The organism is Roseimaritima multifibrata, assembly GCF_007741495.1.
Taxonomy (GTDB): domain Bacteria; phylum Planctomycetota; class Planctomycetia; order Pirellulales; family Pirellulaceae; genus Roseimaritima; species Roseimaritima multifibrata.
On sequence record NZ_CP036262.1, the window covers coordinates 2,306,859 to 2,364,529 of the forward strand.

Annotated in this window: 41 protein-coding genes (2 of these 41 cut by a window edge); 21 read left to right on the forward strand and 20 right to left on the reverse strand. The window is 55.4% G+C overall.

From position 1 onward, the window contains the following. From FF011L_RS08385 to FF011L_RS08410, 6 genes are all read right to left on the reverse strand, one after another. Positions 1 to 1,084, reverse strand: partial view of a GAF domain-containing protein gene (locus FF011L_RS08385; protein ID WP_145351180.1) — the 5' portion only. It extends 536 nt beyond the left edge of the window; only the first 1,084 of its 1,620 coding nucleotides appear in the window; the start codon lies at positions 1,082 to 1,084; the stop codon falls past the left edge of the window. Positions 1,085 to 1,273: 189 nt separating this feature from the next. After that, positions 1,274 to 3,574 carry a glutamine amidotransferase gene (locus tag FF011L_RS08390; protein ID WP_145351181.1) on the reverse strand — a complete coding sequence of 767 codons (2,301 nt, stop codon included), beginning with the start codon at positions 3,572 to 3,574 and terminating at the stop codon, positions 1,274 to 1,276. Further along, positions 3,574 to 6,108 (reverse strand): BatA domain-containing protein, encoded by a 2,535-nt coding sequence (locus tag FF011L_RS08395; RefSeq protein ID WP_145351182.1) that lies wholly within the window; start codon positions 6,106 to 6,108, stop codon positions 3,574 to 3,576. The genes FF011L_RS08390 and FF011L_RS08395 overlap by 1 nt, the downstream gene beginning before the upstream one ends. A gap of 27 nt (positions 6,109 to 6,135) precedes the next feature. Further along, a complete protein-coding gene (locus tag FF011L_RS08400; RefSeq protein WP_145351183.1) occupies positions 6,136 to 6,633 on the reverse strand; it encodes a hypothetical protein in 498 nt (165 codons plus the stop codon). Position 6,634: 1 nt separating this feature from the next. Beyond that, a complete protein-coding gene (locus tag FF011L_RS08405; protein WP_145351184.1) occupies positions 6,635 to 7,219 on the reverse strand; it encodes a hypothetical protein in 585 nt (194 codons plus the stop codon). 200 nt (positions 7,220 to 7,419) lie between these two features. After that, positions 7,420 to 11,232 (reverse strand): efflux RND transporter permease subunit, encoded by a 3,813-nt coding sequence (locus FF011L_RS08410; RefSeq protein ID WP_218933085.1) that lies wholly within the window; start codon positions 11,230 to 11,232, stop codon positions 7,420 to 7,422. Between the two features lie 726 nt (positions 11,233 to 11,958). Between FF011L_RS08410 and FF011L_RS08415 the strand changes: the two genes are divergently transcribed. From FF011L_RS08415 to FF011L_RS27320, 11 genes are all read left to right on the forward strand, one after another. After that, positions 11,959 to 12,156 (forward strand): hypothetical protein, encoded by a 198-nt coding sequence (locus FF011L_RS08415; RefSeq protein ID WP_145351186.1) that lies wholly within the window; start codon positions 11,959 to 11,961, stop codon positions 12,154 to 12,156. Positions 12,157 to 12,268: 112 nt separating this feature from the next. Continuing rightward, entirely contained in the window at positions 12,269 to 12,988 is a 720-nt protein-coding gene (locus FF011L_RS08420; RefSeq protein WP_145351187.1) for a helix-turn-helix transcriptional regulator, read from the forward strand. A gap of 219 nt (positions 12,989 to 13,207) precedes the next feature. Next, complete coding sequence (sufC, locus tag FF011L_RS08425; protein ID WP_145351188.1) at positions 13,208 to 14,032, forward strand: Fe-S cluster assembly ATPase SufC; 825 nt, start codon at positions 13,208 to 13,210, stop codon at positions 14,030 to 14,032. A gap of 62 nt (positions 14,033 to 14,094) precedes the next feature. Further along, positions 14,095 to 15,501: a Fe-S cluster assembly protein SufB gene (sufB, locus tag FF011L_RS08430; protein ID WP_145351189.1), complete on the forward strand. Its 1,407-nt coding sequence runs from the start codon at positions 14,095 to 14,097 to the stop codon at positions 15,499 to 15,501. Position 15,502: 1 nt separating this feature from the next. Then, positions 15,503 to 16,819 carry a Fe-S cluster assembly protein SufD gene (gene sufD, locus FF011L_RS08435; protein WP_145351190.1) on the forward strand — a complete coding sequence of 439 codons (1,317 nt, stop codon included), beginning with the start codon at positions 15,503 to 15,505 and terminating at the stop codon, positions 16,817 to 16,819. Between the two features lie 9 nt (positions 16,820 to 16,828). Then, positions 16,829 to 17,149 carry a metal-sulfur cluster assembly factor gene (locus tag FF011L_RS08440; RefSeq protein ID WP_145351191.1) on the forward strand — a complete coding sequence of 107 codons (321 nt, stop codon included), beginning with the start codon at positions 16,829 to 16,831 and terminating at the stop codon, positions 17,147 to 17,149. A gap of 11 nt (positions 17,150 to 17,160) precedes the next feature. Continuing rightward, positions 17,161 to 18,195 carry an ATP-grasp domain-containing protein gene (locus FF011L_RS08445; protein WP_145351192.1) on the forward strand — a complete coding sequence of 345 codons (1,035 nt, stop codon included), beginning with the start codon at positions 17,161 to 17,163 and terminating at the stop codon, positions 18,193 to 18,195. After that, positions 18,189 to 19,277 carry a hydantoinase/oxoprolinase family protein gene (locus FF011L_RS08450; protein WP_145351193.1) on the forward strand — a complete coding sequence of 363 codons (1,089 nt, stop codon included), beginning with the start codon at positions 18,189 to 18,191 and terminating at the stop codon, positions 19,275 to 19,277. The genes FF011L_RS08445 and FF011L_RS08450 overlap by 7 nt, the downstream gene beginning before the upstream one ends. A gap of 293 nt (positions 19,278 to 19,570) precedes the next feature. After that, positions 19,571 to 20,326, forward strand: coding sequence for an ABC transporter ATP-binding protein (locus FF011L_RS08455; protein WP_145351194.1), 756 nt, complete (start codon positions 19,571 to 19,573; stop codon positions 20,324 to 20,326). 52 nt (positions 20,327 to 20,378) lie between these two features. Further along, positions 20,379 to 23,300: a Gldg family protein gene (locus FF011L_RS08460; RefSeq protein WP_145351195.1), complete on the forward strand. Its 2,922-nt coding sequence runs from the start codon at positions 20,379 to 20,381 to the stop codon at positions 23,298 to 23,300. Between the two features lie 88 nt (positions 23,301 to 23,388). Continuing rightward, the gene (locus FF011L_RS27320) at positions 23,389 to 25,389 is read left to right on the forward strand and encodes a DUF4340 domain-containing protein (RefSeq protein ID WP_218933086.1); all 2,001 of its coding nucleotides are present in this window, start codon (positions 23,389 to 23,391) and stop codon (positions 25,387 to 25,389) included. A 133-nt stretch (positions 25,390 to 25,522) separates the two neighbouring features. On the opposite strand, the gene FF011L_RS08470 is transcribed toward FF011L_RS27320, so the two are convergent. Beyond that, on the reverse strand, positions 25,523 to 26,647 hold the full coding sequence (locus FF011L_RS08470; protein WP_145351197.1) for a cysteine desulfurase family protein: 1,125 nt from the start codon (positions 26,645 to 26,647) through the stop codon (positions 25,523 to 25,525). Positions 26,648 to 26,902: 255 nt separating this feature from the next. Here FF011L_RS08470 and FF011L_RS08475 point away from each other — a divergent pair, with 255 nt between their 5' ends. Beyond that, entirely contained in the window at positions 26,903 to 27,958 is a 1,056-nt protein-coding gene (locus FF011L_RS08475) for a DUF1559 family PulG-like putative transporter (RefSeq protein WP_145351198.1), read from the forward strand. Between the two features lie 754 nt (positions 27,959 to 28,712). Here the strand turns inward: FF011L_RS08475 and FF011L_RS08480 are convergent. After that, entirely contained in the window at positions 28,713 to 29,393 is a 681-nt protein-coding gene (locus tag FF011L_RS08480) for a CDP-alcohol phosphatidyltransferase family protein (protein ID WP_218933087.1), read from the reverse strand. A gap of 294 nt (positions 29,394 to 29,687) precedes the next feature. Continuing rightward, a complete protein-coding gene (locus FF011L_RS08485) occupies positions 29,688 to 30,437 on the reverse strand; it encodes a gamma-glutamyl-gamma-aminobutyrate hydrolase family protein (protein WP_145351200.1) in 750 nt (249 codons plus the stop codon). Between the two features lie 412 nt (positions 30,438 to 30,849). Between FF011L_RS08485 and FF011L_RS08490 the strand changes: the two genes are divergently transcribed. After that, positions 30,850 to 31,950, forward strand: a complete 1,101-nt coding sequence (locus tag FF011L_RS08490) for a 3-oxoacyl-ACP synthase III (RefSeq protein ID WP_145351201.1) — start codon at positions 30,850 to 30,852, stop codon at positions 31,948 to 31,950. A 791-nt stretch (positions 31,951 to 32,741) separates the two neighbouring features. On the opposite strand, the gene FF011L_RS08500 is transcribed toward FF011L_RS08490, so the two are convergent. Next, complete coding sequence (locus FF011L_RS08500) at positions 32,742 to 33,884, reverse strand: glycosyltransferase family 4 protein (protein WP_145351202.1); 1,143 nt, start codon at positions 33,882 to 33,884, stop codon at positions 32,742 to 32,744. 278 nt (positions 33,885 to 34,162) lie between these two features. Between FF011L_RS08500 and FF011L_RS08505 the strand changes: the two genes are divergently transcribed. The 6 genes from FF011L_RS08505 (at position 34,163) to FF011L_RS08530 (ending at position 43,091) form a co-directional block, all read left to right on the forward strand. After that, a complete protein-coding gene (locus tag FF011L_RS08505) occupies positions 34,163 to 35,512 on the forward strand; it encodes a Gfo/Idh/MocA family protein (protein WP_145351203.1) in 1,350 nt (449 codons plus the stop codon). Between the two features lie 70 nt (positions 35,513 to 35,582). After that, positions 35,583 to 36,722: an endonuclease/exonuclease/phosphatase family protein gene (locus FF011L_RS08510; protein ID WP_246109818.1), complete on the forward strand. Its 1,140-nt coding sequence runs from the start codon at positions 35,583 to 35,585 to the stop codon at positions 36,720 to 36,722. Then, positions 36,722 to 38,803, forward strand: a complete 2,082-nt coding sequence (locus FF011L_RS08515; RefSeq protein WP_145351204.1) for a prenyltransferase/squalene oxidase repeat-containing protein — start codon at positions 36,722 to 36,724, stop codon at positions 38,801 to 38,803. Before FF011L_RS08510 ends, FF011L_RS08515 begins: the two co-directional genes overlap by 1 nt. A 228-nt stretch (positions 38,804 to 39,031) precedes the next feature. Continuing rightward, positions 39,032 to 40,792, forward strand: a complete 1,761-nt coding sequence (locus tag FF011L_RS08520) for a polyprenyl synthetase family protein (RefSeq protein WP_145355135.1) — start codon at positions 39,032 to 39,034, stop codon at positions 40,790 to 40,792. Positions 40,793 to 40,848: 56 nt separating this feature from the next. Then, positions 40,849 to 41,388: a hypothetical protein gene (locus FF011L_RS08525; protein ID WP_145351205.1), complete on the forward strand. Its 540-nt coding sequence runs from the start codon at positions 40,849 to 40,851 to the stop codon at positions 41,386 to 41,388. Positions 41,389 to 41,642: 254 nt separating this feature from the next. Continuing rightward, a complete protein-coding gene (locus FF011L_RS08530) occupies positions 41,643 to 43,091 on the forward strand; it encodes an alpha/beta hydrolase (RefSeq protein WP_145351206.1) in 1,449 nt (482 codons plus the stop codon). Positions 43,092 to 43,209: 118 nt separating this feature from the next. Here FF011L_RS08530 and FF011L_RS08535 read toward each other — a convergent pair whose 3' ends face one another. The 5 genes from FF011L_RS08535 to FF011L_RS08555 all read right to left on the reverse strand — a co-directional run bounded on the left by FF011L_RS08535 (position 43,210) and on the right by FF011L_RS08555 (position 48,396). Beyond that, complete coding sequence (locus FF011L_RS08535) at positions 43,210 to 43,566, reverse strand: prepilin-type N-terminal cleavage/methylation domain-containing protein (RefSeq protein ID WP_218933088.1); 357 nt, start codon at positions 43,564 to 43,566, stop codon at positions 43,210 to 43,212. Between the two features lie 2 nt (positions 43,567 to 43,568). Further along, complete coding sequence (locus tag FF011L_RS08540) at positions 43,569 to 44,723, reverse strand: type II secretion system F family protein (RefSeq protein ID WP_145351208.1); 1,155 nt, start codon at positions 44,721 to 44,723, stop codon at positions 43,569 to 43,571. Further along, positions 44,723 to 46,474, reverse strand: a complete 1,752-nt coding sequence (locus FF011L_RS08545) for a GspE/PulE family protein (protein ID WP_145351209.1) — start codon at positions 46,472 to 46,474, stop codon at positions 44,723 to 44,725. The genes FF011L_RS08540 and FF011L_RS08545 overlap by 1 nt, the downstream gene beginning before the upstream one ends. After that, on the reverse strand, positions 46,471 to 46,911 hold the full coding sequence (locus FF011L_RS08550; protein ID WP_145351210.1) for a response regulator transcription factor: 441 nt from the start codon (positions 46,909 to 46,911) through the stop codon (positions 46,471 to 46,473). Before FF011L_RS08550 ends, FF011L_RS08545 begins: the two co-directional genes overlap by 4 nt. Before the next feature lie 96 nt (positions 46,912 to 47,007). Further along, positions 47,008 to 48,396 carry a dicarboxylate/amino acid:cation symporter gene (locus FF011L_RS08555; protein WP_145351211.1) on the reverse strand — a complete coding sequence of 463 codons (1,389 nt, stop codon included), beginning with the start codon at positions 48,394 to 48,396 and terminating at the stop codon, positions 47,008 to 47,010. Positions 48,397 to 48,682: 286 nt separating this feature from the next. Here FF011L_RS08555 and FF011L_RS08560 point away from each other — a divergent pair, with 286 nt between their 5' ends. After that, positions 48,683 to 49,318 (forward strand): hypothetical protein, encoded by a 636-nt coding sequence (locus tag FF011L_RS08560; RefSeq protein WP_145351212.1) that lies wholly within the window; start codon positions 48,683 to 48,685, stop codon positions 49,316 to 49,318. On the opposite strand, the gene FF011L_RS08565 is transcribed toward FF011L_RS08560, so the two are convergent. Genes FF011L_RS08565 through FF011L_RS08575 form a run of 3 tightly spaced genes read right to left on the reverse strand, consistent with a single transcriptional unit; the run spans position 49,307 to position 54,433 of the window. Next, positions 49,307 to 50,296 carry a lysylphosphatidylglycerol synthase domain-containing protein gene (locus tag FF011L_RS08565; protein ID WP_246109819.1) on the reverse strand — a complete coding sequence of 330 codons (990 nt, stop codon included), beginning with the start codon at positions 50,294 to 50,296 and terminating at the stop codon, positions 49,307 to 49,309. The two genes, FF011L_RS08560 and FF011L_RS08565, sit on opposite strands and share 12 nt — an antisense overlap. Before the next feature lie 55 nt (positions 50,297 to 50,351). Continuing rightward, entirely contained in the window at positions 50,352 to 50,840 is a 489-nt protein-coding gene (locus FF011L_RS08570; RefSeq protein WP_145351213.1) for a hypothetical protein, read from the reverse strand. After that, positions 50,837 to 54,433 (reverse strand): S1 RNA-binding domain-containing protein, encoded by a 3,597-nt coding sequence (locus FF011L_RS08575; protein ID WP_145351214.1) that lies wholly within the window; start codon positions 54,431 to 54,433, stop codon positions 50,837 to 50,839. Before FF011L_RS08575 ends, FF011L_RS08570 begins: the two co-directional genes overlap by 4 nt. Before the next feature lie 378 nt (positions 54,434 to 54,811). Between FF011L_RS08575 and FF011L_RS08580 the strand changes: the two genes are divergently transcribed. Then, a complete protein-coding gene (locus tag FF011L_RS08580) occupies positions 54,812 to 56,170 on the forward strand; it encodes a phospholipase D-like domain-containing protein (protein ID WP_145351215.1) in 1,359 nt (452 codons plus the stop codon). Positions 56,171 to 56,183: 13 nt separating this feature from the next. On the opposite strand, the gene FF011L_RS08585 is transcribed toward FF011L_RS08580, so the two are convergent. Both FF011L_RS08585 and FF011L_RS08590 read right to left on the reverse strand, forming a co-directional pair. Then, positions 56,184 to 57,242, reverse strand: coding sequence for a transaldolase family protein (locus FF011L_RS08585; RefSeq protein WP_145351216.1), 1,059 nt, complete (start codon positions 57,240 to 57,242; stop codon positions 56,184 to 56,186). Positions 57,243 to 57,424: 182 nt separating this feature from the next. Beyond that, on the reverse strand, positions 57,425 to 57,671 hold the 3' end of the coding sequence (locus FF011L_RS08590; RefSeq protein WP_145351217.1) for a sensor histidine kinase. 506 nt of this gene lie beyond the right edge of the window; 247 of the gene's 753 nt are visible here — the last part of the coding sequence; its start codon lies beyond the right edge, outside the window; the stop codon is at positions 57,425 to 57,427.

Genomic DNA, 57,671 nt, shown 5'->3' on the forward strand with positions numbered 1-57,671 from the left:
GGTCCAGGTCGTCGCGTGCCTCGGCGTCCTCGGCCATCTCGTATTGAAGGATATCGACGCAGACCTGAATTCTTTGCAGGGCGTTTCGGCTTTCGTGTGCAATCGCCGAGACCATTTCGCCCATTGCCGCCAAACGTTCCGCTTGGACAAGTTTCCTTTGGCTCTCGGCTAATTTCGCTTCGGCTGCCTTGCGGTCGGTGATGTCGCGAATCAGCCCCAGATAGCCCAGCGATTTACCTTGTTCATCGCGGATGGTCGTCGCCACAATTTCACCGGGGAAAGTCTCTCCGGATTTTTTCTTCCATTCGACTTCGGTTGCTGCCAGGACGGGCGCATGCGCAGCCTTAAAGGGAAAACTGCCAAGGCGATGGTAGTCATCGGAATTGGCATACAGTTCCAGTGTTGGCATCCCCATGGCTTCGGTTGCCGCATAACCAAACAACTGTGCGGCACTCGCGTTGTAGTGAGTGATTTTGCGGTCCAGGCTGCTTGAGATAAGCGCGTCGGGGATGCCTCCCACGATCGTCTTCAGCAGCGCGCGTTCCCCTTCGACTTCACGTTGGTGCCGGACGCGTTCGATCGCCAATGCCGCAAGGTTTGCACTGCTGGATACAAATTCCAGTTCGCTCTGCTCGGGGGCTCGAGGCGTTTTGTAGTACATCGCCAGAGTCCCAAGGACTTCGCCGGTCGACCCGATGATCGGTTCGGACCAACAGGCTCGCAGGGAGGCACGCTGGGCAAATTCGCGCACGCCGGACCAGAGTGGATCCGTATCGATGTCGGTTACGATGACTCGTTTGCCGGTATAGGCCGCCGTTCCGCAGGAACCAACGCTTGGCCCTGGCATCAAACCTTCACAGGCATCCATATAAAATTTGGGCAGCTGACGCGCGGCCCCCATTCGCAAGCAACCTGTTTCTCGGTCGACCAACAAAATCGAGGCGATCATTTCCGGACGCGATTCTTCGGCGACTTCCACCAACGTTTGCAGGATGTCTTCCAGGGAGTCGCCTTTGGCCAATCGTTTAAGAACGCGGGTCTGCCCTTGAAGGTCGCGTGCAAGTAGATTGCGGTTGTCGTTCATCGCCCGGTCTTTCGGTTGCCTATATCGTTTCGGTCATTGTAGACGTCGGTTCAGACGCTTTGGGAGTCAAATCGGTGTTTTTGCCTGCCACCTGGCAGTGGCTAGAGGCGTTTGGGCTGAAGAAGTGCCCCTAACTGGGCTTGGGGACACTCCGGAAGCCTTCATTAATTTTCTGCAAAAGATTCTGGTTTAAGCCAACCCCCATCGCCGGCGGAGTGCCCAGTCCGTCCCCAAACAGCCCGCAAATAGTAGGAATAGCAACCAGCCCGTCCCCGGATCATTTCCTAAACGATACTGTTTGGTGATCGGCAGCGCCGCATCGCTACGCCGTCGGTTAATGGCATCGATCAATTGATCCAGTTCGTCGACGGCAAATGCTTTCCCTCCCGCCTCGCCGGTTAAATCCGCCAGTTGTTCTAAGAAAGCGGGATCGGCGATCGGGCGGAGTTTTTCACGATCATTGTCGATTACCTGGAACGCGATCTCATCCGGTTTCAGCGGAGAATCCTCGCCGCTGGCACTCGCCCGCATTCGATAGATCCCGGGACTTAGGTTGGATAGTTTTCCCGACACAATCGCTTCACCATCGGCTGCAGGTTGTCGAATGACCGGAAGCGAGGTGACGGTACCCGCCGAATCGACCAGTTCCGCGGTCAAGGGAGTTTCCAATGTTTTCGATTGAGAGAACCGAGCCCGGACGGTGAAGCTAGGGGTTGCATCGACAGCAAACCGCCGGCCTTCGAGTTCGATGGCGATCGCATCGTCGGAAAGGGTGTCGCGAGCCATCAGCCATAACATGATTTGCCGCCAGAATCGTCGATGCTGTAGGCTTGCCCCTTTCCGCCACCATTGCCAGGTACTGTCGCCAGCGAATGTAACGACACGTCCATTGCCGTATTCACCCACCACCAACAATGGATCTTTTTGGTCGCTTTCCAACAATACTTGGACTCCGGGAATCGCTTTGATTCCGGTGAAACGGTTGGCACCCGTCAGTGGCGGAAGTTGGTCAAAGGTGGCTTGCGGTCTGTTGGCGTCGCCGATCTGAACCAAAGGGTGATTGCGGACAACGCGAAGCGGTACGGGGCCCTGAATTTGCATTTCCGGCGAGGGAGGCGAATCGACAGGACGCGCCGCTTCGGGGGAAAGCTGGATCGGTAGCACCTCGGCCAACGGAGATTGTCCGTAGCCCCCTTCGTCGTAGGTGTTTAATCCACCCAGCATCATCAATCCAGCCCCTTCAGCGACCCGTTTCTGTAGCAATTCCAATTGGTCGTTCCCCAGTGCCTTGGCATGGAGGTCGCCCAATATGTAAATGTCAAACTGGTCGGGCTGGAGGGCCGCCGACAGATCAACCGGCCAAGTCGATTCGGTGTCACGACGAATCCATTGGTAGACCAGTTCCAGGTCGGGGAAGCGTCGCAGCGCCAGCCGTAGCCGAAGTTGTTCTTCGCGTGGTTCGCCTTCGAGGTAGAGGATGCGTCCGCCCCCCTCTCGCACATCGACAAATGCGATCTGTTGGTTGTTGATGGTCAGTGCTTCGCCCGCTTGGTTATCGGCGGAGACTTCCAGTTGGTAACGCCCCGGTGCAGGAGCTTCTAAAGAGAACTCCATCGCCTGGGAGTCAGACTGAGTACGCGGGACGACGGAGCGAATGGATGTTTCGTTTTCAATCGGGGCGCTCGGTTGCCCGCTGGCATCGAGGGCCTGTGGCACCCAGCGGACGCGAACCGGGATGTCCGCCCCTGCCAGCGATTGTGTGCGGATCGTTACGGGCAGCTTAAAACTGTTTCCACTAAACAAACGAAGGCTTTCAGGGACATCGGTGATTTCGACATCCCGTTCGGTTTCATCGCCACGACGTTGACCGATCGGAACGGTCCATAGCGGGACTTCCAGGGCAGCCAGCAGCCGAGCCGATTGCTGGGCCCCGCCCCCTTGCGCTCGGCTGGTCTGCGTTCCATCGCCAACCATCACGACTCCAGCAAGTGGTCGACCGGAGGCCTGGGAAACCGCGGATTGAAGTGGAATCGATAGGTCGGTTTCTCTGCCTGTTGGTTGCGTGCTCAGCCAATCGCTGACAGCTTCCATGGTTAGCGGAGAGGCTTTTTGAGCGTACTGAAATACTTGAACGTCCAGCATTTCGTCGCGTCCCTGCAGCGAAGGCAAAAGCTTGCTCCAGACTTCCGATTGGACGGTCCAGCGGTCGCGACCGTCGCCGCTTGGTAGGGACATGCTGCTGGAGCCATCCAGTAAAACAGCAAGCGTCGCGGGCACCGGGGTTTCGGTTGTACGGACCATCGTCGGACGCAACATCGCGAGAAGTAATATCAGGGCCCCGCCACTGCGCAGCCCCAGCAACCAACGTTGGCGGCTTGGCGTCAGGCCGTCTTGTTGTGGACGGACCAGGTACAGCAGCAGAAAGACGATCACAAAGGCTAGCACGACCAGCCAAATCGATCCGAAGGTGGGGTTCCAAGTGATCTGCATCAAGCCGCTCCAGACGAACGAAGTCGTGTGGAGAGTGCGGGCCGACTATTGCCCGTGCGGTAGAAACGATTTGCCAGAATTTGTTCGAAAAGAAACAGCCCTAATACCAACAGCATCGCTTGTGAGTAGAGGGGGCGAAGGTCGCGGCCGCCACCTTCGGATTCGCGGATCGATTCCGCATCGGAAATGAAATCAAAATTTTCCGCTCCCAGCAGAGCCTCTAGGTCGGCCGGTTCGATCGACTTTAGGTTGGTCGCTTCGGGAGACAGGTTTACTGAAAATCCGATGGCCGGTTGGATTCCGCGAAGCCAATAGTTCCCTCCGTTTGAGGTTGTTCCCACCGTCGCTAAGCCGCTGGTTACCGGAACGGGGACGGGAGGCGAATCGGCTGAGAACATTTGCAGTCGTCGGAGGTCTTCTGAAGCGTCTTGGTTTTCGCTTTCCGCATCCCTTACGCCAACGGCCAACGCAACCGCATCGCCGACTTGGACATTCAGGCCCGGTTCGTCGCGGTTCCCCAGATAGCTGAAGATCTGTCGCAGCATCAAAAAGGAGGGCCAGGCGCTTCCTGCACTCGATAGTTCGTTCCAGTCCGCTTGTGGATGCTGGTACGAGGGAGCAAGCGGCGTGGTCATCAAGATCATTCGCCCACTGCCGAAGGCGCGTTCAATGACGGCGCCATTGGATGTACCTGCGTAACGGGCCAGCACCGAATCGCTCGGGTCGGTCGCTAGTTGCCAGTATCGATGGATTCGAAACGGAGCCCACGGGACGCCGCCGGGAATCGCCGATAGTTCCTGCATCACCGGATGGTCCGGGCGAATGATTTCTAAAAACGTGCCTGGTTCGGGGACTCGCCAGATTCGTTTCAAAGGGAACAGCCGTCGCCGAGGAGGGCGTTGGTCGTCGACGATCGCCTCTTCGTCGCTGGAAGCTGTCGGTGCCGTGGACGGTTCGGTGGTGACAAGCGAGCCGCGGGAACTTCCGCCCAACGCAACAAATAGACTGCCTCCTTCGGAAACCCATTTAAGGAGGGAGTTCGCATCGGTTTCAGAAACCTGATCCGGATTCGGGTCCAGCAACGCAACCGCATCGACGGCCTGCAGTTGAGCCGCAGTCCACTTGGTGCCACGCGTGCGTTGCACGACAAATTCGGCGCGCGGGTCCCCGGGACCGAAATCGGCGTTTAATAGTTTTTCTAGGTGGTCGGCCGCGGCCGTGTCGCTGCTGGCAATCAATAGTTTGGCCGGTGGACGGACAACCAAACTAAAGAAACGTGTGTCGTCAATTGCCAGCGGATCGTTTCCTAGTAAATGGATCTGACCGTGATGCGTGCCGATGGGAAGAGGAGGTAGCGTCAGGATCATCTCCGCCGATTCGCCACCAGCCAGTTGAACGCTGGTTCGGTCGACGGTCTGAAGTTTGGGGAGCACTGTTTGCCCATCGCGGACCGCCGGCAGTGTCGGATCGAGGGCGTACAGCTGAGCCTCGCAGCGAACTTCGCTTGCCGGTGTGTCCGGTTCTGAAGTGACAACAATCTGAAGCGGGACCGATACCTGCTGAGGAGGCGAAGTGTCGGAGAGTCGGGGCAGTCCCAAGCGGCGGTTTTGCGGCGGAGTTGTCGGAGGTGATTCGCGGCCGTCGCGTTGGAAATCAACGGGAAGGATTTGCAAGCGAACCGGCGGGGCTTCGGAAAGTAGCCGGAGCAAAGGAGACTCCGCCGTTTCAGGATCGTCTTTGCCGGAAGGAAACCAGCTTTGTTCCGATAGGTCCGATAGCACAAAGACGGCTTTGCGTTCCAGTTCGCTGCTCCGCACCAGCCGGACTGCGGCTTCGATGCGGTCCGCCAATGGTTGAACGTTTTGCAGTGGATCCAGTTTGTCGATTCCGCGAACCGCGGCAGCCGTATCCAATGAATAGGAGGCCGGGCGAGCCGAGCGATCCATGATGGTGATCCGGCTGTCGGCGGGGTAGCGAGTTACCAGCCATCGCGCTGTCGATTTCAGTTTGTCCAGTCGAGTCTTATTTTCGATCAGGTATCCGCTTCGGGGGGAATTGTCGATGACGATAGCGACGGCGGCTGGTGATGAATCAAGGGCTTGCACTGGGGCGGTGCCTGCCCACACAAATCCGCTCCACCCGATCGCTAGGATCAGCAGGGCAAGGCCAGCGGCGGTCAGTCCTAGAACAAGGCTTCGCGTCATTTGTCGCGAGATGGCGGTTGCCGCTAAGGCCAGCAGCGCCAACCCGAATAGAAATGCGATTGCGATCGTCAGCCAGGTCCCGCCAGCACTTGCGTGAATCTGGGGTTGAGCAAGTGCCAGGGCTAGTATTGCCAGTAGCGCTGCGCGAAGGGCCAGCAGCAACCATCGCCGGATTCGCAGCTTGGAACGTTGCACCTCGACACGTTCTGACAAAAAACGGACCGCCGGGAAGAGCATCCGCTGCGGTTGTTTCTTGGCGATCAGGTGCAGCACGATAGGGATCGCAGCGGCCAAAGCCCCAAAGATCAAAGTCGCGTTAAGAAAAGACATCGCTTCCCCATCCGTAGGCTAAGTCGATCATGGAAAGGAACTAAACCCAACGATGGTGAGCAGAAGCATCAGTCCCATCAAACCGATCATCATTCCAAAACAAACGAGGACGATGATGCCTGTGACTTGCCAGAATTTTGCTTGTTGATAAATAAGCTGCGCCCAAGAGTTTGAGTTCGGCTGGTTCGCGAATTGTCGCGACGCTCCGGCGGCTCGCCATAAAAATACAGAAGGAAGGACGTAGATAACGATCACTGATATTGCCGAAATCGCAAAGGAGAACAGAAACGGTACGATCCCCGCTGCTTCCCCCGTAGCAAAGACGACTACGTAGTTGCCCAGTACCAGAATCGCCAAGCCGATAATGATCATGGCGACAAACCGCTGCCATCGAGCCAGCGATTTCGCCAGCTCGACGTTTCGATCCTTCGTGACGTGGTCCAAGGATGCGACGCGGTCGGTGGGAGGGCTGCTGACGGCGGCCGTTAACGGATCGACGGCATGTGGTTCAATCGGCTCATTCACGCTAGGTGCCCTCTTCGGAGGAAAGCGATGTGGCGGGCTGGGACGGTTGCAGTGAATCGCTTTCCACGGGGACCGTGACATCCCTTACCGCGGGACCCAGTGCACCGGGGGGGCTGGAGGTCACTGTTCGCCCGACCGTTAACGCTAATGCACTGAAGCTAAACACCACGCCTAGTAGTGCTAGGCTACCAAGCACGCGCCAGGTTCTTAATTGTCGCTCCAGGAGCAGCGTTTGTTGGACGGCATCGGGGGTGACGCTGTACTGCTTGGCGGTGGCACCCGCCCGCATTATCGAAATGGCTGGTAAGAGGTAGAAAAAGGCCATTATCAGAATCACTAAACCGACGCCGATGACCCCGGCTATCGATCCGGCCAGTACGCCTGCAAGGAGCATTTGCAGCCCTAGGATAAGGACCACGATTCCGAAAATGGCAAGCAGGATAATCCCCAGAAAGAACTGCCAGAAACCGAGGCGTCTAGCGTCTGTTTGGGGAGTGTTGACCGTCGCGGCAACGTCACTGTGCAGGCTTATGTTTCCTGTCGCGGCGGCGTACGGATTTTGGTTCGATGGATTCAGATCAGTCATGACGCCGAAGCTATGGCAAATGGAACCGGCAGGTTTGCTTGGAGAGGTTTATGTCGGAGGTGCCGGATTGACTGGATGACGTACGATTTGTCGATTGGAAACGAAACCCAGCACGCCCGTTCGTCGATGGAAACAGGCAGATGCATTGGCTTCGTCCCTTTTATCCTACCGCAAACGGACAAACGTGGGGCAAAGCTTGGTTAATGCGGTCCCGGGTCCGAGGATGGGTCGTACTGATGAGGCTGGTCGGTTCGTAAACCACGCGTTCGTAGCGATGCCGGAGGTGGAACGCTTGAACGAGTCTGACTTTGCGGTTGCGATTCTGCTGAATGCGGGCCGGAACCAGAGCTGCGCCCGTTTTCATTCGAAGTTGAATCGAATTCAGGTGGATCCTGTTCGCTTATTGGAGCGGTCAAGTTCGCCGTTGGTTTCGGCGGACGTGCCTTGAAAAGTCGACCGAGCGGGCCGGCAAGTAACGCTGGCAAGAAGATCAAGTCGCCGACCAGTGCCGCCGCTAACATGACCAGCATCAACGTCCCAAATTGTTGAGTCGGAGTGAACGAACTAAGTGCAAATACAAACAGACCAAGCCCGCCGACGATGGTCGTTTGAGTCATCGCAGGACCGACACGACGGTAGGTCGCTTTGATCGCTTCAATGCGTTCCATACCCGTGTCAAGGTTATGCCGGAACCACGATAGGAAGTGGATCGTATCGTCCACCGCAACACCCATGGCCACCGAGGCGGTCATCATCGTTCCGATGTCGATCTTGATCCCCATGTGACACATCGTTCCGAACACGACTGCGACGGGGAAAATGTTGGGAATCATCGCCACGCATCCCGCGGCAAATCCAAATCCCAGGTTGCTGGGGGCGAACCAAGTGAAAGGCATTCGGCCTGGGTTTAGTAAAATTGTCATCACGCCGGCGATCAGCACAAATGCCCAGCCGATCGACTCCACCAAGCTGTGCAGCAGGGTTCGCTGGGCTTTGTAGACCACGGGAACCACCCCGGTATAAACGACTTCTACCGGCCCAGCATTTTCCGCCACGGGGATTTCGTCAACGACTGTCGGGATCGTCCTGTCAAAGGGGATTTGACGGACATCGATCCAGTTTTTTGCATGCTGTTCGATGAACGATAGGTCGTAGTCCTCGTGGTCCCGAAGCATGATGATCATGTCGGCCGATTCAAGGTTTTTTCCCCACTGCTCGTGAGTCTCTTTGCCGTCCAGTTTGCCATCGCTTGGGTCGTGCCAGAGAACTCGCGTGCTGCTGTGATTTCTAAGCAATTCCGCCAACGTGGTTTCATAGATCGAACGTTGGTCAATCACTCTGGAATCGGTTGCCGGAGGCGTCCCTTCGAGGAATCGGAGGGTCCGCTGAGCAAGCGTTTCGGATGCCTTTCGCTCTTCAGGCGTCATTTCAGGTTTGGGTTGCAGAACCGGTTCGACGCCCAGGTGTTCCGGCGCACCACGCCCCAAGACAACAATCTTGCGAACGCCTCGTGAGCGAGTCGGCATTCGCTGTTTGATTTGTTCCTCGGACCGATAGGCCTCGAGTACTGGTTCAACCGTTTCACGCAGTTGGTAGATGAAACGTCCGTAATCGACGTCGGACAGCGCGCTGACGCGTAAGCTGATTCGGAATAAGTCGCTGCCGGCAAAGGGGCCGTTTTCTTCGACGCGGAAGTAGTCGCTTCCCTTTAAATCATTGCGTCCTACGGTCAGTTCTTGATTGAACAGGTAACGCTCAGACTTGATGGCTCCGTTTGATGGCGGAGGTAGGTCCGGTAGGAACGTGGCGGTGCTCATCGCCTGCCCTACGATTCCCAGGCCTGTTTCTCCCAGCGCCTGTTCCACAACATGTTGGATCCTGGAAACCGCTTCCACTTTTTCCAGCATGCTCATCTCGGGATCCGCCGAGGTGGTTGCCGCGTTGCTTGCGGTTTGGTTCCAGCTGCTGCGAGTATCCTCGGCGGGCTCCGCCGCTGCAACTTCCGCGTCTGGGGATTCGGGCAGCCGAACAACCAGTTCCATCGGAACCAGTTTGCCAAAATTGTCTTCCAGCCAAGCGTAGTCGTTGATGATGCGACTGTCCGCACTGAATAACTTCAGCAGTTGGACAGTCGTTTGGATTTTGAATAACCCGAGCAAGCAAAAAATCAGCAAGGCTGTCGCTGCGGTCGAAACCCACCAGTGGCGTTTGACGATGAAATCTCCAACCGCACCCCAGGCTCGCCCTAAGACGCCGCCATCGCCGATCGATTTCTTCTTGGTTTGCCTTTTCTTGGCCAGGTGGGGAATGAATGTTTCCAGAGCGGCCGGCAGGTACGCAAACAGAATGATGACCGTCGCCAAAACCCCCAACGCCGAGAAGAAACCGAACTTTCGGATCGGGGTAATGTTGCTGGTGTACAGCGACATCAAACCGATGGCCGTTGTAACGGCGGCTAAGGTGCAGGGAACCAACGCATGACGAAACGCACGACCAGCAGCCCCTGCCGGGCCTTCGGATTCCACTTCATCGCGGTAGTAGTTGACGACGTGAATCGCCCCGGATAACCCTAAGACATAGACCAGCGAGGGCATGCTGAGGAGGATTGCATCGACCGCCGTTCCCGTCCATCCGACCATCGCCATTCCAAAGACCGCCGACATCCCGCCGACGGCGAAAATCATGATCGTTACTTTCAGGCTTCGGAAGCACAGGTAGGACAGCCCGAAACCAAGCAGGACGCTATATCCCACCAGCCGACTTAGGGTGATCGTCCCTTCTTCGTCGATCGTTACATTGTCGACCGGAGGACCCCCTAGACGTAGCGGAGGTCGACCACTGCTGCCGACCGCTTCGACAACGTTGAATGGAGGCGGAGCTGACGAGGGGATCGCGGCGGCTTCTAGTCCGGATTGTTCCGCCAGGGTTAGCAGTCTTCCGCGTGGGCCTCCCATCACTCCGCGACCAACCACGTAAGGCAATTTCTGTTCGCCAAGCGGAGTCAGGGTAACCATCACACAGGTTTGTCGCGGCGGCGGTTTGATTTCGACGGCGTCAAAAACGGCGTACCAAGCTTCGTCGTGCTGTTTTGTGTCGGCGTTTAGTAGGGCTTCGCGGTCCCCTTGGTACCTCGCCTGCGTGAATTGCTGGAGCGCTAAATCAAAGGCCTCCACCAATTCCGCTGGAAGCGGTTTTGATGAATCGGTCGCAACTTCGCTCGCTGCTTCGGCCGAAGCGATATCGTCAGATTCCTCGGACTTCGAGTCGCGATATTCTTCTACGACCCGTGCAAAGCCCTCGGCGGTCCAGTCAAATTCGTGAGGGACTGCGGGGGCATAAAGCGTTCCGGTCAATCGGTCGATGGCATGACGGCGGGCGATTTGTGGTTTTAATTCGGGGTCGGTTAGGTCTACCGGCCACAATGGGCCACCCTCCACTGCCAGCAAACTGGCAACGTCGGGACCGGTCTGCACGCTACGAAATAGCGGCGCTGAAAGCAGGGCGGGGTCGTTGTAGTACGGATTGGCGACTCTTTTCCCGGGCGGGCCGCCAAAAGCAGCGACGAAGGTCCCATCCAGCTTGTAACTTCCGGTGGCTCGCTGAAACGCGATCCATGAAGAATGAACGGCGTTCGATTCGACGTCCCAGCGGTATAGTTTTCCGTCTGGCGTTAGGTAATACCAACGTCCCGTCGCGCTGACCAACCATTTCTCGTCCAGGCCACCCCAGTTCTTGTGATGGTCCGAAGGGAGCATCAACTGCAATTTTGCAGCGGTTTCTTTTGCGGCTTCCCAGTTCGCCGGCAGGACCGCAGGCGTCGACCCTTCCGCTTCGCTTCTCAGTTTCTGAGCAAACAGCTGCAGTCGTTGATCGTCCTCGGTGCAGCCTGGCCAGGTTGCAAGGATGAAACGTTCCCCGGCGAAATATTTACCAAACCAAGCAAGTTCGGAGGTTTCGCGGAATTCCGATGGCAGCCAATCCTTAACATTGTTCTCCGTGTGCTGGAGACTCATCCGCGCTGATCGGATGGCCCAAGGGACAAAGAAAAAGATCACCAAAAGGATGACGAGCGCGTTGGAAATCCCGAAGGGAGAGCGCTTTGAGAGGAACGATTGTTTCATCGGGGGTCAGCAGCAACAGGGAGCAAGGGATAGCGAATTGCATGCAATCGCTGTAAGCGTATCGGTGCACGCCGTTTGGGTCCACGTCAATCGGCGCCTTCGTTGGGACTTCCAGCGGTATCCACAGCGCGGGACCACGGTCATGCGGGTTAGCGAAGCCGCACAGGGCATCGTTTGCTGGGGCGATCTGGGGATATCGCATTCCCGTTCCGCGGAACGCTCCCCGGTGCCAACCTGAAAACCTGGCAACTCCTTGGCGGCATTCGTCACCCTTAAATCGGGCAAATCATGCCGTCCAAGGCTGAAATGCATCCCTCGTCGGCCGATTCCCATCGCTGGATGCATTGGAACTTCATTTGGCTTTGCAGGCACGAAAGCCCGGATCTGTTCAGCACCGGTGTCGCGGAGCCCGCGGGCCGATTTCGCTGGAGTGTCATTCGAGGTGCGTCCTCCGTTCTTGCTAGCATCGATGGAGAAAAAATTTGCAAAATCCGAATAACCTGACCATTTGGGAATGGAATATCCCACTGGGGCACCAGAAATGGACATCGCCGGACGATTGCCTGGGCGATACTTCCCAGAAGACTCTCTCCTCTTTCGAACACCTGTCTTGCGTAAATGTCCAGTATTCCCGCTCCTGTCCGTCAAGTATTGCAAGCGCGCAGTGATGCGACGCTACAGAAGATTGACATGGCTGTGCTGGCAAAACATCTAGACGTCCAGCAGCAGGCGGGTGATTCGGTTAACGAATTGTTGCAGCAGAACGCGACCATTCAGCGCCAGTTGGCTGCAGGCTACCTCGACGTCCGCGTCTAACCCTCTATATTCAGCCTTTGCTAGCGGAAGTTCCTTTTGGCGGATTCTCTGACATTGAATTTTGACATCAAGGGTTGTCAAAAACCGGCTCTCTCCATAGATTACCAGAGAGATGAGCCATTCAACCAATCCTCCTGCCGCGATTTCGTTGCGATCTGTTGATCGTGAATTGCTTGATGCCCTTCGTGGTGGCGAGCGACTAGGAGTCCATGAATTGACTTTGGCCCTTGATGTTACGGCGACCGCCGTTCGTCAGCGGTTGGAGCGTCTTTTGGCAGACGGGCTGATTGAACGCCATAAAGTGGTCGCAGGGCGAGGTCGTCCGACCTTCAGTTATTCGCTGACGGTGCTTGGTCACCGCCATGCGGGAGCGAACCATGGCGAATTGGCCGATGCGATGTGGCAGGAGATCTTGCTGATCCCTGACGCGGGCATTCGGGACAATTTGCTTGCTGGGATAGCTCGACGCCTTGGACAGGGCTACCGGGAGCATTTGGCCACCGGCAAGTCCGACTCAGGGAGCTTGGAGGAGCGGATGCGAGAGCTATCACGGCTGATGGCTGGCAACCGAATTCCGAGTGATGTCACCCTTCGGGGGGAAGAGTCGCTTCCGGTGCTGGGAATCACGGCCTGTCCGTACCCTGGCCTGACGGACGATTCGGAGCTTCGTTCCATGTGTCATTTAGAAGAAGAAATGTTGAGTGAGGCTTTGGGGAGTCCCGTCGAATTGACCAGCTGCCGCCTCGATGGCCATGCGTGTTGTCAATTTTCGCCGAAGGAGAGCGGTCCAGAAACCGCTCCAGCGAACGATTTGTGTGAGAACGAATCGTAGGACGGCAGTTAGACAACCCCTCAGCAACCAACATCCATTCCGAAGCAGATCAGCCGAAACGCGACCGAGAAGCGAAGCCCGCGGCCCTTGTCATCGAACCACACTTTGTTGGTTCCAATCGCAACGGGTCGTTGAAGCCACTACGAAATCAAAGCGAACAGACCTACTACATATCACTGCAAATCTTTTGCAACGACCGAGTTTAAGAGGAAGCTACCGATGAGCCACGTTCTGAAAATCGAAAATTTGCATGTTGCCGTCGACGGCAAACCGATTCTTCGAGGGGTAAACCTGACGATGAATCATGGCGAAACCCATGCACTGATGGGGCCAAACGGTAGCGGAAAAAGTACGCTCGGTTTGGCCATCATGGGGCATCCCAATTACGAAGTGACCGAAGGTTCGATCACTTTGGACGGAAAAAATGTCCTGGAAATGGAGCCCAACGAACGAGCCCGAGCTGGGTTGTTCTTGGCTTTCCAGCGTCCGATCGCCGTCCCGGGCGTGAAGATGGCCGATTTCCTTCGGCATGCCACGACGAATGTTCGTCGGCCCGATCGTAAGGAAGGCGAAGAACTGATTCCGATGCGGGAATTCCGTAAGGAACTGAAAGACAAAATGCAGCATCTGCGAATGGATGTTGAATTTGCTCGCCGATACGTCAACGACGGTTTTTCCGGTGGCGAAATGAAGCGAGCCGAAATCCTGCAGTTGGCGATGCTGCAGCCCAAGTTTGCGATCCTGGACGAAACGGACAGCGGCTTGGACGCCGACGCGGTTCGTTTGGCAAGTGAATCGATCGCGGAGATCGGTGGTCGCGACAAAATGGGTCTGTTGATCATCACGCATCACGACAAGTTGTTGGAACACAACCCTCCTGAGTACACGCACGTCATGTTGGGTGGACGCATTGTTGAAACCGGAGGCAAGGAATTGGCGGAAGAATTGCATCAGAGTGGGTACGACCGAATTCGTACTTCCCACCCTGAAGCCGATGCTCGTAACCAAGAGATGCTGAGCGAAGAAACCGAAGTCGCCAGCTAATCGTTGCCTGCAAATTATCCATTTAACCACTCAAGACCGCCCCTAATAGGAATCTTTCGACTATGGCTACTGACGTCAGCGAAAAAGATCAGATTGGCGATATCAATAAGTACAATTTCCGGACGGAAACGACCGGTGTGTTCAAAGCCAAGAAGGGTTTGAACAAAGATGTCATCAATCAGATCTCGGATATCAAGAACGAACCCGACTGGATGCGTAAGTTCCGGTTGGATGCACTGGAGGAATTCAACCGCCGTCCAATGCCCAAGTGGGGTGGTGCAATCGATCTGGATTTCCAGGACATCTTCTACTACTTGCGTCCCACAAGTGAGCAGGGACGTACGTGGGACGATGTTCCTGATGAAATCAAAGAAACCTTTGATCGTCTGGGAATTCCCGAAGCCGAGAAGAAGTTCTTGGCCGGTGTGAAAGCTCAGTTCGAGAGCGAGGTCGTTTACGGTTCGTTGCAGGAAGATCTTGCCAAGCAAGGTGTTCTGTTCACCGATACCGACAGTGCCCTTCGCGAACATCCCGATTTGCTTCGCGAGTATTTTGGGACGATCATCCCGACGGGCGATAACAAGTTCTCGGCCCTGAATAGTGCCGTTTGGTCGGGTGGGTCGTTTATTTATGTCCCACCGGGAGTTCACATCGAATTCCCCTTACAGGCTTATTTCCGGATCAATGCGGAAAGCATGGGCCAGTTTGAACGGACGTTGATCATCGTCGACGAAGGTGCCAGCGTGCACTACGTCGAAGGCTGTACCGCTCCGATGTACACGACGGAAAGCCTGCACAGTGCGGTTGTGGAAGTGGTTGTGAAACGGAACGCTCGTTGCCGCTACACCACGATTCAGAACTGGGCAAACAATATTTACAACTTGGTCACCAAGCGGGCACATGCCTACGGGGATGCGACCATGGAATGGGTCGACGGAAACCTTGGTAGCAAGTTGACCATGAAGTACCCAGCGGTTCACATGATGGAACCAGGCGCTCGTGGCGAGATCCTTTCGATCGCGTTCTCCAGTGCAGGGCAGCATCAAGATGCTGGAGCCAAACTGGTTCATTCCGCTCCGCACACCACGGGGCAGATCATCAGTAAGAGTATCAGCAAGAACGGTGGCCGCAGCAGTTATCGCGGACTGGTTCGCGTTGACCCAGGTGCCCACCACAGCAAGAACAGTGTTGTCTGTGACGCATTGATTCTAGACCCCGAAAGCCGTAGCGATACGTATCCTTACATCGAGGTCATGGAACAGGATGTTCAGATTGGACACGAAGCGTCTGTTTCCAGAATCGGTGAAGAGCAGATGTTCTACTTGCTCAGCCGTGGGCTAAGTGAAACCGAAGCGAGCACGATGATCGTTAATGGATTTATCGAGCCTTTGGTCAAAGAACTGCCAATGGAATATGCCGTCGAAATGAACCGCTTGATTCAATTGCAAATGGAAGGGAGCGTCGGCTAACATGAGTGAATCGACCACAGAAACGATGACGACCCAGTTTGATGCCGAAGGTTTTAAAGCCTTTTTAGCGACTCGGGATGAACCCGCTTGGTTGAGTGAAATGCGCCAGCAAGGCTGGGATCATTTTGCGGCAATGGAATGGCCTGCACGCCGAAGTGAAGAGTGGATCCGATCGGACCTGCGTCTGTTCCAGTTGAAGAAATATCACGTTCCATTAAACGATCCTGGCCCTCACGAGAGCAAGGATCAGTTGATGGAAGGAGTTGACCTGGGGGGACAGATCTCGACGGTTGACGGTCACTTGCAGGAAGACGCGCTCTCTGCAGAGCTTGCGTCCAAGGGCGTGATCTTTGGCAGTTTGGAACGCTTGGCAAAAGAGCAACCCGAACTCGTACGCAAGTATTTGTTCAGCGCGTTCGATCCTGATTATGACCGCTTCGCAGCCCTCCACGCTGCCTTTTTCTGCGGCGGACATTTTCTTTACGTGCCAAAAGGTGTGGTGATTGAACAACCGCTCCATATCGGTTCATTGTTGACCGATGGTGGAACGCACGTCGCACACACTTTGTTGGTCCTGGACGAAGGTGCCGAAGCAACCGTGTTGCACGAATCGAACGGAGTCACCGAGACTTCGGGTGGTTTGCATGTCGGAGCGCTGGAAATTATCCAAGAAGCGAATTCGCACCTGCGATACGTTGACCTGCAGGAATGGGGAACAAAAACGTTCCATTTCGACCATAAAAACGCTCGCGTTGGACGGGATGCCTCCCTTCAGTGGACGCTGGCCGCAATGGGGGCAGGGTTCGCCAAAGTCAACCAGACGGTCGAATTGGTCGGAGCGGGTGCCACCAGCCAAGTGAATGGTGTTATGTTCACTCATGGCCGGCAGCACATGGCGTTCCACACCCAACAACATCACAAAGCGCCTAGCTGTCACAGTGATTTTCTGTACAAATCGGCTCAGCAGGATCATAGCCGCACCGTTTGGCGGGGAATGATCAAAGTTGATAAGATTGCACAGAAGACCGATGGTTATCAACGCAACGACAACCTCGTGCTTTCAAACACCTCTCGAGCGGATTCGATCCCTGGATTGGAAATTGAAGCCGATGACGTTCGCTGTACCCACGGCAGTACGACTGCTAAGGTTGATGAGGAACAGATTTTTTACGCCCTCTGTCGCGGGTTTACTCGCAAAGAAGCGGTGCGCATGATTGTCACAGGGTTCTTCCAGCAAATCTTCGATCGCATTACGATCGATAGTGTGCGGGAAGCACTTGGTCGCTCCATTGCACGGCAGGTTCGTGAATACGAATAGGAAATATTGATGTCGCTTTCAGAAGATACCATCCGAGAATCGCTCAAGCAGGTCATCGACCCTGAGCTGTTCGTCAATATCGTTGACCTCGGTCTGATCTACACCGTAGACATTCAGGAGCCCAACGAAGATGGGCAACATGATGTTTTGGTGGAAATGACCATGACCAGTCCAATGTGTCCGGCGGGGCCGCAGCTAGTTGCGGGCGCCAAAGGGGCCGTGGCAGAGGTTGAGGGCGTCAACGAAGTGGAAATCAAGGTCGTCATGGATCCACCTTGGACCCAGGACCGGATGACCGATGACGCTCGCGATCAATTAAACATCTTTTAAAACGGCGCGGCATGATGGCCTCGACCAAAATTTTTGCTGCTGAATTTGTCTGCGGTGGAGGTTTCCGGCAACGAAATGTTGCCGCGATTCCTAAACCACTGCGGGACGAAGGAACGGCGATGCTAAAAGCTCTCTCGGCGGACCTAAGTGCGTTGGGAGAGGTGATTGTTCCGCTCGATTTGCGTGTGGACGTTGAATTGCCTCCAGGCGTCCGGGCGTTTCCAATCGATGCTTCTTTGCCGTTGTGGTCGCAGTGGATTGCCGCTGCACAAGACTGTGATGCCGCGATCATCGTCGCGCCAGAACACAGCGGTGCGCTGGCTCAGGCGGTTGCGATGATGCGTGCCGGAGCGGTCGATCCGGTCATGTCGAGCGGAGATTTTCTCCGAATCGCTAGCGATAAGTGGGAAACGGCTCGAGCATTTGCGTCGCAGTTGGTCCCGCATCCGCCCACTTTTTCCATCGCCACGATCGATTCGATCGATCCCAACCTGGCCAATCAGTGGATTATGAAACCGCGCGATGGCGTCGGTTCCGAACGGTTTGTGATTACCGATGATCTGGAGGCTGCTAAGGCTCAATTGCAGGCCGACAGTGTCTTGCAGCCCTATATTAGTGGTCTGCCCGCTTCGATTAGTTTGATTGTCAGCGGCACTCAAATGCACCTATTGCCAGCCGTTTCCCAGGTTATTGATCCGCATACCGGTGAGTATTTGGGTGGAAGTGGGCCTCTTGATCAAGACCTGCAACGCAGGGCGACCGCGCTCGCGACCCGAGCGATCGAAGCGATGCCCCCAATGGCCAAAGGCTTTATCGGAATCGATTTGATCCTAGGCGAAGACGCTCGCGATGACTGTGTGGTGGAAATCAATCCGCGGCTGACGACCTCGTATGTCGGGCTCCGTCATATGGTCGAAGGGAATCTTGCGGAGTGGATTTTAGGCCAGGGCACTGGACCGATACGCTGCAAAGTTTCTGCCGGCGAGGTCCGCTGGACTCCGGACGGGCAGGTTTGGCATGGGTCTGAGTCGCTTGAGGTTTGTTAGTCCTGGACAATTTAGCTTTTGATGATCCGGGATACTGCATTGGGATCGATATCGGCGGAGCCAATCTGAAGCTGGCCGATACCGCGGGAAACGCCAACGAACAGGCTTTCCCACTGTGGAAAAAACCGTCCGAATTGGCCGACGCGATCGCTCAATTGTTGGCTCCGTTTCCAGTGGATTCCACGCTTGCGGTGACCATGACCGGCGAGCTGGCTGATTGCTACCTGGACGCTGCCATCGGTGTCCAGTCGATCGCAAGTGCGACCATGCAGGCTGCGAATGGGCTGGGCGTCCAGGAACCGTCTGCTGGGCGTGTCGCCGCCGCGGTTGCCAGAAAGGTTTTGTTTTACGGGGTGGACGGAAAGTTTGCCGGTCTGGATCAGGTCGTTTCGACCCCCGATCGATTTGCGGCTTCGAATTGGCACGCGTTGGCGTTGTTTCTTGCCCAGTCCGTCACCGAGTCGACTTTGCTGGTCGACGTAGGTTCGACAACGTGCGATCTCATTCCCTTGCTTCCCGGCGAGGTTGGTACGCGATCTCAAAGCGATTTTGACCGTTTGTTGGCAGCGGAGCTTGTCTATTTGGGGATTGGACGCACTCCAGTCTGTTCCCTTGTGGATCATTTTCCGGTTCGCGGAAAGCGAGTCGCGGTAATGAATGAATTCTTCGCCAGTACCGATGATTGTGCCATTCTGTTGGACTGGGTCGATGAATCGCCAGAAGACTGTGACACCGCGGACGGTAGGGGGCGAACGAAGGAACATGCGCGGGGACGGATGGCGAAAATGGTCGGGCTGGATCGCCGTTTCTTCAGCCTTGAAGAAGCGGCCGAGTGCAGCCGTTACGTGTTTCAGCAGGTGCGGAAGCGACTGGATGCGGCGATCGAACAATCGCCGCCGCACACCGCAAGGATCTATAGCGGGCATGGTCAGCAACTGGTGTCGGAGCCCCTTCTAGGATCCTGTTCGGATGACCGTTGGGACGCGATCCCCTTTCGCGATCTGAGGGACGACTGGGGGGCCGCGTTAAGCCGGGTCGCACCTGCCTATGCGGTCGCTTGTCTGGCTGGAAACCAAAAGTAAAAGCAGCCGCTGCGCCTGCAAGGTGTTCGGCAGTGATGGCGGCGAAGTGGCTTTCGGTCAGGCAGCCTTGTGGGAGGCATTGCTTCGGTAAGCAAGCGGAATGGGGGCGTGAGGGCCTTCGGATTGGATCTGGTCGTGGTCCCCTTCGTTTTTCTGCTGAACCGTTTGGTCAGCCGGTCCGTAGCAACCAGTCTATGATCGCAGCCATGTTGAGCGATCTGGAGGTGCCGATATATTGGTCCTCTACCGTACGGATCCTTCCTCCCCCTTCCCGCTAGTTCAAACGAAACTCCATGAGCGAAACGAAAACGCCAGCAAAGCCGATGATCGAGGCCGATCAGCTGAGCAAGTTTTACGGGCCGTTCGCCGCCAGCCGTAACGTGTCATTTACGGTCCGTGAAGGCGAATTGGTCGCTTTCCTCGGTCCCAACGGGGCTGGTAAGAGCACCACGATGAAGATGCTGACGGGCTATATTGCCCCCAGCGAAGGAGAAGCACGGATCGCGGGGCACAACATGTTGAGCGACCGTATCGAAGGGAGCAAACGGCTGGGGTACCTGCCCGAAAATGGGCCGCTCTACCCTGAGATGTCACCCTATAGCATGCTTAGCTTTTTTGCCGATGCCCGCGGGTTGTCCCCAGCGTATCGCAAGGAACGGATCGAAGCGGTTGTCGAAATCTGTGACCTTTCGACCGTGATGTACAAAGCGACCAGCAAGCTGTCGAAGGGATTTAAGCAGCGTGTCGGTATGGCTCAGGCCCTGCTGCACGAGCCCGACGTATTGATTCTGGACGAACCGACCGCCGGCTTGGATCCCAATCAGATCCGTGAAGTGCGGCGAACGATGCGGCGTTTAAGTGAAACCAAGACGATCCTGCTGAGCACTCATATTCTGCAAGAGGTCGAGGCGATGGCCGACCGCGTTGTGATGATCAACGAGGGCCGCGTTGTGTTTGATGGCGATGTCGCAGGTTTACGTGAATGCGGAACCGACCTCGATGATGCTTTCCACAACTTGACCAATCCGGACGCGGCTCCCGCATCCTAACGCTTGGCCACTGTTCACCCCCACTTCGAATTTCGCTTCAAAAAATAGAAACATGTCTACGACTCTCGGATCCGTCCTGCTCGTTTTGGTCAACCTGTTGTTGATCGACCTGCTGTTTGTCGCCTTCTTGGCGGTGGTGGTTGCCATCCTGGCGAAATCCAAGCAAGCTGCTTTTGCGGTGATGCGGCGTAATTTTGTCGGCTATTTCAGTAATCCGACCGGCTATGTCTTCCTTTGCATCTTTGTCTTCTTGACATCGTTAGCCGCATTTTGGCCCTATGAATTTTTCAATCAAAACCTGGCGACGCTGGATCAACTGAATGGTTGGTTCCCGTTGATCATGTTGGTTTTTATCCCTGCCATTACGATGAGTATTTGGGCGGAGGAAAAACGTCAGGGGACCGATGAATTGCTGCTGACCTTGCCCGCGGACGATTTCGATATCGTGATCGGCAAGTACATGTCGGCCGCCGCCATTTTCACCGCATCCCTGTTGTTTTCGCAGCTTGCGACCTTCTTGACTTTGGCGATTTTGACTCAGGGGCAAGTCGACACCGGGCTGATCTTTACGACTTATCTTGGATATTGGTTTGTCGGTTTGGTGATGTTGGCGATCGGTATGATCGCATCTTTCCTGACTGGAAACCTAACGGTCGGTTTCATCCTGGGGGCACTCTTTAATGCTCCACTTGCCTTTGCATCGCTGTCCGGTTCTTTGCTTCCTCCCGGCCGTCTTGCCGGATTGTTGGAGGCTTCGGGAATTTCGGCCGCGTTTGATGACTTTGGACGTGGAGTGATCAGTACTTCGTCAGTGATTTATTTCCTGATGGTGGCGAGTGTCGCCCTGTATGTCTGCATGGTTCTGATCGGACGTCGTCACTGGACCGGAGGCAAAGACGGCAACACGATGGCATGGCACTACATCGCTCGTGTGCTGGCCTTGGTGGTCGTCACCGGCGGAGCCGTGCTGGTGTTCCGCAGTTGGGATGTGGTTCGAGTGGACGCGACCGAAGGAAAGGTCAGTTCGCTGTCGGCCGCTACCAAAAAGATGATTCGCAATCTTGATCCCGATCGCCCGGTAGTGATCGATGCGTTCATCAGCGACGAAGTTCCTGAACAGTACGCCCGCACGCGATACCAACTGGTCAACCTGCTGAAAGAGTTTCGCAGTGAAGCTTCCAAGGCGGGACGCGAAATTGTTGTCAACCTGCACGACAATATCGAATTGTTCAGCGATGAAGCTCAGCTGGCTGATGATCGTTTCGGCATCGTTCCTGTACAGCGAACGGTGCGAGAAAAAGGAGCCGTTCAGCAGAAGCAGCTGATCCTCGGTGCCGCGCTGCGAAGTGGCTTGAACAAGGTGACCATTCCGATCATGGAATATGGTATCCCGGTTGAATACGAGTTGGTTCGTTCGATCGAAACGGTTTCTCGAGCCGAAAAGAAGAAACTGGGGATCGTGTCGACCGATGCTCGCCTGATGGGCGGAAGCGTGATGGCGGGCATGGGAATGCAACAGGTTCCTCAGCATCCGCTTGTCGATGAACTTGCCAAGCAGTACGACGTGGAACAGGTATCGTTGGATGCTCCACTGGAAAAAGGGCAATACGATGTGTTGCTTGCCGTCCAGCCTTCCTCGCTTTCGCCAGACCAATTCAATCGTCTTCTTGAAGCGATCAAGGTTGGTATCCCGACGGCGGTCTTTGAAGATCCGTTCCCAGCCGCTCGAAGTTACATCACCGCGACGGGGCAACCTAAGCAAAGCCCCGGCGGGTTCATGGGGGGCGGCGGTCCCGTTCCTAAAGGTGAGATTCGCCAGTTGTGGGATTTGCTGGAATTAGATGTTCCTACGCGTCCGGGGATGAGTGCTCCTGGCACGCCTCCAATGATGAACCCCGATTTGGTTTGGCAGCGATACAATCCCTATCCAAATATGCCGATGCCGATGAACGATCTGTTTGTCTTTATCGATGATCAGGCTCCCGGTAGCGAAGATTCGCTTAGCCATGATAGCCCCATCACTCGCAATCTCCATGAAATCTTGATCATGTTTGCGGGATCGGTTTCGCCAAAAGAGAATGCGACGCTGAAGCACACTCCGCTGCTGAAAACCGGAAGCCTGGCGGGCACGATTGGGTTAAGCGATGTTCAGGAAACGATGGCCCAGCCTGATGAACTGATAAAACGTCAAGGCATTGGCGGGGAGCGTTCGATCGTTGCCGTCGCTGTCGAAGGAAGTGCAAGCGGAGCCAGCGAAGAGGGGGCCGCCGAAGAAACCGAAGAGGAAGCGAGTAAGTCGGAAGAGGGCGGAGAGGCAAAAGACAATGAGAATATCAAAGTGGTTTACGTCACCGACACCGACTTGATGATCCCCGATTTCTTGATGCTTCGTGCCGATCCAAATCAATCGGACGACGTTCGTTTTCAAATGGAGAACGTTTCGTTCTTGTTGAACGTGGTCGATTGGCTGGCGGGCGAAATGGATTTCATTGAAGTTCGTAGCCACAAACCTTTCGTCAGCTCTTTGGCCATGGTCGAAGAAGTGAAAATGGAAGCGGCTAAAGATGAACGAGCCGAAGTGGAGGCGTTCCAAAGTGAATACGATGAAATCGAGCGGGTGGCCGAGGAGACTCGAATCACCAAAGCGAAGCAATATCAGGACGAAATCAATAAGCTTCAGCGGGACGGAAAAAACCAGGCGAAGGCTCAAAAGATCCTCCAAGAGTTTCGCAACTGGGAAGCCATTGAAGAGCGACGCAAGCAGGTCGCTCAGCGTACGCAGGAACGCGAAATGGCAAAAACCCGAAAACAGATTCGCCGCCGGGCTGACACCCGTGTTGAGAATATTCAAAACATCGTCAAAGCGACTGCAGTCACCCTTCCCTGTCTGCCTCCGCTGATCGTGGGGATCATTGTCTTCTCCTCACGTCGGTTGCGTGAACGGGAAAACGTAGCGAAGAGCCGACTGCGGTAATGTTTGGTTGCTGTCAGCCAAACGTTGATTCTTGATTTCATTGAAAATAACCACTACTACATCATTAATCTCTGAGGAGATTCATAACGTGAACGAAGAGGCAAAAACGGGCATCTTCTGGGCTGTCGCCATTGTGGTCGCTGCCGTCGCAACTTTTGTCGCATGGCCAACCACCATCGAAAGTGAAGAAAGTGCGCAGGTAGGTAAGCCCCTGTTTGAAAAGTTCACCGATCCGCTGGCAGCCGCCAGTCTAAAGATCGTTACTTTCGACGCGGATCAGAGTTCACTAAGTGATTTTGAAGTTGCTAAAGGGGCCGACGGTGTTTGGCGGATCCCGACGCATGGCAGTTACGCTGCCGATGCGGAACAGCAAATGCAGAAGGCCGCGACGGTCTTTCTGGATAAAAAAATCCTTGATGTCAGTACGACGAACCGCGAAGAACATGCTGGATTTGGAGTCATTGACCCATCCTCCAGCGATGTTGAAGTCGGGACCGTTGGCGTGGGACGGTTGGTCACCATGAAAGATGATAAGGGGACCACGCTCGTCTCCCTGATCGTCGGCAACGAAGTGGAGAATCAACCAGGGCAACGATACGTTCGCCGCCCCGGACAAGATATTGTCTATGCGGTTGAACTGAACGATGAAGCCTTGGCAACGAAGTTTACCGACTGGATCGATGCGGACTTGTTGCAGTTGGCGGCGTTTGATGTTGCCGAAGTCACGCTGGATAATTACTCCGCAGCGTTGGATATGCTGCAAGGTTCTGTCCGGATGAATCGTGATTTCCTGGCTGAACTGAGTGTCGATGGCAGCGACTGGAAGCTTGATCGTTTGGATGTCTTCAAAGGTGGGACAAGCGTTCCCCGGCCTTTGAAGGAAAATGAACAGCTGAATGTCACCAAACTGAACGAATTGAAGCAGGCACTGGACGAACTGAAAATTGCGGATGTTGGACGCAAGCCCGAAGGAGTCAGTGCAAATTTGAAGGCGTCCAAGATCGCCGCCGATGATCAGGAAACGGTCGCGTCGCTTCTCGCTCGTGGATTCATTCCATTGCTTCAGCAGGATGGCAAGGAAACCGAAGTGATTGCCGCTAACGGTGAAATGACCGTAAGCATGAAGGATGGAGTGCGATATATCTTGCGATTCGGAAACGTCGCTGGACTGTCTGAAAACGAGCAAGATCCTGCACAGCCAGCTGAAGCTGCAGGAAATGAACCAGGCATGATGGGGTCGAATCGCTATCTGTTGGTGACAACCGATGTCGACGAATCGATGATCCCTGTTCCGCCATTGCAGTCCATTCCACAAACGATTGAAGAACTGGATGGACCCGCAGAAGAACCGAAGAAAGACGATCCTGCTGAAGCTGGCGATATGAAAGAAGAACCAAAGGCTCCTGCCGAAGAAAAACCGGCTGAAGAGCCTGAAATGAAAGACGAAAAGCCAGCCGACGAAAAACCGGCCGATGAGAAACCAGCTGACGAAAAGCCAGCTGACGAAAAACCAGCTGACGAAAAATCTGCTGACGAAAAATCTGCTGACGAAAAATCTACTGACGAAAAGCCTGCTGACGAAAAGCCTGCTGACGAAAAGCCTGCTGATGAAAAGCCTGCTGAGAGTGGAGAGACGACTCAGGAAGGAAGTGGAGATGGCTCGGCAACGGGACAAGGTATGCAGGCCGACGATAAGGCCGCTGATGAACCTGTAGCCGATTCAGCCAAAGAAGAAGAAGCGGACGCTCCAGCTGCGGATGCTGACAAGAAAGCAGCGGACGCTCCGGAAAAGGTCGAAGAGACCGCGCAGGAAAAACAAGAACGTCTTGAAGCGGCTCAGGAGCAGATCACAAAGCTCAATCAGCGGTTGATGGATGAACGCAATGAAAAACTGGAAGCGGCTCGGAAGCGGAGCACGGAATTGAATGCTCGATTCGCGGATTGGTATTATGAAATCTCTGAATCGACCTTCAGCAAGCTTCAGCTTGGATTAGACGTTCTGATCGAACCCAAGACCGATCCCAATGGGGCTCCTGCGAACGATCCTGCTGCAAATTTGCCGCAATTCCAATTTCCAGGCGTCAACTGATTTGTGATCGCTGCTTGTCGCATGGGAAACGTCATTGATTGGTGGCGTTTCCCGGTTGTATCTGTTCTTAACGTCGGCAGGGGATGGAAGCATTTTCGCCGCGTGACCCTACGCCCTTCGGAACACGCACGTTCTAGAGCGTGCTAATTTCCCAGGTCTCGGCAAGTAATTCTACCGAGCGGTCGACTTGGTCTTGGCTTGTGTTCCAGCCCAAGCTGATGCGTAGGGCTCGTGAAATTTCGTTTGGCTTCAGTCCAATCGCTCTGAGGCTGCGGGTCATCTGATCCGGCGGGCTTGCTGATCGAGCGGCAGCCATGATCAGGCGGTCTGCCATTTTCTGAACACGTCTAGCATCCGTCGGTAGCAATAGCGTCAGAGTGTTGGGAAGCCGTGCGGAATCTTCGCAGACGATTTGCAGTTCGGGATCGACCGTTTCACGCAGACGCGATAAGAAACGCTGACTCAGTTCTTCTAGCCGGTCGGCCGCTTGGTCTGCGCATCGGCTTGCCAATAGTGAAGCCGCTCCAAGGCCGATGATGCCCGGGATGTTTTCCGCTCCTGGTCGCAATCCCATTTCCCTGGGCTCGCCAAATCGAAATGGTTTGAGCGATAGGCCGCGGCGGACGAAGAGGGCTCCTGTCCCTTTGGGCCCATAAAACTTGTGCCCGCTAACCGACATGGTGTCGGCCCCAAGCGAACTGACATCGACCGGCATTTTCCCGAACATCTGAGTCGCGTCGCAGTGCAGGCGAACGTCGTGTTTATGGCAAACTTCCGCGATGTCACGGATCGGTTGGAGGGTTCCTAGGATCGGGTTCGCGGCCTGGACGCAAACCAATTCGGTGTCGGGCTGCAGTCGCGATTCGACCGCGTCGACTGAAATAACTCCGTTGGGATCGCAAGGGATTTGATCGACTTTCCACCCGGATTCCATAAGCGACTCGGCAGCCAATAGAACGGATTCATGTTCCAGGATGCTGACCAGGATATGTCCCGGCGCCTTCGCATCGCCCATGCCTAGAATCGCCAGGTTGTTTGCTTCGGTTCCACCGTCGGTGAACACGATTTCAAACGAATCGCAGCCGACCAGTTCGGCCACCTGTTCGCGCGCCCGTTCGATCCCCTCTCCGATGGCGCGACCTTGCTGGTGTTCTTGGCTGGGCAATAAAAAATGCTCACACCAAAATGGGTGCATGGCTTCGAGGACCGAAGGGGCCAGCGGAGTCGTGGTGTTGTAGTCGAGATAAATCGGCGGCACGGTTGTCGCTCATGGTGGTGATGGGACGCTACGGAGGGCGTAATCTGGCTGTGAGTCTGGTTTTCCAGGCTAATCAGGGCCTAGTTGTTGGGTAGGAGCGGCCTAATAAAACGTTCGTTTTTGTTAATTTATGGGCTGATCGGCACCAACTTAGGCCCATTCTATGGACTTTGCAGCGCGACTATGGGAGACTAGAGCAGCCCGAGCGGCAATTGTCGCTACCTTGTCTTTTATTCTTTTTCCGGGAGCGGAACCATGCGCAAGCGTCTACAGGCCGGTTTTACGCTGGTTGAACTGTTGGTTGTCATCGCGATTATTGGCATCCTGATGGGGCTTGCTTTGCCCGCCATCGGACATGTTCGCGAACTAGCACGTCAAACCGAGTGCCAAAATAATATTCGCGGGATGACGCAGGGAGTCATCGGATTCGCGACCAGTAAAGACCAACTACCTAAGTATCTGAAAAGTTTTGGAACCTGGACCGCTGGTACCGGGGACCCCGCTGACCCGGGCAACAGCATTGCGACTACCCATGTGAAATTGGGCGGGTGGCAAGTTGCGATCCTGCCGTATGTAGACAACCAACCTGTCTACGACATCTGGAATGAAGACCGTTATCCTGTTCTTTCTGCCGGTTCTGTCGAAACCGCACCGGATGGATACAGCCGCAACGCCGCGATGGTGCTGCCTCTGTTCGCTTGTCCAAGCAACACGTTGATGATCGGCCAAGCCGGGCAGAACTCGTACATCGGGAACACCGGAATGTACCCACCCTCCGGTGGATCGGTGACCTTCGCTGCTAGCCAGTCCAAAGCAAACACGCTTTTCAACAACGGATATGACGGGGATGTCGTTGGACCAACGGTCCGTATGGATGACGTCTCCGATGGGCTATCGAACACTCTAGCCATTTCTGAAAATGTGCAGGCTCGACCTTGGCATCACGTTGGTTTTGACACCGCTGGTTTGACCACTCCAGGCTACCCTGCGGCCTCACGTTTCGTCCAAGGAATGGTTTGGCATTACTATGATCCGCAAACTGCCGGTGGTGCTCCGGTGGTTCCTGCTCCAGAATATATGATCAATGGCGGAGACTTTGAAAACGTCACCATGACGGCTGCGAACGCACCAATCTTGGCTCGTCCTTCTTCGGCACATGGCGATATTGTCTTTGGCGGCTTTTTGGATGGGTCGACTCGATCGATTTCGCAAGATATCGATTATCGAGTCTATCAAGCGATCCTGACTCCAAAAGGTAAATCGAGCAACGTGCCGTTTAACGAGTTCATCTTGCCATCGGACGCGCTGTAAGAAACGGTGAAGAGAACCAATTAGCGGAACCGCACACGTCGGTCCCGCTAATAGGCTTTGTCCTCTAGTGTCGTCTTTCGCTCGGAACGTGAAACTTGTAGGTGACGATTTCACCCTGCCCATCCGAGTCTGAGTGCCGTGCTTTTAGCCCAGAAGGCGGCAGGTACTTTCCGGTGGTGTGAACCATCGGAAACCAATCGTGCGTGCGAATGAAAGCCCAGCGGGCGACAGACAGGGATGGTTCTGTCGCCCGCTGGGTTTTCCTTTTCGCGGTTCCCACCTGTAAGCCCGGAGGGCGGCAGATACTTGCCGGTGGTGTAAACCACCGGTTCGATGCGAAGTGAACCTTTAGCCCGGAGGGCGGCAGAATCTGTAGAGCGGTGCGCCGGTGGCAGATGTTCTGTCGCCCTCCGGGCTGAGGATACTCCAGCAGGGTATCCGGCGGCTGACGCCGCCGGCAAGTATCTGCCGCCCTCCGGGCTACGTGTTCACTCGGCCAATGTAGACTTGTCAACGACTGCACCTTCGTCATTTATAGATTTCAGCCCTGCCCATCCGAGTCTGAGTGCGGTGCTTTTAGCCCGGAGGGCGGCAGATACTTGCCGGTGGTGTAAACCACCGGTTCGATGCGAAGTGAACCTTTAGCCCGGAGGGCGGCAGAATCTGTAGAGCGGTGCGCCGGAGGCAGATGTTCTGTCGCCCTCCGGGCTGAGAATACTCCAGCAGGATATCCGGCGTCTTCTAAACATGCGAATCAAGCATCCCCTTGTTTCCACTCACTGGTGTCGGGTTGCTTGCCCGATCGGTTGACTTCTATGACCGCTTGGTAGAGCTGAATCGGCAGCAATAGGGCTCCGAACAGGACCAACCCTGTTAGGCCTACCGTCGCCAATTGAATCGGCAGGATGGTTCCTAGCCAGCCGAAACTGGCTATGGTCAAGAGGATCCCAAAGGTGGCGAGAAGAGTCTTGAATTCGGTGGGGCCGAAGGATGCTAGGACAAATTGATCGGTCAGTTTTGCGCGAATGTTTGTCAGCACGGCCATGGCCATCAGGATCGTGACCGCCGCCAGGCCCCATTCCAATTGTCCGCAAGCGACCGCCAATCCGATCAGCCAGTAGCTGAAGGAAAGTGGGTCGGTGAAGTGATCTAGCAGTTCTCCGCCGTTGCGGCATTGTCCGGTGGCGCGTGCATGTTTGCCGTCGACGCAGTCGGCAACGTGGTTTCCGACAATGCCTGCCGCGGCTAGCAGCCCGCCCCAAGCGAACTGCGTTGATAAACCAAGGCCGATGGCACCGGCGATCGCTGATAGGTGGCCGCAGGCGACGATTCCCTCTGGCGGAAACCAACGTGGAATAGGCATCCACTGATAAAGAGAGCTCAAACGTGGACCAATGTGTGGGTCCAGCAGGCTATGAGAGATTCTTGCGGACATGGTCGGGTTTCCGTGGACGGGAAGGTTGGTGCTTACCTTCCTCAGAGCCCATTCCCGACCAATGTTTCGCGAGGCGCATAAAAAACCGGCCGTGCGTTTAGTGAGCCTAACGCACGGCCGGGAGTTTTGTATTCCATCACCTTCTATTGGGCCCGATCCTTCGGTCCCATGCATCCATGCCATCGAATCCAGCGATCCTTCGCCAGACGGTTCAGCTCCCAAATTTGCTTCCTGCAATCAAGCGGCAGAGTCCGTTACCGTTTGGGAGATTGCGTTTACGCGGGATCAAGCAAACTATGCGACCAATCGCAGTTCGTTCTCGGCTCGTTCTCGCACTCCATCAATGAATTCTTCAAAAATACGAATGTCCAGAGCCGATGCGGCTCCTGATTCAGGGTGGAACTGGGTTCCTAAAGCAAACCAATCCATCATTTCTGACTCAATTGCCTCGATTACGCCGTCTGGGCAACGTGCGGTGACTCGGAAACCGGCGGCCACTTCATCGATCGCCATGTGATGGCGGCTGCTAACGCGAATTTCGCCATCGCCAAAGACGCGTCCGACCAATGAATCGGATTCGACATCAAGGCTATGGCGATGATTTAGGTCCTGAGCATCGCGGTGGGGGACCGCGTCAGGCAAGTCTTCGGGAATATGGAAGAACAGATTCCCTCCTTCGTTGACGTTCAATAATTGCATTCCTGCGCCAATTCCGAACACGGGCAACCGTCGCTCGGAAATTTCAGCCATCAACATGCGGTCGAATCGCTCACGCTTTGGAGCCATTTCACGAATGCTGGGGTGTTTCATGAATCCGTCGTTGCGGGGATCAAGATCGCCGCCACCGATCAAAATAAATCCATGCATCGCATCCAGTGCGGTCTGGATCGATTCTTCGTCTTGTAATGGGGGCAGGATGACGGGCACGCCTCCAGCCTTGATTACCGACTGAAAATAACCTGCTGCCAAAAACGAGAACGCCGGGGTGGAGCGTGCTTCGTTTCTGAAATCCGCATTCAAACCAATGATAGGCTTCAACGACATCTGAAGTTCCTCGTCAGACAGTACGTTCGAAAATGACTAGAGGGCGGGCGCCCTATACCGTTTGGCCATATCTATGTTCACCCGCCGATTCGCGTCCGATTCGAATTGACGTTCCGTGCATAAATACGGTATCGATCATCAAGTTGGCCTCCGTGGCCGTCTCAAAGATGCGTGGACTCTACCGCCACACTTTCAGTCTGCAACAATAAACAGGTATGTTGTTGAAAGGCTGCTTTGCTAGCCCTGTCCCTGGTGCTAGCAAAGATAAATCACGTTTGCTAGCAAAGAAATGTGTGCGGTTTGGCGATCTCGAAATGGGGGACAGCGGGTTCGGTAAGGAGCCCGCGGGCGGTAAACTAGGTCCCAGATCAGTCGATCTGGCCTCCCGCAACTCCATCCTGTTTCTTGAATCATGCATTTTGACAAGGTTTCGTTCGCTTCGATCGGAGCGACGCTCCCCACTGAAGTCTGGTCCAGTCAGCAGCTGGAGCAATTTTTGCGGCCTCTTTATGAGCGTTTAAAGCTGCCGGAAGGGCGTCTTGCCCTGATGAGCGGGATCCATGAACGGCGTGTATGGGATGCCGGGACGCTACCGAGCGAGCCAAGTATTCAGAGCGGCCTGGCAGCGATCGAGGCGTCGGGAATCGCACCTGCGGAGATCGGCTGTTTGATCCACGCCAGTGTTTGTCGCGATTTCTTAGAACCGGCCACCGCATCCCGCGTTCACCATGGATTGGGATTGGGGGAGGACTGCTGGGTGTACGACGTTTCCAATGCTTGTCTGGGGCTGTTGAATGGGGTCGTGCAGATTGCCAATTTGATCCAAGCCGGGGCGATCCGAGCTGGAATCGTGCTGGGGACAGAAAACAGTCGCCCGCTGCTAGAGCAAACGATCGCTCACTTGAACGGAGACACATCGCTGACGCGAAAGTCGGTCAAGCCAGCGTTTGCCTCGTTGACGATCGGTTCCGGTAGCTGTGCCTTTTTGCTCTCGCATCGTGACCTTGCCCCCGAAGGTAGCCAGCTTAAGTTTGCCGTCGCCAAGGCTCGCACGCAGTTTCACGACCTCTGCCGGAGTGATCAAGATTCGGCAGGAGCCGGGATGGCTCCATTGATGGAAACCGATTCTGAGCGTTTATTGATTGAAGGGGTGGCGACCGGGGCGGCCGCTTTCAAAAGTTTTCAGGCGGCCGGGGGTTGGGCCAGCGATTCGATAGATCGCTCGGTCTGCCATCAAGTCGGCGGGAAACATCGGGCTTTGATGCTGGAGGCGATGGGGTTGCCTGTCGACCGCGACGTGGCGACCTTCGGTTGGCTGGGAAACACCGGATCGGTGGCATTGCCGCTTTCGGTGGCGGCCGGCGCCCATTGGAATCAGATCCAAGCCGGAGAACGTGTCGGGATGTTTGGAATCGGCTCGGGCATCAACAGCGTGATGCTGGGGTGCGAGTGGGGAACGACGCCTGTTGCTGGCAACCTGCCAGAAAGCGAACCGGTCTTTCTCGCAGAGTAAACCAGCAGGCAATGCCGCCAGACGATGATGCCGCCAAACGAAGGTGCCGGGTTTGGGCGATCGGCCGCAAGGCTGTTTGCCGACGCGTCGCTCGCGTCGGCTTCGCCACAACCGATCGGTTGAAAGGGAACCGCCCCGGTTCAGGTGTCTGCCTGAACGCGTCACTTGCCGGAGGTCCGTTTTCGGCGGAATCGGCCCCTTTTGGGGTGTTTGTTTCCGGTTCGGGTGGTTTTTATTGCGGCTACGATACCTTTGGGCTCCTAATTGGTTCTACAATAAGAGTTGTTGGATCCTAGCGAGTGGGGGGCATAACCGTCGATTCGGTTCCAAAGGGGTGGGTTCCAGTGCAGTCTGGTCAACTTCTGCATGTGTCCTTTTCGAAGGTTGCCGCTTCAGGCTGCTCCAAAGTTCCACTAAGTGAAGGGACGAACAATGTCGACCGATTGGTTTTTCTTGAAGAAGGGCTGGTTTGGGAAAGCTCGAGCCGTAGGTCCGCTCAATGAACCGGATCTTCTGGTGAGGATTGAGCGGGGGGAAATTGCTCCGGAAACGCTTTTGCAAAGTGAAAGCAAAACGCGCGGTCGTTGGATCCCAATGAATCGAGTGGGCCCAGCGTTTAAGCACTGGAAGAAACAGCATCCTGAAACTCCCGCCTAGCATTCCCCGTCGCCTGATTCACTGCCGTTTCAATCGGAAGCGAAAGGCGACCATCGCTAAGTCACCAGCCTGCCTGAGTCGCTGAAGTGATCGATAGCGGCAGGACGCTTGCTCGGTTTCCTCTTCTTGCTTGACTAACTCAGTGACATCGATCGTTGATGGTCTTGCCAGCGGTCGTGAACGAACGCTTGCATCTGTTGTTGGAAACGAGACGCCGAAAATTGCTCCGCGTGCTGGCGGATCCGTTCGGGTTCGAACCGGTTAGGATCTTTAACGAACCTTTCGATCGCGTCGACGACCGAGTCGGCCGTTTGCTGTGGAAAGTGCAGGCCGGTTTGACCGCATGCAATGGTTTCCAGGGACCCGCCCACTCCGTAAGCGATGCAGGGGGTGCCGCATGCTTGGGCTTCGACGGGGGTGATTCCAAAATCTTCATCCGCGGCAAACACGAACGCGCGGGCCCCTTGCATCCACTGACGCAGTTCCGCGTGGGATTGGTAACCGACACACTCCACATTGCTTCCTGCTAAACGTTTGATTTTTTCCATGTCGGGGCCATCGCCGACAACCACTAAGCGTTGCTTGGGCAGTTTCTGGAAAGCTTCGACAACGATGTCGACTCGCTTGTAGGGAACCAGTCTGGAAGCTGTTAGGAAGTAGTCCTGCTTTTCGGTTTGCAGTGGAAACGCTTCCACGTCGACCGGTGGGTAGATGACCTCGCAGGGACGCCGGTAGGTTTTTTGAACACGTTTGGCGACGTAGTGCGAATTGGCAACATAGTGGTCGACGCGATCGGCGGCGGTCCGGTCCCAAAGTCTCATGTAGTGCAAGATCATACGAACGATCATCGACCGGATACCCCAGGACAGCCCGCTTTCCCGCAGGTATTGGTGCTGCAAATCCCAGGCATAGCGAATCGGACTGTGGACGTAACTGATGTGCAATTGATCGGCGCGGGTGAGGGCTCCGTGTGCCACGCAGTGACTACTGCTAAGGACAACGTCAAACGGGTCAAAACAGAACTGCTCGACGGCCAACGGCATCAGCGGCAGAAAACCTCGAAAGGTCCGTTTGGCAAACGGCAATCGTTGCATGAACGAGGTCGTCACCTCGCGTCCCTTTAGGAATTCGCGATCCTCTGGTTTGAGGAAATCACATAGTGCGAATAGATCCGCCTGCGGAAAGACCTCCAGCATCTGCTCAACAACACGTTCGGATCCCGCATAGGAATCAAACCATTCGTGTAGCAGAGCGACTTTGGGGGGCGTGTTGGACATGGACCAAGCGAATAGCAGGCGAAAAAATTATCCTCGCTCAAATCTTACGGATTCGGTCGACGCCAAGCGGGGGGATGTCGTTCGACGGACGAGAGCTTCAAGAATGAATCTAAGTATATTCACGAAACCGAAAATTCCTGCGGCAAGCGGAGCCCAAACCGGTCGATTGGTAGGTCTTCTTCGGGTTAAAGCGATTTTATTGGTCATGCCCCTAAAGCGGCTCGCGCCGCATTACAATAGTGGTCCTGCCTTCATCCTTCCCTCCTAGGAGCACAAACATGCCTCAACCCAATCTTTTGAATCGCCGTCAGGCACTGCTTGCCGGCGGCGTTGCCGCAACCGCCGTGGTCGGAAGCCGTGCACTGCAAGCGGCAGCCAATGACCGGCTTCGCGTCGCATTTATTGGGGTTGGTGGTCGAGGTGGTTCGAATCTGGCAGCGATCACCTCTTCGGGGCAGGTTGATGTTGTCGCGGTTTGCGACGTCGATTCGCGAGCGACCGACCGAATGGCCGAACGGCATCCGAAGGCGCAGCGATTTCAGGATTTTCGGAAACTGTACGACGCGGTTGGCAATCAAATCGACGCCGCTGTGGTCAGCACTACCGAGCACACGCATGCCTACGCGACGATGCCTGCCCTGCTGCTGGGAAAACATGTCTACTGCGAAAAACCTTTGGCATACAACGTCGCCGAGACTCGCCGAGTCACCGAGGCTGCAGCGGAAGCTGGAGTCGTGACGCAAATGGGAACTCAGATCCACGCTGGCAACAATTACCATCGAGTCGTGGAATTGATCCAGAGCGGCGCGATCGGTGACGTTAGCGAAGCACACGTTTGGGTTTCCAGGGCATGGGGATTGCAAAGCAAGGAGGACGCGGCGAAGCACAAAGACCGTCTGTTCATCGATGCCCGTCCGACGGAAGCGATGACGCCACCGGATTACTTTGACTGGGACCTGTGGTTGGGGCCAGCTCCGAATCGGCCCTACAATTCCGCTTACTTCCCCGGCCCCAATTGGTATCGCTGGTGGGATTTTGGAAACGGAACCATGTCGGACCTTGGCAGTCACTGGAATGATCTGCCGTACTGGGCGCTGAAGTTGGATGCGCCGAAAACCATCGAAGCCTTCGGCTTGCCGCCGCATCCCGAAATTGCTCCCGCATCGATGACTGCGGTTTACGAGTATGGCGCCCGAGGCGACATGCCACCGGTTCAACTGAGTTGGTACCAGGGGACCGACAAACCGGAATTGTGGAAACAGAAAGCGATCCCACAGTGGGGCAGCGGCGTTTTGTTTGTCGGTTCCAAGGGGATGTTGTTATCCGATTATGGAAAGCACGTACTGTTGCCCGAAGCCAATTTTACCGATTTCCAGCCACCCGCCCCGTTTGTTCCCGATTCTCCTGGTCATCACCAAGAATGGTTGAACGCTTGCTTGGGCGAAGGACAGACGGCCAGTCCGTTCTCCTATGCAGGGCCTTTGACCGAAGCCAACCATCTAGGGAATGTCGCTTATCGAGTCGGCAAGAAAATCAGCTGGGACCCGAAACGTATGGAGTGCCCAGGGGTACCTGAAGCGAATCCGTTCCTCCGCCGTGAACCACGTGAGGGCTGGTCCTTAGGCTAGGCATCGATCATGCTTGCGTGTGAATTCGTCCCCTTTTGGTCACGGTTTTTCTCCCCACAGTGAAGCGCGGATGAATTTGTTGATCGGTCTGCAATGGACAATGGTTGCCCTCCTTACCTGCTTGGTGGGAGGGACTCTTGTCAATTTAAGTCGACACCCGCACTGGTTCATTCGCGGCTGGGATTTTCCTCGCCTGCAAATTGTTCTTTTGGCAATCCTGATTCTGGCCATCTACTTGGTGTGTGGATGGCAGTTGGGGAACCTTTGGCGGACGGTTGATGTCGCGGTTGTCGTGACGGCTAGCAGTTTGATTGCTTTGCATACCTTCCGCATCTTTGCTTACACGCCGCTTGCGCCGCGGCAGGTGTTGCGAACCCGACGACCCGATGATCGTCGTACGATTCGAGTGGTGGTGTCGAATGTCGAAATGGAAAATGAGCAGCACTCTTTGTGGCTGGAAACGGTTCGCCAAGCGGACCCGGATGTTGTGATCGCAATTGAGACCAACCAACGCTGGGTGGATCAGGTTTCAGGCCATTTCTCGGATTACCCTTATCAGGTGCTTCAGCCGCAGGAAAACTGGTACGGGATGTCTCTCTTTTCCAGATTTCCCTTGGAATCAAGCGAGGTCCGATTTCTCGTGCAGTCGGACATCCCCTCGATTCATGTGCACGCCCGAATGTCTTGCGGCCAGATCATTCGAATTTGTGGCGTCCATCCCCGCCCACCCGAACCTCTTCGTAATAATTCGTCGTCGCACCGGGATGCGGAACTGGTCCTGCTGGCCGAGGAATTGCAGGAGGCTAGTCTGTCGGCGATTGTCGCCGGCGATTTAAACGATGTGGCTTGGTCGGCGACGACGCGACTTTTTCTGAAACGAAGTTCGTTGCTGGATCCACGCCGCGGACGTGGTTTTTTTAATAGTTTTCATGCCGCCCATTGGTGGTTTCGTTTCCCGCTTGACCATGTCTTTCATTCCAGGGAATTCAGCTTGCGCCGCGTGCAGCGGCTGGGCTATGTAGGCTCGGATCACTTTCCCATATTAGCGGAACTTCAGTACGATCCGGTCCACCAGCATGAGCAAGCTCCTTTAGAGAGCGAAGCCGAAGACGAGAATTTTCGCGATGAAATTATCGAACGAGAACTCCAGACCGATGGCTCGGAAATACCCAACGAGATTGCTGAAGAGTTTAAACCCAACGAAAAATGATGCATGACCCAAACAGTCCTTTAGCTTCGGGGGCATCGCCGAATTTGAAGCACACCTTACAGAAACTGCGAACCAACCTGCTGGCAGAACGAACCCCGTCAGGGCACTGGGTCGGTTGGCTGTCCCCATCGGCTCTTTCGACCGCGACCGCCGTCAGCGCGATTGCCGCAGTCCTCCGTTCAACCGGTACCGACACCCAGCAGGCAACCGGTCTGCAGGCGTTGGTGCAACGCGGGATCGGCTATCTGCGAACCGCGCAGAATGCCGACGGAGGTTTCGGCGACACCGATCGAAGCCATTCCAATATCGCAACAACCTACCTTGCGGTTGCGGCGTTCCGCTTGGCAAGTCCCTATCTGTCCGGTCCCGGTTTCTCGACGAATGGTTCTGCGCAGGAAGATGTCAGTGGCGACGATGCATCCGGGGACGCACTGCGGATCTCACGGGCCGAATCCTACCTGAAGGTGTCCGGAGAAATTGACGGTCTGCGAGCCCGTTACGGGACCGACAAAACGTTTGTTGTTCCGATCCTGACCAATTGTGCGATCGCTGGCATGGTCCCTTGGAAAGAGGTTCCTCGACTTCCTTTCGAAGCCGCCCTGTTTCCGCAGTCGATGTACCGGTTCTTGCAGATGCCGGTTGTTAGTTATGCGATCCCTGCACTTGTTGCGATCGGGCAGGCACGACATTTCCAGGGGCCGCCCGCTTTTTTGCCGATTCGAGCGATACGAGCCGCCGCCGTTCCCAAAACAATGCGTGTTCTGGAATCGATGCAGCCGGCGAGTGGAGGCTACCTGGAAGCGACTCCGCTGACTGCGTTTGTTCTGATGAGTCTGGCAGCAACCGATCGAGCCGATTGTCAGGTCGCACGACGAGCGATTGAATTTCTTGAACGAAGTGTGCTGGAGGACGGTAGTTGGCCGATCGATACGAACCTTGCCACGTGGGTTAGTTCGCTATCGATGTTCGCTTTGGCAGAGACCGAAACGCTGCAGTTGGAAGGGGCGGACGATTCGTGGTGTTCACAAGAGTTGATCGACTGGCATCTGAGTTGCCAACATCGCCAACGGCATCCGTTCACCGGGGCTTCACCCGGGGGATGGGGCTGGAGTGATTTGAGCGGTGCGGTTCCCGATGGCGATGACACGCCGGGGGCAATGCTCGCTCTGTTGTCATGTTTGGGTAGAGCCAAACCGTTGGGTGCCGCGGAGGATCGCAAAGCCGACATCGAAAGGGCGAGTCTTGAGGGGGCCGAATGGTTGCTGAAACTGCAGAATCGAGATGGCGGTTGGCCAACCTTCTGCCGTGGATGGGGGAAACTGCCTTTCGATCGCAGCAGCGTCGATTTGACGGCTCATGCGATTCGGGCGCTGACGAAACTTTTCGCGGCAGAATCGACGGCGGCCAGCAACGTTGATTTGAAACAGCGAGTCGACAAAGCGATTGATAAGGGATTTGAATTTTTGGAACGTCAGCAGCAAGCCGATGGCAGGTGGCTTCCTTTGTGGTTTGGCAACCAGGATCTGCCAAATGAAGAAAACCCGTTTTACGGGACTGGCCGAGTTTTGCTGGCGTATGCCGAAGGGAAACGAGAGCGGCCGGCGGTGGTGCAGAAAGCGGTTCAGTTTCTGGTCGATCAACAGAACCCCGACGGAGGTTGGGGAGGGGGCCCCTCGCTGGGTGGTTGGCTGAAGTCGCGTGGGTACGCGACAGAGAATCGACAAGGGATTCCGCTCAGTAGTAGTGTGGAAGAAACCGCCGTAGTCACGGAAGGATTGGCTGCGGTTGCAGAGAAGGACCCTAATCTGGCCCTTTCCTTGCAGGAAACCGAAACCGATCCCACAACGGGTGAAAATCCGGATATGATGGGGACAAGGTTGCCACAAGTGATCTCGCGGGGGGCTCACTTTTTGGTGGATGCCGTGGCGGCGGGTCGCGAGCAGGAAGCTTGGCCGATTGGGTTTTACTTTGCCAAATTGTGGTATCACGAAAGAATGTATCCAGCCGTATTTGCGACCTCCGCACTTTGCCGGGTTCTAAAGTTTCACGCCGCAAATGATAATGCGTCGGAAACATGTTAGTCCTTTAGAAATCCAATTGCTCCCGGTTGTATCGCCTGTTGGCGGCAGCATTCCCCCACCGCAGCGTCCCCAAAATCGTTTTCTAAACGCACAGAATCGTACGCTTTGAGGAACTCCCACTTGTCGACTGCCCCGCTCCCCTCCACCGATGCGAATTCCGTGGCTTCGTCTCGAACCTCGGTTGCTCCGCCGACTCGTACTGCCCGTCGTAAAACCAGCCACCTGAAGATGGTGCCCGAAACGCTTACCGAGCGCGAAGCGCTGCGCCAGCGGTGCAATGAAGTGGCGGCCAAACTGGACAAGGCGGTCCCTCTGAACAAGGACCAAATGGAGCAGGTTGCCCGGCGTACCCTGGAAGACGCAGGGCTGCCCGAAGGTTACCTCGGCTGGGCCATGGTGATGTTAAGCTCGGCGTTCTGGAAAGACGCTGTTGCGGCAACGGAGCCTTCTCGCCGGTTGTTTCTGCTGCCCCACTGCTTGAAACATGCGGAAGGCTGTCCGGCGGATTACGATCAATTCGGAATGGACTGCAAACGCTGCGGTGCCTGCTCGATCGCCGATTTTCGTAGTGAAGCGGAAGCCCAAGGATATCGCGTCTTGGTGGCCGAGGGCTCGCCCGTCGTGATGAAAATTATTGTCAGCGGGTACGTCGACGCGATTGTCGGTGTGGCCTGCTTGAACGTGCTGGAAAAAGCGATCGACAAAATCTTGTTGGCAGGTATTCCCTGCATGGCGGTTCCCCTGCTAAGCAGCGACTGTCGCAATACCAGTGTGGATGAACCCTGGGTCGCAGACATGATCCGGACGGAGTACCGTCCCGCAGTCGCCAAGACTCGCTCTTATGTGCATCTGATGCGGGCTGCCGCCGATCTTTTTACTCCCGATACGTTGACGCGTATCGTCCCGCCGCAACGATCAAAAGATCCGATTGTGATTCCCGATGGGGATTCGCCATTGGCCGGGATCGATCCGATCGCGGCGACAGAAGCGATCGCTTACGATTTTCTTTCCCGCGGCGGAAAGCACTCCCGTCCGTTTATTACGCTTGCCGCGTACGATGCATTAAGCGGAGACCGTTGCACCGGGCCTGAGGGGGCTGAAGCGACGACGGAGATTTCCGATAGCGTTCGCCGGGCGGCAATGTCGATCGAAAGCTTCCACAAAGCCAGCTTGGTTCATGATGACATCCAAGACGATGATAGTTTCCGGTATGGACAACCGGCCCTGCATCATCGCCACGGTTTGGCGACCGCGATTAACGTTGGAGACTACTTGATCGGCATGGGCTACCGATTGGTCAGCCGAGAAGCTGCCAGCTTGGGCGCCGACACCGCGGCCGATCTGCTTGATAATCTGGCGGCTGCTCACATGCGGCTTTCAGAAGGGCAGGGGGCCGAATTGATTTGGCGAGACTCGTTGGATAAACGTTTGAAGCCGATTGACGCACTGAAGGTCTACGCACTGAAAACCTCTCCTGCTTTTGAAGCGGCCCTCTACAGCGGAATCCGAATGGCGGGTGACGCGACGGAATATGTGGACGCCATTCGAACCTTTAGCAGGAATATGGGAGTCGCGTTTCAGATCCTAAATGATCTGGGGGACTGGAACGGCGATAGCGATAACAAACTGATCGCCGGCGGAGACGTTTTGGGCGGCCGACCGACCATCCTGTGGGCACTGGCACTCGAAGCCCTCGATCCTGCGGGTCAGGAAGAACTGCTGGCAACGGTTGCCAAGGATTCGACTCTTAGTGCGGGTGAACGGATTGCGACCGTGCGTCGACTGTATCGCTCCTCCGGAGCATTTGATGCGGCGGCTCGGTTGGTCGACAAGCATCAGGCTCGCGCTGAACAGGTCGCCGACGGACTGGAAAGTGAACCGCTGCGAAGACTGTTTTACTTCCTGGTCGATACCGTTCTCGAACGGCCTAGCGAACCTACTACGCCCGACATTCCGCTGACCAATATCAGCACGCTTGGCACTGTCTAATCATTAACCGACAGATAGACGCGGATGTGTTTTGAAGCGGTAGGAAGGATGCGATCGTGAACCCTCTGATTGAACTTGAAGAACTCTGTGCCCTTTTTCCGGAACCGGATAAAGAGCCGCTTTTTTTGTCGGCAGAACATGTCGCCAGAGAGTCGACGCCGCCTCCCTATCACGATCTGTTGGTGCATGAACACCACATGACGATCTCGATGGAGCAATATCATGGTTGCTTGGTCGATGTCGAAGTGATCGATTCACGGTTTGTCGATTCACTCTATTGCCGAGAAATTCTGCTCCGTAAAAAAGATCGATCCGATGTGGTGCAGTTCGGTATCGTGCGATTTAATTTTGAATACGTCACGCAGCAGGTTCGGCAAGAGATCGAGGCGCAGAAAACTCCGTTGGGGCGAGTCTTGATTCAACACAACGTGCTGCGACATATCGATCTTGGTGCGATTGTCAAACTGCAGGCAGGCCCAGGGCTTAGTCGGCATCTTCAAATGCCCGTTGGCGAATCAACCTATGGGCGGATGGCCACGATTTTCTGCAATGGAGCCCCCGCCGTGGACCTTCTTGAAGTTTCACAGGTGCTTTAGTCCAAGCTATCGCAACAAGTCGGACGAGCAGTGCCAACCGCGGACAATTTTCATTCCTAGCGGAACGGCGCGAACCGTCCGGCCGCCGCCCTGGAATCCCCGTCTATTTGCCGGACGGTTCGCGCCGTTCCGCTAGGAATGTCACTGGCATCGTCCTGTCTCCCCCGGGGCTTTGGATGCAGCGATTGCGAGCCATTCTGCGGGGCTGATTTCTATTTGCGGCGATTCGGATATTTGGTAAACATCCCTTTACCATGACGAACTGCAAACCAAATCCTGAAATCGTACTTTCTATCCACGGCACTTTTGCTGCCTCGGAACTGGATCGTGGACCCGGCTGGTGGCAGATTGGCAGTTCTTTTTCAGAACGCTTTGCCAGCAAATTGCCTCGTGGCGTTACCATGCCCGACGGAAGTGAACCGCTATTTCACTGGTCGGGAGCCAATACGGAACGTGATCGCGAATTGGCTGCGGTCAAGTTGCTGGAAACTTTGCAAGCCCACGATCTTGCCGGTCGGTCCTACCATTTAATTGGCCATAGCCACGGCGGGTCGTTAATCTGGGCTGCCTTGCGAATGGCTTGTCGAAAAGGGATTCTGCTGAAGGGGCTTCGCAGTTGGTCAACGGTAGGCACCCCGTTTCTGAATAAAAAATCGCTCAGCATGATCCGCTGGAGCAGTGCGCTGCGGTGCGGTATTGGTTTGGTGCTGGCGGGGCCCTGCCTTGTTTCGGCTGTCCTGTTAGGAAAGTTTTTGCTCGCCAATGCCTCCGAAGTGTCGGGCCCTTTGCAGGTTGTCGGCGGTTTGACGCTACTGGTGCTGTGCTTGTATGCGGCGTTGTGCATTCTGTCGATGCTTGCGGCACCTCTGCTGGAATCTTGGCAAATCCGTCAGGATGAGCAACTAGACCGCAAAGCGATGGAACTGTACGGAGACCGCTGGTTGGGATTGTGGTCTCCCGACGATGAGGCAATCAATGGGCTCCGAGCAACTCTGGACATGCCCCTCTCGTTTGTCGGTCGGTATTCGCCGCGGGAACAAGTCTTTGCTTCGGATCGGCTGCATGCTTTAGGGCGTCCGCACCAATGGTTGTTTGGACTGGCCTATAACGGAGTTTTACAGCCGGTTTTAAATCGGATCGTAACTCGGCAGGTGATCAAAACCTTGCAAGGAAACAATCGACCCGGTGGGAAAATTGTTTCGGTTCATCCCTGGCCTACCGAAAACGTGTTGGGAAGAGAGTACCCGCAGTTGCCCAGTTGGCTATGTGAGCGAATCGTTCAGCGCGCTGATCAGGGAGCCCGAAACATGGCTCCAAAACTTCGCCAGTTGTTGGCAGGATCTCCGTTAACCGCGGCTTCACGTCTTGCCGAATCGGTTTCAGGAAGCGAATTGGTTCATACTTCCTATTTCGTGGATGACCAAATCGGCAGCCTGCTGGCGTTGCACATTGCCTGGGCAACCAATAATCGTGTCTACCTTTCAAGAATGACCGAAACATGGCCCCAAGGGGTGATTTGGTTCGGGCGATTTAAATCCTCTCTTGGTGTTCGCGTTTCCACGGCGATCGATAGCGGTCAGACATGGCTTGCCGAATCTGTGCAGAATCAGCAACGCGGTCCGGCTCCGATCCATCGGTTCTATTCGGAACTGGATGCATTGATCCACGAAGATTCGACCGCGACCAAAAGAAAAGCTGCCTAATGACTGCCCCGTAAGGCGGGGTGATTAGGAGCCGCAACCGGTTTTCTTGTTGATATAAAGAAGCGGTCGTTCTTTGCGGCGAATGGGGATGGCATCGATGTTCCAATAAGAAAGAACATCAGTCGTGCAGCGGGCAGACGACTTCGGCTCCTTTCAATTGATAGGCACCTCCCTGCGCTGGGCATTTTGGTAGGCCGTTGGCAAAGTAGGTGGCGGTATTTAGTTCTCGCAGGTCGCTGCGTGGCAGTAGACCGGTTTCCCCTTGGTATCGGCCCAATTCGAACTGCACGGTCTGTCGAGTCAGTTCGCAGGCTTGGTCATGGGAGTGGGCGCCCGTTGGCCGCATATAGTGCAACCCCATCATTGCCACCATGGATGAAATCACGATCGCTAAAATGATCTCAAGCAAGCTAAAGCCGGGACGTAGAGCGTTGCTGTACCCGTCAGGTTTCGTCGTCGTAATCAAATGGATCATCATTATTCCATGACTTCGAACATGTGGAACATGGGCATATAGATCGACAGCACGACGGCTCCGATCAAGACCGCCAACATGATGGTCAGGACAGGTTCGATCAAGCCAATGGTTGCATCCATTCGGGATTCCAGCCGTTCACGCAAATGGATGCACGTCCCGCTGATCGCTTTGGGGAAATTACCTGATTGTTCGCCGATGCTAACTAACTGGCAGAGCGTCGAAGGGAATAGGCGTGGTTGTCGTGCCAGTTCGGTACTTAGTTTTTCGCCGCGACTGCAAGACCGGCTGACGGTTTGAACCGCAGCCCGAACCGCTCGGTTTTGAACGCAGCCAACCGACATTTGAACGGCATCGACGGGAACGAAACCACATTCCACCATCGATAGCGTTGTTTCAGCAAACTGCAAAACCGCAACGTCTCGGAGCCATGGACCAAGCAGCGGGACGTGCAGAAGCACACTGTCCATCCAGTACGCCAGTTTGGGCTGTGAGCGGATGACAAACAGAGATGCGATGAAACCCAGAGCGGTAATGATCAGTAACCAGCCATACTGCAGCAGCAGGCGACTAAGCCCGGTGACAACCTGAGTGACGGCCGGCAGGTCAACTCCGCTGGAATTGTAAATCCCTTCGAATTCAGGGACGACGTAAGTGACCATGAAAATGATCAACCCGAAACCCGCGACCAAAATCAGGATGGGGTAGCTGACCTTTTTGATCACGCGTTTGCGCATTTGAACGCTGCGTTCCAGTTGCTCACAAACTCGCTCCATCGCATGTTCCAGCGAACCTGATTGTTCGCCGATCGCGATCTGTTGGGTTTGCATTTTTGAAAATGTTCGCGGCATGCGAGCCATCGAATTGCTCAGCGTATTGCCTGCTTCGACGCTGCTTTTCATTCGCATCAATGCAGGCTTGTATCGCCGGACCGAGCGGTCGGCTGCGAGGGCCGTTAAAGATCGGGGCAAGGACAGACCGTTTTGCAGAAGCATCAACAGCATTCGCATTAAGTGCGCTTGCCCGGATGCCGAGATTCGAATGCCTTGGGCGGCGCTGGATGGACCGACTTCGATGGACTGAAGTTTCCGTATCCAATACATCAGCCCGCTTCCACCGCGTGCAATCGTCTTGGGTTTTGATAAGGAGCTGGCCATTAGCTTAAAACTCCGCTCTCTTGTTCGCGGCGGTCTTCCGCACCTTCGCGCCGATCCCAGCCATCCGACATGGTTTTGATGTAAACCTCTTCTAGAGTGGTTCGTCCGGCGATCGCTTGTTCTAGCCCTGCTTGGCGAAGTTCGATCATTCCGTTTTTAAGTGCCAAAGCACGGAGCTGCGAGTGTGGCATCCCCGCTTCGACCGCGGCGACCACTTCGGTGGTCATCGACATGATTTCGAAGATCGGCAACCGACCTGCCAGTCCTGTTTGCAAACACTTTTTGCAACCCGCACCTCGGTAAAAGGTGGTTCCGACCGGGATTTTTCCATGCGGATCAAGTGCACGCAAAAGTCCGGCTTTGGGAACGACAGGTTCTTTGCAGAACCGACAGACACAGCGGAGCAGACGCTGGGCGACGCTTCCCAGGAGGGCGCCGGCGATTTTAAAGTTGTCGATTCCCAGATCGCTCATTCGCTGAACCGCTCCAACGGCGTCGTTGGTGTGCAGTGTGCTGATCATCATGTGGCCGGTGAGAGCGGCCTGAACGGCAGTCCCGGCCGTTTCACGGTCACGAATTTCCCCGACCATAATCACGTCAGGGTCTTGCCGCATGATGTACTTGAGGGCGTTTGAAAACCCCATCCCGAATTCATTATCACTTTGAACTTGATTGATGCCGGGAAGCCGGAATTCGACAGGGTCCTCAACGGTCACGATATTGCAATCGACCTTGTTGAGGTGTTGTAGCACGGCATACAGCGTCGTGCTTTTGCCGCTCCCCGTGGGGCCGGTAACAACAAACATTCCGTAGGGTTTTTCGATGATTTCACGGACCGTTTTCTGGTCTCGTTCCGTCATCCCCAGGCCGTCTAGCTGGAACGTCTTTCCCCCTTCGTCCAGCAGCCGAAGGACAAGTTTCTGACCATCAATCGTGGGGATGCTGCTGACACGAAAACCGACTCGCTTCCCATTGTCGAATACGACTAGGTGCCCATCTTGTGGACGACGGTTTTCGGTCGTGTCCATATCCGCCATCACCTTGATTCGGCTGATCACCGAATTTTCAATGTGGTTGGGGATGGTCATGATCTGTTGCAGTTCGCCGTCGACGCGGTAGCGAACTCGCATTTCGGGTTTGTGCGGTTCCAGGTGGACATCGCTTGCCTTGGCGGTGGCCGCACCGGAAAGGATCGCCTGGACCAGGCGTACCACGGGCGTCTCTTCCTGTTCAACCAGAACGGCGAGTGCTGGGTCTTCGGTCCCCGTTTCCCTGGCTTCACGCAGTTCCGCTAGTTTCAGGTCAACGATTGTTTGACGGGCGAGAGAGCGATCGTCGTAGGCTCGGTTCAGGATTTGCTTCACGTCCTCTGCCAAGGCAACGGCTGGTTGAATTTCATACCCGGTCATCAGTTCCGCTTCGGCGATCGTTTCAATATCGTCCGGGGCAACCATAGCCAACGTCATTTGCCGCCCATGGATTTGGGTCGCAGCCGCTTCATGACTGCGGGCAAAATCTTCGGGGATCAGACGGGCAACCTGTGGATCGACCGAGGTGGCGTCGATGTCCAATGCGGGAACACCAAATTGCTCTGCAAGCGCTTGGATTAGGTCGGCGGACGTCAGAAATTGCTTCTCGACCATCCAGTCGCCAAGCATCTCTCCACGTGGTTTTGTGGACAGCGCTTCGTCAAGCTGCTCGATGGAAAGCAGCTTCAATTCCAGCAGGACATCTCCCAAGCGACGGTTCATCGGACGCTCCCTGTTTTGGCGTTTAGATTCGGCCGGTTTTTCCGAACCGCCGATCGATAGGCCTGCAGAAGGTCTTGGATCTTTTGTTCTAGAACCGAAGGGTCGTAGGGAGTGATCAGGTAGTCTTGGGCCCCGGCGGCGAACGCTCGCTCGACGGTTTCTAAACTGGAATCGAGTGAGCAGATTAGAATCGGAAGTTGTTCAGGCGGGTTTTTGGTGCGCAATCGGGCAACCAATTCGATCCCGTCGCCGTCGCGAAGTTCGGTCCCCATGATTAGTAAATCGGGGAGTTCGCGTGAGAGGCTGGATAACGCGTCGCTGCCCGAATTCAATGTTTCAATTTGAAACCCCAGCAGTTCCAGGCGGAACGAGGTCAAATCGGAAAGCAATGGGTCCGATTCAACTAGCAATAGTTTCGATTGGGACGAATGAAACACTGGAATCGTCGGGATAGGAGGATTGTGCAGACGGGCGATCCCCTGGACATCGGGGATCGCGTTTCACCGTCTGCGGATACCTAACCCTAGGTCACATTAACCGTCGGTGGCTGTTGGCGGCACCTCGTTCGGGATCGTACAGTCAACCACCGCCGCACCAACCGCGTCTCCCCAGCAGTTCACCGCCGTGCGGAAGCGATCGAGAAGCCAGTCGACCGATAGAATCAAGCCAATGTATTCAATTGGCAGATTCACTGCATTGAGAACAATCAGCATCGTGACCAGACCGGCTTCGGGGATCCCCGCGGCCCCGATCGCAGCCAGGGTTGCAGTTAAGGCGATGATGATCTGCTGGGTCAGCGTCATGTCTAGGCCGAGGACCTGAGCGATAAACAGGACCGCGGCAGCTTCGTAGAGAGCGGTCCCGTCCATGTTGATGGTCGCCCCCAACGGAATGACGAACTCGCTAGAACGCCGCGATACGCCTGCGTCTTCGACCGATTTCATCGTGACCGGTAAGGTTGCGGATGAACTTGCCGTTGAAAATGCGGTTAGCAATGCCTGGGATAAATCCAGCATGTAGCGGTAAGGATTTTTTCGAGTGACGATCCAGTAGATCAGTGGCAAAACCAGGCCAGCATGGATTGCTAACCCGGCGATCACGGCTCCGAAGTACCAACCGATTTGCTTGATTTCCTGAGCAAATTGTCCCGCCAATTGAGCTTCGCCAAAACGGGCCGCGACCAAACAAAAAATGCCCAGCGGGGCGATTTTCATCAGCAACATAACGAACTGCAATAAAGCGTCGTTGATTTGGACGATGCATGCGGTCAGTGTGGAAACGCGATTGCCCATCGTCGTCAACATTCCCGCGAAGATGATTGCAAACATGATGATGGGAAGCAGTTCGGTTTCGGCAGCGGCGACCACTAGATTGTCGGTGACCAACATCAACGCCATGTTCTCGACAATTGCGGTCACGCTTGGAGACGACGATTCTCCCTCAGGCAAATCGGCTAGGACCTCCGCAACTTCTCCTTTCGATAGCCCGCTGCTACTTGCTAAAGACGAAATAATCTTGCCCTTAGGACTTCCAACGTTTTCGCTTGTATGTTCGGCGACGACCGATGCGGCGACAGTCCCGACTCCGGGCTTCAGCACGTTGACGACAATTAGTCCAAGTGTGACCGCCAGGATGGTGGTTAGCAGGTAATACACCACCGCGGTCAGCCCCGGTTTTCCTAAGCGGCGAATGTCACCCATTCCCAACACCCCGCACATCACCGAAGTGAAAACCAGGGGAACAACAATCATCCGCAAACTGCGCAGAAACAGTTCGCCGCCAAGTTTGGTATGGACGGCGATATGAGGCGCTACCAAGGCGAGTACGATTGCTGCGATGATTCCACCGCCAATCCAGTAGGTCAGCCGATTGTCATGACCTCCAGGCTTTCCTTCGGGGGAGTCATTGTTGTGATCTGGCATTTCCGTTCCTGTTACTTGCGAGTCATTGCAGTTCGTTAGAACGACAATGTAGTCAATCTTGAAAGCGGGCGTCCAGCAAACACGCAATCTATTTCATCGAATGGGGAGGGGAGTGCCAAACGCGTAATCTGGGGGCGAATGAAGCGCCGTTTTGATCGATAAAGACTTGCGAATTATGAAGCGTTCCGTGCGGAAGAATCGCGTGCGACTGCGCAGGTCGAGGCAGATTTGGTATCTTTACGGAAACCTTAGCCGATCCTAACTACCTGTGCGTTTGGAACCCTTTATGTGGCAAATCACTGAACCTGGCCGTGCATCCTGTGAATTACCCGCGAACCACTTGTCGCTTAGCTTGGATGCAGCGGACCAGAGTGGGGTGGTTTCCATGCAAGTTCAGCATGCCGACGATCGACTGGAAGTGCTGCTGGCGGATGCCACTGGTGAACGCTTGCCAGAAGTTTCCGATGATTATGCCCGTCAAGACAATTACGTCGTTCGATTGACGGAAAGCGAAAACGACAAATTTGGGGTGACGTTGCAGTCGCGTGTCGCTCCGTTAGAAAATGGTTTGACAGCCTTTGAGTGGGTTTTGGCGACGCAGACACGGTTGCTTGATAGCCATCCAGCACTCTCGCTTTCGTTTTCCGATTGCAAATTCGAAGAACGCGGGCCGGGGGACGTTCTGCTTCATTCGAACGGTCAATGTTATTCGGTGCTTATGTCACGTTCGGATCAAGCCATTTCCACGTGGACGGACGAAGCGGACTGCAAGCTGCAGATCTTTGGAGACTTCCTAGAAAAAGGAGTCATCCAGAAATTCCGTGTTTGGGTGGTCGCTTGGGGAACAAAAGTCCCGGGCCGAGAGGAAACGCAATGGGTGCTGCAGCAATTGGCCGATGCACCGCTTCCGTTAACAACCTAGTTCGTCGTCGGTTGGTGGGGTAACTCGAGCGGTACCGATTCGCATTTGAGCGGCACCCTCCCACAGTTCATGGACCACCATCAAGATGATCCCGAACAGCATTGGCAGCACGTAGTACAGCACGCGAAAAATCAGGATGGACGCGAGTACGGTTTGCCCTACGGTTCCCGCCAACAGTTTAAGCAAAATCAATTCCAGGATCCCCAGCCCGCCGGGGACCTGTGTCGCCAAAGCCACCGCGATCGCTACTAGGTAAGCCGCCAGCACCAGCGTAAAGGGAACGACCGTGTTGGCGGGGAGCACCAGGTACAGAGCGGTTGCTGAAATCGTTAAATCGACAGCCGCAACGGAGGTCTGCAACCCCATCAATCCGATATGCGGGGTGCGAAGGCTTAGTCCACCAATCGGTATTGGCTTGTGCCAGATCGCACAGGAAAGTGCGTATCCAATCCAGAGCGCGAGCAGGACGACGCCCAGGGCTCGGGTGCCGATCGGTAGGCTGATGTCTTCGGGCAAAGAGACTGGGTACGCGATCAGGACGATTCCGCCAAGAAAGCAAAGCCCACTCCAGAACGTCAGCCCCAGAAACGCAATCAGGGCGACAATTTGTGAAGGCGAAAGTCCCCATCGCGTGTAGAAATGAAACCGCAGAGGGGCGGCCGCGATCAGCGTTCCCAAGTTGTTCCCAAGGGAGTATCCCAGGAAACCAACCAAAGCGACTCGCCGGAGCGGAAGGGGTCTGCGCAGGTATCGCAGCGCCAGAAGATCGTAAGTGATCAGCAGCACATAATTCATTGCGATCAGCAGAGAGGCGATCCCGAGGTAGATCCAGGGTATCCCCGTCAGTGCCGCAGTGAATTCATCCCAGCTGATCTTTTTCGCTTCGCCAACCAGCAAACGCATGGCAGCTAAAAACAGCACCAAAGCGAGCAAAGGTCCAGCGATACTTCGCAGGCGGTTCTTCCAAACGGGACTCAATGCGGATACCTGTCGAAAGCATTTGTTGAATCAGGAAGGAAACCAAAAGATCCGCTTACTCAGCGGCCGAATAGAGTTCCGCATACTCCACCACCCAAGCATCGATAATATGCTCGAATGATTCCAGCTCGACATCTTGAAGATGTTCAAAATGGCTGCGATTGAAGATCTCTTTGTTAGCAACCGTTCCTTTGCCTTTTAGTTCCAGCACAAAGTATTCATTTAGCGGGCGAACCATCAATTCGATTCGGCTGAACAAATTATTGCGTCGTCCCTCTTCGACATTCAGGTTGTCTCGCCAGCACGCTGCACCCCAGCCTTGTTCCCCATAAAGCGTTTCGTATCGAAAGCCTGGGAAATGGTTGGCAAGTCTGGAAACCGCTTGTTCAATCCGTTCGGAAAGTGCTAGGCGATACTCGGTGTGCAATCGTCGCAGTTCTTCCGCGGAAAGTTTTTCTTTGCGTTCCGCTTCTTTGTGGAATTGGCTGCGCCGTTGTCCACGATTGATTGCCGCTTCGATACGTTCGTCAAAGTCATCGCTCATTCGGACGATTCATCCTTCCCTTCCGTGGAGGGATTGCTTTGATCGGAAGGCGGGGCTTCCGAGGCTGGTTGAGGGGGTTTGGTTTCGGTTGGCTTGGTTTCGGTTGCCGGTTTGGCGACGGCCTTAGGTTCCGCAGGTTCGACTTTCTTTTGCAAGAATTGAGCCAAATCGCCGAACGATCGCATTGGTTCGTCACCCTTGACCATCGCGTCACTGATGGGAGGTGGCGGAGCGGTTTTGCGAGCCACTTTGGTGAAGGTGCGAGGCGTTCCTTCACGGCGTCCACTGTCGCGGCCTCGTGAATCTCCGCCACGTCCTCGGGCAGGAGCTCCACTTGGTTTTCCGCCTTTCTGGCCGCGTCGTTGACCTTCGGAGCGATCTCTTTGGTTGCCACGTTGTCCGCCGCCACCTGCTGAAGACGCGTTGCCACGGCCACGCGGTCCGCGTTGTTGTCGTTGCTCGTTGCGTTCTTTTTCCAGTTCCGCTTCCCGTTCCGGAGAAACGGCGGAGAGGGCGACGCGGCGTCGTTTGGCGTCCACGCCCGTTACCCAGGCGACGATCACATCGCCAACTTGTACCGCTTCGTTCATGTCTTCGACAAAGCGATCCGATAGCCGGCTGACGTGAATCAAACCGTTGCAGTCAGGGCCCAGTTCGACAAAGACTCCGAAGTTTGCCACGCCAACAACCACGCCGGCCACTTTCGTGCCAGGTTGAAGCGCTGCAAGTTTTGGAACTCGGTCCATCGTCGCTGTTGGCGGATCAAGCGTTACGCCTCCACCGGAGAAGGGATCACAGAGCCACTGCACAATTTGTGTCGCGCGGTGCAATCCGATCTGCCATTCCTTCGCACGCTTTTCCAGGTCTGCGTAAGGCGGCAGCGGGTGACGGTAAGGTGCGAAAACAGGTTCCGGTTCCGGTGCGGGAATCGCAGCGGTCATGGAATGTTCGGTCACAACCGATTTTTCAGGAGCACCAAAGCCTTCGATTTGCAGATCGTTGGATTCGTTTTCCGCAGGGGTGCCTTCGGTGGCTTCATTCGATGCCGCTGGAGTGCCTTCTTCAGCAGACGCTTCGACTGCTGATTCGGTTTCTGCTTCTGGAGCGGCCGTTTCGCCCGTTTCGGGGGTTTCTTCGGCAACCGGTTCTGCAGGGGATTCGACTGCAGAATCTGCAGGCGTTTCGACCGCGGATGGGTCTGTTGCTTCGGCTGCAGGAGTTTCCCCGTCGGTGCTTGCTGCCGCATCGGCAGCCGCTGGAGTTTCGTTTTCCGTTGGCGAGGCTTCTTCGCTGCCTGGCTGCGGTGGAGGGACATATCCCGGTGGTGCGGCCGGTGGCGCTGGAATTTCCAAAGCCCCCATCAGCCTTTCGGCAAGTGGGTAATCGTTTGGATGAACCAGGGTGCCATCAAGCGTTTGTTCGCTTCCAAAGACACGCAGGAATGCGATTGCTTGGTTGCGGGAAACGGCGTCGGGCCAGGTGACTTCTGCAAGGTCGTCACGCGAGGTGAACAGCGATTTTTGACGTCGGCTGTCGATCTCGTTTGCGACTTGAGGATCCATGCCGGGCAGACGGGCAAGCCAGGACGAGTCGACTCGGTTGATGTCGACGCCATCGCTGCTGACGCCACTGATCAATACGTCGTTAACCGCTTCGGCGATCGCGTCATCGGAAAGTTCGCGTTGGAACGATCCAAGCCGTAGCTTCGTTGGGTCAACCTTGGTCAGAGCTTGAGCCGGGGTGAGGACCTGGAAAGCAAGCCAAGCGGCCGCTCGGAAGCGACGTGGGGTGCTTCGCATTTCGCGATTGCCCGCAGCGCCACCGGCGTACAGGTCCGCACCGCTTCGGTCTGCCAATGCCCATTTGATCGATCCCGGCTGGGATTGATCAAGCAATTCGTTCAGCAAGACAAGCGTTGGGCGTCGAGCCGGTCCGTTGCTAACCACAATCAGGTCGACGTTGAATTGATGAACCAGTTCACCTAGACGAGTCACAACCTGCTGACGCGTGGACCGCGAGAGCTGGCATGGTAGGTCTTCGGTTGCCAACAAGCGGCCGGATGCCGAAAGGACAGCAACCGCGACGGTTTGAGGACCGATCGCATCGATCGACATGACCACTTTGGCTTCGACAGGTTCGCGGAGCATTTGCTTGCGAAGTTGCCATGCGGCGACTCCGACTAGCCGGCGAGCTGCGGTATCAAGCAATTCGTCCCACCATGCGCCTTCGCACGCGTCACGAATCGATTGTTCATGTTCTTGAATGATCTCGACAAAGGTGTCACCCATTTCGGGGTTTACCTGGACCGACGATTTCTGCAGATGCTCAACCAGCTTGGTCGCGTCGTATTGAAACGCACATTTGGCGACTTGCGAACGAAGGGCTCGTCCAAGCATGACTTTCTGGAATGCCGACAGACGGCCAGGAGCGTGTGCTTTTTTCGCCAATGGCTGAAGAACGCCAACCAACCAGCGACGACGACGTTGTCGAGGCGAGATCTTTTTCTTCTTAGCCTTCGCGGTTTTCGATTCCGCAGCAGCTTCCTTTTTGTTCTCTTTAGCTTCGGCAGCGGGTGCGGCTTCGGCAGCAGGAGGAGCTTCGGCAGCGGGTGCGGCTTCGGTAGCAGGTGCAGCTTCGGTAGCTGGTGCGGCTTCGGCAGCTGGTGCGGCTTCGGTAGCTGGTGCGGCTTCGGTAGCAGGTGCGGCTTCGGTAGCAGGTGCGGCTTCGGTAGCAGGTGCGGCTTCGGCAGCCGGTGCGGCTTCGGTAGCAGGTGCGGCTTCGGCGGCTGGTGCAGCTTCGGTGGCTGGTGCAGCTTCGGTGGCTGGTGCAGCTTCGGTAGCTGGTGCAGCTTCGGTAGCTGGTGCAGCTTCGGTAGCTGGTGCAGCTTCGTCAGTCGGTTTTACTTCGGTAAGGCTGGACGCTTCCTTTGCCGCTGTGGCATCGGTGGTAGGGCTTAACGAATTCTTTGCCGACTTCTTTTTCTTCTTCGACTTCGTTGGCGGCGCCGATTCTTCTTCGCCACCGTGCGGGTCGGAGACTTCTAAGACTTGGATTTTCGCATTTTTGGCTAGCCAACGGACTCCGGCCTGAATCATGCGAGGGTCGGAGGCCAAGCGATCGGCCAGCGATTGTGGAATCGCGTCGAGTGCTTCGTCGGCGGTTTCCTCGGAAACTACATTGGCCAGTTTCGCTAAGTCACTCGGATCGCCAGGCTGCGGAGATAGCGCTCGTGCGGCCAGGCGGTCTGCCGGTTTGGCTTCTTCAGACGTCTCTCCACGCAAGCGGCGCCCAATACGATCCAGCATCGCGCGACTGGTCGCCTGTTTAATCGCCTGTTCGATTGCAGGGTCTTTGACCGCAGTGCTGTTCCAGCGTTCAAGCAGCTCTTCACGACGCTCGGCGCGGCTTTTTTCTTGCCGAAGAGCATCGAGCAACGCCCAAAGCGAATTTTCGGAGAGACCTCCTAATTCATCCCTTCGGTATCGAGCCAAATAGGGCGGAAGATAGCCCTGCTCAAGAAGGGGGAGGGCATTACGCAAACTGACTGAATCGCACCGTTCATGACGGGCAATGGCTTCAAGATCAACAGACATGCAACTGGGAACTCGAATGCTTAAGCGCGAAAACAGGGGGGGCCAGCTTGCCATGCAATTGCGGTGAATTGCCTGCTGACCAGTCCGCTCGCGAAATGTTGGAGGAATGGCGTATCGTCGCCGTCGATTGGCAGAGCGAATCTAGGGTCTCCCTCCCCAACTGTCAACCGACGCCCCTTTGGTCTGGGGGACAGATAACGGTTAGTTTCTCCCTGCTGGTTCTGTCACTCGCCGTACTTTCCGACGTCCAGAACTGCCAGAACCGGCAAGAGGACTCGATTCCTGGCTCTTGCTATCCCGATACATGTACTCTGCATGCAACCGATCTGGCTCCGCATTTGCTCTTTCTATTTTTTTAACTTTCGTCGTGAGTCTTGAATGGGATTTGCCTGTCGGACATTGCTCGCTGCGATCGCCATTGCGATCGGGCTTGGCTGGCCCGGCTCAAAAAACGCCCTGGCGGATCAAATTCGCTTGCTTCCCGGCCATCAAGAAGCCTTGCAGGCTCGGGCAGATCTGATCCAGCAAGCGGAGTACCAAATCGATTGTGCGTATTACGCAGTCGATACCGGACGCGTTCCCGCAGCCGTTTTGCAGTTGCTGGCCGAGGCCGCTCAGCGAGGCGTCCGGGTGCGGTTGTTGGTCGATGGATTAATGTCCAGGTTGCCGCTGGGACTGCATGAACACCTGTGTAGTCAGGGCGTCGAAGTTTGCGTTTATCGACCGCCGAATAATTTGCACCCGATTCTGCTGAATCGAAGAATGCACGACAAATTGTTGATCGTCGATCGCCAATCTTTGGTAATGGGTAGCCGGAACTTGCAGGATGCCCATTTCGGCCGGCGTTCGCCTGGATTTGTCGATTGTGATGCGGTGATTGAGGGGGCCTCTGTCGAGTGGGCCGCTGACTATTTCGAATGGATCTGGAATCATGGGCATGTGGAACCGCTGAAAGATATGAACCTGATCGGGCAATCGATCTTTCGGTTGTTGCCCAACACCCGCGATGATTGGTCCCGGCATTGGCGTGCGGCAAAGTCAGACCAAGACTACGCTCAGTTGCTTCAGGCTTCGCTCCAGGCGGTTGTCGCCGAAGGGATGTTGCAACTGGAGACCGGGAATGACTGGAATCAACAAAGCGACCCGGATGTCGAACTGGAATTCGTTCACGAGGCGGATACAGGGAAGCAGGCCAAGACGGTTCAGCGGCGATTGCAGGAATTGATTCACAACGCACAGTATTCCCTGCTGATTCAGACGCCGTATCCGGTCTTCACGCGATATGACTTGGAGCAGATTCTGGAAACACGGCGACGCGGCGTCCGCGTGGTGCTGTGCACCAATTCCCTGCAAACGACCGACCGTCTGGCGACCTACTCCGATTTCGAGAACTTCAAGGGCGTTTTGTTGGAGGCCGGTATCGAAATTTATGAAGCCGGAGGGACCGAACATTTGCATAATAAAGCGGTCGTGATCGACGACTGCATCGCGGTCATCGGTAGCTACAACTTTGATGAGCGATCTGCCAATTTGAATATGGAAGTTGGCATGATCGCTTACAGCCCAGACGTCGCCCGTCAGGTTCGCGAAATCATTGAATCGCAGATGGCCAGCGGTATTCGCACGACCGAATCCCCCGCGTTACTCGAACCAAGTCCGTGCGGGGCATCGACGACGCGACGCCTGAAAATGCAGCTGGGAAGGCTACTGGTTCCAACTTTTCGTTGGTTGTTGTAGCTGTCCGCGGCCTCTAAGTGGTCAATGCGGCGCGCTTGTCGGCGATTGCCGCAAGCAGGGCACGCTGCGGTTTGACGAACTTGGCGATTCCCTCTTCCATCAGCTGATCGTGCATCGCCTGGAAATCCACTTTGGCGTCGATTTCTTCTTGGATGTCCGCGGAGGGCAACTGGTCCACGGTTCGCGTGAACTGGACGTTGCTGCCAGCGACGGCTTGGTTGGTTTCGGGTGGGTTCGTTTGGATGTCGCTCCCCGCCAAGGCCTGGACGTAACGCCAAGGTGGGTCGCCTTCGGTCTTGACGCCGGTGCTGGCGAAAATCAGTTCCTGTTCCAGCGAAGGAGGAAGGTTTGCCCAGAATTTCTGGTTCTCTGCCCAGGCCCGTTTGGCGTTCAGGATTCCGACTTCGCCCTGAGCGTCTGCCGATAATTCGGAGACTTCTTGAGCGGTGTAAACGTCAATCCGCGAGACGAAAATACTGTAAACGCTCTTGAATCCATTCAGGTTTTCTCGTCGCTGAGCTCCCTTCCAAATCGCCTCTCTGGCTGCAACGTATTGGTCCATCGTGAAGATCAGGGTCACATTCAGCGTCACGCCTGCAGCCGCCAGGTCTTCAAGAGCCGCCAAGCCGGCGGGACTGGCTGGCACTTTGATCATCCGATTGGAATGCCCTTGGCTCCATTTTTTCCCCAGTTCGATATAGCGTTTGGTGCGTTCGGCGTCGGAGAGCGATTCGTCGGGATCTTCAAGCAGCGGGTCGAGTTCGAAACTGACCCAGCCAGCGTTCCCTTTTGACTCTTTCCAGATTGGCAACAACTTGTCCTGAGCCTGGCGTACCAGTTGGTCGGTCAATTTCCAGGCGATCGCGTCGTCGTCAAATCCCTTGGCAAGCAACGATTCAATTTCAGAATCCAAGCTGCCTGTTTTCACAATTCCCGAAATGATGGCTGGGTTGGAGGTCGCTCCGACAGCTCCCCATGCGAGGTTCTGGTCAATTTCGCTGGGCTCGACCGAATCTAAATACAGTTTGGTGCCGGTATCGATCAACGACTGAAGTGCTTGCGGGATAGCCATCCAAAAAATCCTTTTGGGGAGAGCGGTAGAGAAATCAAAACGGGTTGATTTTTTGAAACGGTTGCTTGGGGAAAGGCTGCTGATTTACCAGGCCCCTCCTCGAGAAACTCAACTTGAGTAACTCAACCATTCCTTCTGTCAGTGTATCCGATGTTTCTAAGGGAATGTGCTGACCGATCCGGTTATTGGCTGCTTGCGGCCAAGCGTCGCGGGACCGGAAACGCCAAGACGAATTTCGTCCCTCGGCCGATCTCGCTCTGGACCGTAATCCCGCCACCGTGGGCTTCGATGATCTTGCGAGCGATCGGAAGTCCTAGGCCGGAGCCTCCGTTTTTGGTGCTATAGAACGGTTCGAACATATGGATCACGGTGCTATCCTCCATGCCCGGTCCGGTATCGATCAATTCGAGGGCAACGCCGCTGCGTGTG

Coding starts and splice junctions, on each gene's coding strand:
- FF011L_RS08440 (WP_145351191.1), top strand. CDS start 16,829: ATGTCGCTTTCAGAAGATACCATCCGAGAATCGCTCAAGCAGGTCATC.
- FF011L_RS08520 (WP_145355135.1), top strand. CDS start 39,032: ATGGTGCCCGAAACGCTTACCGAGCGCGAAGCGCTGCGCCAGCGGTGC.
- FF011L_RS08460 (WP_145351195.1), top strand. CDS start 20,379: ATGTCTACGACTCTCGGATCCGTCCTGCTCGTTTTGGTCAACCTGTTG.
- FF011L_RS08575 (WP_145351214.1), bottom strand. CDS start 54,433: ATGTCTGTTGATCTTGAAGCCATTGCCCGTCATGAACGGTGCGATTCA.
- FF011L_RS08510 (WP_246109818.1), top strand. CDS start 35,583: ATGAATTTGTTGATCGGTCTGCAATGGACAATGGTTGCCCTCCTTACC.
- sufD (WP_145351190.1), top strand. CDS start 15,503: ATGAGTGAATCGACCACAGAAACGATGACGACCCAGTTTGATGCCGAA.
- FF011L_RS08485 (WP_145351200.1), bottom strand. CDS start 30,437: ATGTCGTTGAAGCCTATCATTGGTTTGAATGCGGATTTCAGAAACGAA.
- FF011L_RS08395 (WP_145351182.1), bottom strand. CDS start 6,108: ATGTCTTTTCTTAACGCGACTTTGATCTTTGGGGCTTTGGCCGCTGCG.
- FF011L_RS08500 (WP_145351202.1), bottom strand. CDS start 33,884: ATGTCCAACACGCCCCCCAAAGTCGCTCTGCTACACGAATGGTTTGAT.
- sufC (WP_145351188.1), top strand. CDS start 13,208: ATGAGCCACGTTCTGAAAATCGAAAATTTGCATGTTGCCGTCGACGGC.
- FF011L_RS08420 (WP_145351187.1), top strand. CDS start 12,269: ATGAGCCATTCAACCAATCCTCCTGCCGCGATTTCGTTGCGATCTGTT.
- FF011L_RS08585 (WP_145351216.1), bottom strand. CDS start 57,242: ATGGCTATCCCGCAAGCACTTCAGTCGTTGATCGATACCGGCACCAAA.
- FF011L_RS08580 (WP_145351215.1), top strand. CDS start 54,812: ATGGGATTTGCCTGTCGGACATTGCTCGCTGCGATCGCCATTGCGATC.
- FF011L_RS08505 (WP_145351203.1), top strand. CDS start 34,163: ATGCCTCAACCCAATCTTTTGAATCGCCGTCAGGCACTGCTTGCCGGC.
- sufB (WP_145351189.1), top strand. CDS start 14,095: ATGGCTACTGACGTCAGCGAAAAAGATCAGATTGGCGATATCAATAAG.
- FF011L_RS08415 (WP_145351186.1), top strand. CDS start 11,959: ATGTCCAGTATTCCCGCTCCTGTCCGTCAAGTATTGCAAGCGCGCAGT.
- FF011L_RS08555 (WP_145351211.1), bottom strand. CDS start 48,396: ATGCCAGATCACAACAATGACTCCCCCGAAGGAAAGCCTGGAGGTCAT.
- FF011L_RS08570 (WP_145351213.1), bottom strand. CDS start 50,840: ATGAGCGATGACTTTGACGAACGTATCGAAGCGGCAATCAATCGTGGA.
- FF011L_RS08390 (WP_145351181.1), bottom strand. CDS start 3,574: ATGCAGATCACTTGGAACCCCACCTTCGGATCGATTTGGCTGGTCGTG.
- FF011L_RS08540 (WP_145351208.1), bottom strand. CDS start 44,723: ATGGCCAGCTCCTTATCAAAACCCAAGACGATTGCACGCGGTGGAAGC.
- FF011L_RS08455 (WP_145351194.1), top strand. CDS start 19,571: ATGAGCGAAACGAAAACGCCAGCAAAGCCGATGATCGAGGCCGATCAG.
- FF011L_RS08475 (WP_145351198.1), top strand. CDS start 26,903: ATGCGCAAGCGTCTACAGGCCGGTTTTACGCTGGTTGAACTGTTGGTT.
- FF011L_RS08410 (WP_218933085.1), bottom strand. CDS start 11,232: ATGAGTCTCCAGCACACGGAGAACAATGTTAAGGATTGGCTGCCATCG.
- FF011L_RS08480 (WP_218933087.1), bottom strand. CDS start 29,393: ATGTCCGCAAGAATCTCTCATAGCCTGCTGGACCCACACATTGGTCCA.
- FF011L_RS08535 (WP_218933088.1), bottom strand. CDS start 43,566: ATGATCCATTTGATTACGACGACGAAACCTGACGGGTACAGCAACGCT.
- FF011L_RS08560 (WP_145351212.1), top strand. CDS start 48,683: ATGTGGCAAATCACTGAACCTGGCCGTGCATCCTGTGAATTACCCGCG.
- FF011L_RS08515 (WP_145351204.1), top strand. CDS start 36,722: ATGCATGACCCAAACAGTCCTTTAGCTTCGGGGGCATCGCCGAATTTG.
- FF011L_RS08490 (WP_145351201.1), top strand. CDS start 30,850: ATGCATTTTGACAAGGTTTCGTTCGCTTCGATCGGAGCGACGCTCCCC.
- FF011L_RS08445 (WP_145351192.1), top strand. CDS start 17,161: ATGATGGCCTCGACCAAAATTTTTGCTGCTGAATTTGTCTGCGGTGGA.
- FF011L_RS08530 (WP_145351206.1), top strand. CDS start 41,643: ATGACGAACTGCAAACCAAATCCTGAAATCGTACTTTCTATCCACGGC.
- FF011L_RS08405 (WP_145351184.1), bottom strand. CDS start 7,219: ATGACTGATCTGAATCCATCGAACCAAAATCCGTACGCCGCCGCGACA.
- FF011L_RS08545 (WP_145351209.1), bottom strand. CDS start 46,474: ATGAACCGTCGCTTGGGAGATGTCCTGCTGGAATTGAAGCTGCTTTCC.